Genomic DNA, 57,671 nt, shown 5'->3' on the forward strand with positions numbered 1-57,671 from the left:
AGTTTTTTTGTGCATCGTCCAGATAAATACATCAATTAATCCCATATTTAGGTAGTAATTATAAATTATTTAGACGATACTTTTTTCGGATTTCCATGTTAGGTTTGATGCAAAGCTATTGTCCTAAAATCGAAAAAAGGTCTCGAAAGGATGCATAATTGCAGGTTTTTCACCAATATGCCTATTCCCAAGCCAAAAGGATACATATTTGCAGGAATTAGGCGATACAAACGGACGTGAAGCAAAACTCACAGGTTGGGCGGGACTCCAACTACTCAAGCGACTCTAACCACCCCATTATCAAGATATGTATAAAGGAAGCCGGCAAATTTCAGCCTTGCCTCCAACTATCTTCGCGAATAAACAGCCAATTTCAGAATGAAGAAGGCTGCCGTCTGCCGCCACTTCGAATAAAGGAATTACGGGGATAGTCGATAAGACGAATAACACAATGAAGGCGAGAAACGGATGCTCGGCAGCAGATGGATTTCGGCTTGAGCAGTATTCCACAGTGGATCGCTGAGCAATTTATGACGCGTGGACACTTCGAGCATCCACTGGCAACCTTTCGCAATGGGTTATGGACCAAACGAAATGAAATGATTCGAGGGCTGCAGCAATACATGGGCGATTCCGTCACATTTACACAGCCTCAGGGTGGGCTTAATTTGTGGTGTAAAATCAATCGGGAAGTGGATGATTTCAAATTATTGGATGAGTCGTCAAACGAGGCGTGCTTTTCGTTCCGGGAAGCGTTTATGGCTCTGATCAGGGGTTTATTCGCATTCGTTATGCCAGACCTCAACTGGATGAGATCCATGATGGACTTGTCCATATCAATGACGCTTTGCAGCTTCATTGCAAGTAAAAAGAGGACAATTCTTCCTGATGACTAGGAAAAGTTGTCCTCATTTTTTAAGCTGAATAATGAATATACGCCAGCAAGGCTAACAAGCCTGCAGCAATCGAAACGACATACAGAGCCGTAAGACGAACCCATTTCACGCCGGTTTTTTGAAAATATGTTTGATCCCCATCACGGTTTTTGCGTGAAAGACCGATCATAAAGGTTGCGACTGAACCAGACAACAAAATCAAAGCAAATATCACATAATAGATATACAGGTTCATAAGCCATTTCTCCAATTGTTTATTTTAGTACCTCATTGAAGAAATTATAAAGGAATAGGATCTGAATATCATCAGCCACTTTTGGACTTTTACTACCATCCAGTTGCAAGATTAGTATGAGATGGTTTCGGAGCTGGCCTTGTCGGTAAATGTGACATTCGGCCAAGTTAAATTAAACTTCATGCCGCTATCTTCTACGATCAAGTTGTTGAGCGTCATCTTGCTTGCGCTGGCATATGTCGGTGTAACCGTGAAGCCTTCAGTGCTGCCGCTTGCCGAATATTTCATGACCATTACAACCCAATCCCCGTTCACGTAGGACACGTTCAAAGCACTGTCAATGAGATTCACGCTTAATCTGTCCGTGTTTTTAATATTTCCCCATGTAAAGTTCGCTTTGCTGCCCTCGTCAGGATTCTCGCGCAATTTTTCAATGGTTTTGTAATAGTTGCCTGGTACGTTAAAACCGAAGTTCGCTGTATCTGTGTTGTTTTCCATAAGCAAGTTCGGCCAACCGTTTAACTTTAGGCTATCCATCGTTAATTGTGTGCCACTAATCGAACCGCTATTCTGTGCGAGATCCAAGGTCGTAGTTCCGTTTGACACGTTGATGATTCGATTCGCCGCCGACATGTAAGGCATGCCTACTAAATGATTCAGCGCTTTGAGCGAAACATTGCCATTGAACTTCACAGCCATAATGTTGTAAAGGGTCGTTCCATTCGTCACCCAATATTCACTGCGTGTATTCGAAATGGCTGAATTCGTCTTATCCACTTTGCGCACCTCATAGTTCGCTGTGCTGGCATACGCATTCGTGCCTGATCCAGAGTTCACTAAGAAATTCCAAGCATTATTCGTATCCTTGTAGTAAAGCCCTTCGCCCCTGCCGCCATTTACAGCCGCTTCCGTGAAAGCAGCGCCTTGAACTGAGATGGCTTGAGGCGTAGCCAAATTCGTGCCTGATTTATTGAAATAGACCGATACGTTATTTTTACTCAAACTGAACTCATTGTTATAAGTTGGCTTGCTTCCGCTCCAAGTCTTGAAATGCTCATGCATCTCAATGTTCGAATGCGCGCGGTGCCCAATGACTTCAGGGGTATAGCTGCTGTCTGCGAAATTCACCCTAACCGCCAGCAATCTGCCTAGATCATAGCCGGTTTCATGGCTGAATACATTATTGCCGTAATACGTAATGTTGCCTTCGTCTCCATCAGACTCATCGTGTCTGGAGCCAGCATACAGCCATCCGTTTTCGGAAAGGCGCTCATTGATATAAGCAGCCATTTCGGCACCGTCCAAATAGAAATTGGACGTTTTGTCGTTGACAAGCAAATACAAGTCAGACAAGAACGAAAGAGCATAGAAGCCGTAATGCGCATCGAACTTTTCTTTTTCATCGAAAATCATATGTCCATTTGCCAGAATACGATCGTTTCTGACGCCGCCAAATGCCCCGCCGTTCCCCGGATCGGCAATTGGATTATTCGTGCCAATCACGCCTGTATTGTAATAAGCGATGGCTTCATTTTGCAGAGCCGTATCGTTCAAAACCTTGCCTAACGTTAAACCGCCTACCACCGTGCCAATGGCTTGGTTATCGGCATTTTGCGGATTGTAAATGGAAGTACGGGTCAGCCATCTCCAAAGCGATCTGGAAATTGTCTCCAGCGTCGTTTTCTGAGCAGCGGTGAGCAGCTGCGGCTTGCCGCTTTCCGCACCGTATTTCAAAATTTGACCGATCGAGTTTAGTGCCCATGCCGTTGTCGGATAGTCGCCAATTGCATCGCCCTCACCGTCAATATAGAAGCGATTGTAGTATTCTCCGCTGTTAATCGTTCTTAAATAAGTCGTGTCCGGGTTGTCGAGCGTGTATGTTCTTTTGTTAATATAGAAATCAATAGCTTTCTGCGCAGCCTTCTGCACATCGGCATCCGATCTGCCATTTTGGTTCCACCAGTAGGTTAGAAGCGCAGCACCGCCGATCGTATTGTCAGTCATATCCCCGCCTTGTCTAGGCGCAATCAATTCCGCATCGTCAAACCAAATGGTCCCGCTGGCATACCATAATCCCAAATTGACCTCAACCTTCACGGTACCTGTCGGTACAGAGAAGACCGCACTGATTTCTTGCCAAGTCGTTGATGGCTGAGCCGTCACGTAGACAGAAGGGGCAACATTCGTCCCATCGGCTTTCAAGAAGTTAACACGCAGCGTAACACCGTTGGTGGCTTGAGCTCCATCTGAGCTAAAAACGGCCGACGTTTTATACTTCGCTTTAAATACCCTTCCGTCTCCCTCACGATACGTTCCTGTATATTGTTGACTCCAATAAGCTCTTCCCGTGGTTGAAGTGGAGTTGATCCCGATGCTGTCGGCTCCGCTATTTGCGTTCGCGCCTGTTGTATCATACAGTTTGGTTGGTTTCGGACTGCCTTCAGGGGCGCTGTAGCTCCAAGCATCCGGAGCCGTACCGCTTGTTGATGCTTCGAAGCTTCCGTTACTGAGCACACTAGCGTATTCAACTTGCAGCTCATCGAACCATACCGTTCCTGTTGCATTAAACAGATACAGCGATATTTCTACATGATACTGCGCTGTGGAGACAGGCACCGTGAATTGACCAGAAAGACGTGTCCAGCCGTTCGTGCCCGCGGTGCCATTCAGGAATACTTCCGGTGCCACATCACCGTTATTCGCGTCCTTAAAGCGAATGCCCAAGGCAACGCCTTTGTCGGATGAGACGACATTGCTCGTTTTGTACCAGGTGGAGATATGAAAGCTTTTTTGCGTCAAATGGACGTCTTGCGTCCAAGATGCGGTGGCCGCGGTGCTAGCCGTAATTTTAGCGCTTTTTGCCCCCGTTTTGGCTTGCGCGGCATCAATTGAGAAGCTTGGATTTCCAGACGATGTAACGAGCCTCCATGGAATCGCATAGTTATTGGTCATATCAATGACAACATTTTCAAAGCTGGTTTCCTTCGGGCCTTCCTTATTGGCAGCCACTTTGCGATTCATGAAGCGTGCCGCATCAAAGGCTACCGATCCGGTTGCATTCCATAACATCAGCTCTATCGTCACATGATCCAGATTGCTCAGGCTCGCCGGAATTTCCACGTCTCCCTTCAGCTCCGACCAATCTTGCGTGCCAGCCTTTCCATCAAAGTAAACGCTCGCCGAGACGGAATTGTTCGCCGCATCCAGAAATGATATACGCGCAGTTACTCCACGATCTGTCGAGACTATATTCGTCGTCTTATAATAGACGCTGAAGTAATAATTCTGACCAGGCAGAACGCCGGCAAGATTGGTTGCCCAAGCCCCCTTCGTCGAAGCCGCGCTTGAATCAATTTGCACCATTCTTTTGCCTGCTTGAGCGCCTGCCACATCATTGGTCACATAGGTATAGGCCGGGGTACCTGCGTAGCTAATCTTCGACCAATCTGTCGGCACGGTTCCGCCATTTTCGAAGTTCCAGTTCGGGATGATATTCGTATTATGCGGAAAATCCTCGAAATTGCCATCCGGCTGCTGCCCAACAAGCAATTTATCCTTTTGTGTTGTCAGATTGTTCATGACGCTTTGCTGCGTCGGGTAAATATCCTTAATCGGTACTTTATCGTGGGCATAATCTGTTGCCGCATAACTGGTTCCTTGAAACAACAAGCTTAGCATCACAACACAACCCAGCACTTTGTCAACGTACTTTTTAGGTTGAAACATTATGTATTCCTCCTGTTTGATCGTTATTTTGATAGCGTTTACAATTACTTCGTTAATATCTGTTGCTCATTTAGTGAAGAGGAGCTTTCTACAAGTAGAAGAACTTGAGGAAAGCCCCTTTCACTTTCAGCATGGCTGGGACTAAGAGTCCTGCCTTTGAATCGGAAGTATGGCATCACTAAGCCCCAGTCAAAGATGCGGACACCCGTGAAGTGCGCAGTTCTTCTTTTTAAAAACCTGCGATTATGCATCTTTTAGAGCTTGGTTTAGTCCAAAATCAATAAATTCCTGCGATTGTGCATCTTTTTGCGGCTTATTTCCGATTTCAGGATGAAAATGTTTGAAATTCCTGCCTAATCGCAGGCTTTTCCACTTTTCAACCACTTTTTTTGAGAAAGCCTGCACTTTCGCAGGTTTCGGACTCGCGAACCAGCCACGTCGCCTAGATGTGCATCTTACTTCGCGATTTGCGAGGCATTTTTCTCATATTCTTTGGCTTTTTTGACAATTTCATCATACGTTTTGTCTACTGTACTTTTTCCGAAAGAGAGCAAATCTACAATGCTGGCATAATCTTTCTGGAAGTTCCCCCAGCCAACAGCACCTGGGTTGAAAGGCTGCGCATTGGGAGCGGTTTTATTAATGAGGTCAACTTGCGCTTTGTCCGTTGGATTGAACGTTGGTTCCATAACCTTCAGAATTTTTTTGGAAACTGGAATTCCTCTGGATGTGCCCAAAATATCCGCCGCTTCCTGATCATTAATGAACCAATCAATGAACTTCTTGCTTTCTGCGGCATTTTTGGAATCCGCGCTAACGCTCCAGAACATCGAAGGCTTCAAATAGCCGCTGCCTTTGGGACTTGTTACCAAAGCTGCCCCCTTCAGGTTCGTAGCTAAGCCTGGAAATTCGGAAGCAAATGTCCGACGAATAAGGGACTTGCCGTTAATGACAACATCCTGCTTCGGATCGCCAATCTTGTCTGTTGCCCATTGATCTGGCGGCAGAATAACGCCGGCCTTGGTCAGCTCGAGATGCTTGTTCGCCCATTCCATCCATGTATCTTTATCAATGTTGAATTTGCCTTCTTGTGTAACCGAATAGCCTTTTCCTTTGCTCAACTGGTACATATCATAGCTGAACAAATCGTTCAGCGAGTTATATAAAGCAAATTTATCGGCCCCAAGCTTGGCTTTTGCCTCTTTGCCGAATTGGAAATAATCATCCCACGTCCACCCGTCGCTTGGTGCCTTGATACCCAATGAGTCAACAACCGCTTTGTTGTAGCCCATGCCCATCGCGTTATTGCCCAGCGGAATGGCAAATTGCTTACTGCTGTATTTCCCTGAATCGACCAATGCTTTATCAACATCAGCTAAATTAATGCCTTGGCTCAGATCGGCCAATTGCCCGCGTCCGGCATATTCCGCCAAGTAAGCCGCATCCATTTGGATGATATCGGCTGCGTTATGAGCTGCTGCTTGTGTCGACAGCTTCTGGAAATATCCGTCAAAGCCTGAAAACTCCGGTTCGAACTTTACGTTCGGATGCTTGGTGGTATACAGGTCCAAAGCTTTCTGCGTTGCTTCATGCCGTGTCTGAGAACCCCACCATACAATACGCAAAGTAACCGGTTTATCTGATGTCGCCGGCGTTGCCGCTGCTGTCTTGCTATCCGTCGTTGCTGCCGGCTTCTCTCCTCCTGCTCCGCACGCGGAAAGCGTGACGACCGAGGCGACCATCATCGCGCCCGTGAGCACTTTGAACCATTTCTTTGTCATTGAAAACCCTCTTTTCTTCGTTTGAAATAAGTTCTTGCCTCTCAAAGTATAAAGCGGTTACAAGCGAACTTATATATAACAAATGAATCATTCTAGTTAGATATCGCACACATCGTCCGAAACAACCTCTCTATCTTTCATTAAATCGCTCGGATTTTTGCCTGTATACTTCTTGAACACGGTGCTGAAATACGAAGGAATTGAATATCCCACCTGCTCGGCTACTTCGTAAATCATCCATTTGCCTTGCAGCAGCAGCAGCTCGGCTTTCTCCATTCGCACACGAATCAAGTAGTTCATGAACGTCTCGCCTGTTGTTTTTTTGAAAATCTTATTCAAATAATTCCGTGAAATGAAAATTTTATTAGCCAACGTTTCCAGTGTGATATCCTCGGCATAATGTTCATGGATATACTGAATCATGAATTCCACGGCTTCCTTATGGCGAGGATTCTCGTTCGTAGAACGATTGCCGTATAGCTGATCCAGCTTGCCGAGCAGCCATTCTTCCAACTGCTGCGTGCGATACATATTCTCCATTTCCTTCTGGATGTCGATCTTCATATACATATCCTGGATGACGTCATCCAGATCGTTCAGCGCATAGCCAAGTACCGCCCACAGCTGCATGCCCAAATTGCGGACATACCCATCGTCAACGTGGACATTGTCAAATTGACGAAAGAAGTCTTTTGCGGTTTGGCGGCCTTGATCCAGCTGCATATAACGCAAAGAATCGGCTAATATTTGAAAAAACTTAACGGGCCCCGTCTCTAATTGTTCCAAATTCAAGCGGCCTTCCGAACGCTTCTGCTCAATCAGGCTGAAGAACTTTACGGATTCCGACAAACTCCCCTCCGTCGCAAGAACCTGGAACGCTTCCTCTGCTGAGCCGGAGATTTCTCTCCAGGATAGCCTGAAGCCACCAATGCCAATGCGCACCTGAAGCTTCAGATAGGTGTCCATACAGCGTACGATTTCGTGACCAAGCGCCGCGATTTGATCCACGGAGGTATGTTCTAGCACCGCCTCGGGCTCATGAAGCACAATCATGATGTGACTGCTTTGAATTTCTATACACTGGGATTGCGGCCAATGCTGTGCCAGCAGCTCATTGATAATATTGCCAATGCCAAATCGGAATAAATGCCAATCCTGCAGACTGGCGTTTCTGATTCTTGGCGTCCGCAGCAGCTCCACAGCCATAACAAAGTGCCGCTGCCGATCCCAATTTTCAAAAGCATCCGGCAATTGTGCAAATATGACCGGGTCCGTTGAACCGGAGATCAGCGCACGCAGCCATTGTTTCTGGACAAAAGGCTCATACATGGAAATTTTCTGGGAAAGCGTTGTCAACTCTTGACGGTTCTCAACCTCTTCATTTAATTCATCTATTACTTTGCCCAGCACCTGTTTCAAGTCGTCCAGTGTGATCGGCTTGCTCAAATAATCAGATACGTTCAGGCGCAGCGCCTTCCGCGCATATTCGAAATCCGAGTATCCGCTGAGGACGATATACTTCGCTTCTATGCCTTCTGCGCGCAATCTCTCAATCATGTCCAAACCATTGAGCTGCGGCATATAGATATCGGTGAGGACAATATCCGGCTTCTCACGGGCGATAAGCTCATACCCGTCCTGTCCATTCTCCGCTTCTCCAACCCACTCAATGCCGAACTTTTCCCACATGATCGCTTTCTTAAAGCCTTGCAGGATATGAAAGTCATCGTCCACGACAACCAGTCTCCACATCTTCTTGTCCTCCTGTCATGCAATGCTTTCTAATACCGGTAGCCGAATGACGACTTGCGTCCCTCCTTCGGGCACGTTAGACATCTCTATTCCGTATGGAGCCCCATATAACGCAGTGATTCGTTCCTTCACATTTTTGATCCCATAACCACCAGCGGTTCTGGCAGCCGTTTGATCCCAGCCCTCTTGCAAGCCACGGCCGTTATCCATAATTCGAATCCAAAGGTCACGATCATCCTTTTGCAAACTGACGCATATACGACCTGATCGTCTTCCGTTAAATCCATGTATAATCGCATTTTCGATAAATGGCTGCAGGGTTAGTTTCGGCACATAATAGTCTGTGCTTACAGAATTCAGCTCAAACTGTACTTGCAAGTTGTCACCCCAACGGATTTGCTGAATGGTCAAATAGCACTCTGTATAAACAATTTCTTCGGAAATGCGAATCAAGCTCTCCCCATTGGAAAGTCCGATCCGGAACATTCGCCCCAGCAGCGATATCGCTTTGCTTATATCAGACTGGTCAGCCTGAATGGCCATCCAATTAATTTGATCCAGCGTGTTGTATAGAAAGTGGGGGTTGATCATCGCTTGCAGCGCTTTTACTTCGACTTCCTGACGCAGCTTATACTGCTGCTCTAGGGACGAATAAAGCTCACCGATCCGCTCCTGAAGATTCGTATACCCCTGAAATAAGGAGCCAAACTCGTTGCTATAGTCAGAAGGCAGCTGAACCGCGGGCTCCTCCAAAGAAAATTGATTCATTCTTTTGATTAATAATCGCAAAGGTTTTGTAAAGCCTCTAGACAATAAAAGCGCGATGACCAAAGCCAATGCGAGCGCAATAAAGCCGATAGATAAGGATACTTTCACACTTTTGATACTGCTCTCCGTTACGCGTTCCCAGGGCGTCAGCTCAAAAATCGACCAATCGGAATTATCAAAATTAGACCAAACCATGAGCTGGTCCTTATCGCTGTGAAGCTGGATCCGCTGATAGCCGGTTTCACGGTTCAGCTCTTCGGCAAATTTCTTATAATGATTCGCATAAAAGGACTCGCTCCGACTGCCGATCGACGTGATGAGTCGTCCTTCATGATCGATCAACAGCCGGCTGATATCCTCGGACTCATTGGTCATCGTTTTCTGAATGCCTGCCGCACTTGTATTCAGCATGATAATCCCGTAGTACTGCCCGGAATCCGAGACGATTTTCTTCGTAAAACTGATCATTTGCATTTTATTTTTCAGGTAGCTCTGCACCGGATGCTCCGGAATCCAGGCTTGCGGCTTGTTTTCGAGCAGAGAATACCATGATTCCTTTTTCAAGCTCTCCAAATCAAAGATTTGCACGGGGCTGTAAATGTCTGTTACCAGCTTCGGATCTTCGATATATATCGAGATTGATTTAATAAAGGATGAGGTATATACGATGTTCGAGAACGTATTTCGCATATCCTGAAACCGAATAACATCCTCCTGCTGAGAGAACAGAAACTGCTGCAAATCATTATTCAGCGAAGCGGTTGAAGCCGTTTGCTCAATAAATTTGATCTGGTTGTTCAGCTCATCCCCCATGCGATTCAGCAGCTTTTGCTGGTAAAATGAGACGCTTTGGACGTTCTCCCTCGTAGTAAAGCTGGAATTAAACCAGGTCATAATCGTGACCAAGATGAAAATGAGGACTGCAAAGCCGCCAAACAACAGCCAATCAATGCTAGACTTTTTGAACGGATTTTTCGTCAAACGCGCACCTCCTGAAAGAAGAAAAAAGCTACATCTCTGCAGCCTTTTTAATATTAACCTTTGAGTGCACCTGCGGCAATGCCTTCAACAAACTGTTTTTGCACAGCGAAAAAGAAAATCGTGGAAGGCACGATTGAAATTAACGACATAGCAAGCAGCTGCCCCCAAGAACCATCACCGGATTGAGTGTCTACGAACAGCTTAATGGCTAATCCCACCGTATATTTGCTTACTGAATTGATATAAATCAAATGGCCGAAGAAATCGTCCCAATTCCATAAGAAACAATAAAGCGCAGTCGTCACCAAGGCGGGACGAATTAAGGGAAGCATGATGCGGAAGTAGATGCCAAACCAGCTGCAGCCATCCATTTTGGCCGACTCATCCAGTTCTCTCGGAATTCCCCGCATGAATTGAACGAGCAAATAGACGAAGAACGAACCGCCAATACCGCCGGCCAGCAAATGAGGAATGATGAAGGGCAAATACGTGTTGATCATGTTCATGGAATGGAACATCGTATATTGCGGAATTAATGTGACTTGCCCAGGCAGCATCATCGTAACCAGAAGAACGCCCAGCCACAATTTACGCAGGGGAAAATCCAAACGCGCAAGGGCAAATGCCGTTAAACTGCAGGAAACCAACGACAAAACAATCAAAATGATAACCAGCTCGAAGGTGTTCGCATAGAAATGCGTAAATGAAAACTTCGGAATGGCGCTCCAGCCTTGGGTGAAATTACTTAGAACTGGATGTTCGGGAAATAGCCCGGGAAGCGTCAATTCACTGTCATCCTTCAGAGAAGCCCCAACCCACCACAAGACTGGATAGATCATGATTAGGCTAAAGAGAAGAATGCTTATCTGTCTTCCGGATATTTTTCTGCTCACTTCTGTTCCCCCCCTGTTTCCGATTCATAGAACACCCAATATTTGGATGAGACGAAAATGAGTGCGGTTGCCGCGCCTATAACAATTAACAATAGCCAAGCCAGCGCCGACGCATAGCCCATTTGCAATTGATCAAAAGCTCGTTCATACAAATACAAAGCGTACATGTAGGTGGAGTTGGCTGGACCGCCTTTGGTAATAATGAACGCTTGTGTAAACATTTGAAACGACTGAATCGTTGCCAGGACGAGATTAAACAACAAAATCGGCGAAAGCATTGGCAGTGTAATCGAAATAAACTGTCTGAACTTCGAGGCTCCGTCAACGCCTGAAGCTTCATAGAGATCATTCGGGATTTGTTTCAACCCTGCCAAAAAAATGACCATCGTCGAGCCGAACTGCCATACGGCCAATATGATCAAGGTTCCCAGCGATGAGCTTGGATCGCCGATCCATGACTTTCCCGCAATGTGGAAATAACTTAACAAATGATTAATGAAGCCATCCTGTCCGAATATTTGCCGCCACAAGATGGAAACCGCGATGCTTGTTCCGATCAAAGAAGGAAAATAAATAAACGTCCGATAGAAGGACATGCCCTTTATTTCTTTGCGCAGCAGCATCGCAACCAGCAAGGCGAAGATCAGCTTCAGCGGCACGGAGAAAACGACGAATTGCAGTGTGACTTTCAAGGACTGAAGGAACTTGTCATCATCAATGAGAATCTGCGAGTAGTTCCCTGTGCCGATCCATGTCGGTTTCGCCAGCAAAGAGAAGTTGGTGAAGGAATAATATAGCGATAATCCCATCGGCCATAGGATGAAAACAAACAATCCGATCAGCCAAGGCGCCATAAACAAATATCCGATATACGGGGTTTCCCATCTTTTTATTTTCTTATCTGTCTTTACTTGTACGTTAGGTATGTGGAGCTCAGTTGACTTCATACCGTACACCTCCCTGTTGCTTCAAGTATAAGGAATGGGCAGGAGCATGAGTATACTAGAATCGAGCAATAAACTTTAGAAATCGCGCACAAATCGGGGAGACGAACTTTACTTCCAGAACCATTTGTCATAAATGAAGTATCCGATAAGCGACAAGCCAGACAGGGTTATATTAAACCATCCTACAAAAATCGCTCCTTTTTTTTCTTTGCTCATATTCGCTTTCACATAGATTTTCACGTCGAAACACAAAACCAGAATTCCGGAGAGCAGCAGCAGCATGATCGTATAATAGTTAAAAGTAATCATCGATGCTTCTCTCCTCACGAATCGCGCTATTTGGCTTTCGTACCAATACGCCGAATTTTGATGTGCAATTTAACGTCAACGGCTATATCTTTGTACATGTCTTCCCATTTTTCCTTGCTTTTAATTTCTCTGTTCCAATAAGCCGGCTGGAAAGCTCGCACGTTCTCACCGAAACCAAAAATGTCACTGCCATCCCTTTGCGTTTGTTGAATCAATTTTTCGAAGCTGACTTTTCCGTCTTTTTCAATTTGTTGTTCTAATTGTTTCAACGTTTCCTTGGAAATGGTTACATTTTCATTGGATTTCTCACGCAAATCCCCTTCAATTAAGCACACAACAGTGGCATGAACTTTACCATCTTGAATTGATGTCGTTATTTTTGCCTTGCGATGCGTGGATTGAAAGAAAACAGACGTGCCCGAACCGGGAAACTGCTCCATCACACTGTAACCGCCAGGATTGATCTGTTTCATCGCCAGAAAATGACCGATTTCCAAAGGCGTCGTCGTTCCTTTCATTTTATCGCCTTTGAAATACGCCAAGCCGGCTATTTCAATATTCGATGCTTTTTTCAAGTCAAGGTAAGGGAGCACCCCTTCTTGTCCTTTGGCAGAGCTGGCACTATAAAAAACACCTAAGAAATAATTAGGAAGCATCCCCATTTCAGTCGCATGATCCAATGTGGCGAGCAGATATAAGGACGGAACACGTTCTAATTGCGGAGTAGCATGCATGAACTCTGACGCTTTCCCTTTGGAAACAACCATCCAAACCGTTCTTCTGACTTGAGGCTGACGACGAAAGAAATCTTTTTCGTTCTGAATCCCTTTCCTCGCGAGCGCTTCTGAGACTACGATGACCCTCAAATGCCCAAAAAACAATCGATCGGCCAACTGCTGCTGAAGATTCATGATCGAATCGTCAATCGTGCTGCCAAAACTGCTGAGCACCCAAACCGGCTTTTGTCCGGCTGTGCTTTCGCTTGTTCCTCCTGGCCCCAAGGGAATACGTCCGGGAACCGCAATCTGCACAGTCATTTTTATTAATGGTTTTTTGGAGCCACCACTATTCTTTACGATTTGAGTGGCATTACTGCTCTCATTCTTGTCTTCGGGTGTGACCTCATCAATGGCAATAGCAAGAACGACAGCACGATACTCGATTTCCAAACGATCCCAGCATCCTGTAAGCGTAGGTACGAGCAGCACGAACACGAGAAGCCATTTAATCCGTTTTAGCCACAACTTGATCACCCCGGCTCCCCTTACTCTTCTTTCGAATCAGGGCTATTACTAGTAAACCAAACGGGTAGGCGACCGTAATGAGCAAGCCCCAACGACCGACGATTTGAATAAGCGCATACATGTCGAGTAGATTCTGTGGAAACATGGCAATGACATAGATGAAAGGAAGCAGGAAAAAGGAAAACAACTTGTGATCACGCAAGCGTAAAAGTTGGGTTAGAAAACGAATCGCCAAATAATAGGAGGAGAGCAAAGTAGTAAACACCGCTGTAACCCAAACAGCCAGAAAAGCGCCATCCAACCTCTCCAAAATATTAGCAGGCAGCGACGTAGTTTTGGCTAATTCCAAGGTAGGCCAAACCAAATTTTTGACCTCTTCCGCCCCGAATACGCCTACCGTCGCAACGACGATAAGCAAATAAAGACCTCCTGTAATCAACATCCCGACGAAGCTCGATATCTTGGCTCTTTCCGGTCGGCGCATTGCAGGAATCACGATGGTCATAACGAAAGATCCCTGAAACAAGGCTGCCATTGTCAGCGTTCCCCCGAGTATCCCCTTGGGTTCATTCCCCCACACTGGAAGCAAATAGACCATATGCGCATTTTTAAGCGATAAAACAACGATCAATACGAGAGGAAACACAATCACCGGAAAATAAAAGTGATGGAAATAAGTAAAGGTCGTCATGTTGGCCCGGGACGAAAGAGCAGCTAACAAAAGCATGACAATAACCGTCACTTCCAGCGGCGTTTTGGTTAAGACAGACGTTACAACGACCTCACCGAATTCTCGTGATGCCAGCGCCGTGATTACACCAAAGAAAACGATTATTAGAATACTGAATAGACAAGCCGCCCATTTGCCGATCAAAACTTCGCTATATTCAATAATGGATTGATTCGGATAACGCATACCCAGCAGGGTAATTAACCAAAGCCCAATGAAAGCGATAATGATCCCCATCAGTGTAACGAGCGGAGCGGCTGAATCAGCAGCTTTGACAGCAAAGAGTGAGAGCGCTAGCACGCCTACGCCTACAATGGTACTAATCAGTATGATCGCTGCTTGAATCACCGTTACTTGGCGAGCTTGCTCCATCGGTATTCCCCCTCCTTGTATTCCCTACTTTCAATGGATCTAAGGTATTATTAGGCGCTTGCTTGAATGCCTCAACATCCATACCCAATCGGGTTGCATTCGGTGTATGCAGAAGTGCCGGCCTCTTGGGCATGGACCAGAGCGGAAACCGAGCGATAGTATCTTTCATGCCCTGGAAATTCCCAGGGACGATTGGGCTTAAATAGGGGACTCCAAACGATCTTAACGAGAGCATATGGTTGGCGATTAGAATTAACCCAATCATCACCCCGTACAAGCCAAAGATGCCTGCTATAATCACAAGTGGAAAACGGAGCATCCGTAATGCGAGAGCCGCGTTGTAGGCCGGTGTGGCAAAGGAGCCAATCGTTGTTAGAGCGATGATAACGACAGTAATCGGACTGATGAAGCCTGCTGCAACCGCAGCCTGTCCGATCACCAGCACACCTACAATGGAGAGCGCCCCGCCGACCTGCTGAGGCAGACGCAACGTCGCTTCCCTCAACACTTCCATGGAAATCTCCATAACGAGAACTTCGATGACAGAAGGAAACGGTACCCCAGCTCTCCCCCCCGATACCGCAACCGCGAATTCCGTGGGAATCAGCTCCGGATTGAACGAAATTAACGCTACATACAAGGATGGGAATATTAAAGAGAAAATAAGAGCAACCAGTCGTGCTAATCGAATAAAGCTGACTAGGAGAAACCGTTCCGAATAATCCTCCACCGTCTGGTAGAACTGACTGAATACTGTCGGTAGGATCAATGCAAATGGCGAGCCATCCACCAACAGAATGACCCTGCCTTCCAAGAGATTGGCGACCGCCTTATCCGGTCGTTCTGTATTTTGAATTTGCGGAAAAGGGGAGAGATGGTTGTCTTCAATAAATTGCTCCAGATAGCCAATATCAATAATGCCGTCAATATCAATCAAGGATAATCGGTTAAACACTTCCTCAACAAGCGCCGGGTTCACAATACCGTCCAAGTAACAAACAGCCACTTTGGACTTGGTCACACGTCCTATCCGAATCGTTTTCACCCGGAGATCCGGCGTTGGCAGACGATAGCGCAGCAAGGAAAGATTCGTCCCCAATAACTCAATAAAGCCTTCCCGTGCTCCGCGGATAACTTGCTCGGTTTCTGGCTGCGTAATGGATCGCTTATCCACATGGCGAGTGTTGAAATGGAAGGCTTCCTCCAGCCCCTCCACCAAGAGAACCGTTTCACCCTGAACAATGGCCTGAACTACCTCCGTTAACCGTCCTTCCGTTCTGCCTTCACAAGCGTAAAGGGTCTCGTTTAATAAAACTTCCTTCAACGGACGGCTTTCGTTCGCATTCCCTTGTTCCTGCGTCGAAGTTAACATCATCGGTTTTAGAATGTGCTCGTTCAAATACTGCTTATCAATCAAGTCCGCAAAATACATAACGACAGCGGAGTACTGGCCAAATATGCGAAGCTCGCGCATGACAAAATCGTCATTCTCACCTAGCAATTGTTCAACGAACGAAATCGTCGCTTCGACATGCGGGCTGATTTTGGCGTTCTCATTTTGCTCCATCGTCTCATTGACAGGAATCGCCTTAGCTGGAAACTTTCCAAGCTGCTGGTTAGGGGAACTTTGTCTTGACCTCCGTTTAAACCATTGCCACATGGCCATGCCGCTAATGCCTCCTAAGCTTGCCGATTTCCATTCATTTCCGTCTACGTATTTTTATCCAATTTGCGGAATATATACTCTTCCAAAATAAAAAGACTGCATTCACCCAAGAAAGAAGAGTGATTGCAGTCGAGCGTTTGAATTCCAGCCAAAACTTCATACATTCAAATTTAAAGATGTTAAGCTTCTTGCTCTGTTCATGATTTTCAGAAACGTTTGGAGATCCTCTGCCGCAACATCTTCGTTCGATTTAATGGGCTCAAAGTTATGAGTCTTTTGATTTTTCAATTCATTTATTTCAATCCTGAGCTTCGAATTCTCTTGAATTAACTGTTCAAACTTATACGCTTGATCCTTCGCAATCTGAATGATTTGTCTAAATGCTTCATCATATTTGATTGAAGTACCCTCATCATCCAGTGCTCGAACTGCTGAGACAGTAGGATGAGCTTCTCTTTTTTGCTGTTTTTGTTTAATCCGATACAATTTAGCATCGGTTATCTCAGCCTCGTACTGTTTACGCAATTCTTTATTCCATCGGAACCCACAAGCAGCCACAGTCCGATTCATTCTACTCGCTGATTCTTCAAATGCGGCAAGCTGTGTACTGCCATTTTTGATATGACTAATAACGGTTTTGGCTAACGTTATATCATGATTCTCTATCCAAGCATCTTCTCGTCTCTTATCTTTCATTCTGGTCCACCTTCTTTACTATGTTATTAGAAATTGTTGCCTGTAATAATAATTTTATTCAATGTTCATGCATAAAAGACCCACATATCGTATATGTGGGCCTCTTTCTAGCTTTTTTTCAGTAAAAATCGTTGTATCCACGTTTTCCAAATGATATTTTGGAAGGCAAATCTTTATCTTTTAAACTTGCATAGGCCTTTAGAATATCTGGTGCATACTCCCTGGTAAGTATCATCCCACCAATAGTTGATTTAATATTTTCCAAATCCTTTTGGTCCATTTTGGACAATTCGTCTATTAAGAATCTTACTTGTTTCCCGTAGTAATGCTCGAGTGCAGTAGATAGAGAATTTTTATCATCATCAGACAAGCGTTCGAATTCAGTCAGTACCTTTTTAGCAATCTCGTTCTTCATAAATACCGCCTCCTGCCACTTGTTGGGGACATTCTTCTCTTCTTCCATAAAGTCAAATGAGTATAATTTTTCCTTTTAATCTTTCAAATGTTTGGATGATTCGTCGCAGCGCTATGTCTTTTTTGTATCGCATGCATGCCCATAATCACAGCCACAAGCTCGTATGAGTCCAAAGATGGGGATTTATTGCTTAGAAGAAAAGCGCCTGCTGAAAACCAGCCATTCACTTTTTCGAAGCTGGCAACGAGCTTGGCGGAGTCGTCGAATATCTCATATTCCTTAGAAAACGCCAGTGACGAGATCTCGTAGCTGCCTCGCCCTTCGGTTTCGTAGATGAATTTTTTATTGAGAAATGAAAATTGGCTTTTCAGTATGCCTAATTGTCCACCATCAGCACCGGTAACCTCCCATTTGCCTGAGAAAATCGGAAAACTCCCTTTACACAGCAGCTGGCCATTTTGCCCAAAAACCTCTATTGCAGAACTAAAAGCGCTCTTTAAATCTAACTGACCGACATTTTCTTCCTGTTCATTCAGAATCTCCGTAATACCGCTGCTTATAAAATTATCTCGGAAGTATAGATTCAATTCCTTCGCCTCCCTCTGGGTTCCTTATTCCAGTTGTTACATTTCTTCCTATAACATCCCATAATTTGGATTCGCCAAATGATTGTGTAATCCTGCCATTCTCTTTTAGAGAAATGAATCCACGAATTTAAATGACAAATATGTAATTATGTCACTTGATTATTGTTGCGAATCAGGTTATATTAGTTTCCAGAACCTATTCAACTACTAAGGAGTTTATCAAAATGAGAATTCATGCTAAATATCGTCAGCTTACTTTCATTTCCACGATGTCGATCGTGTTAACATTCATCATGTCCGGTATCATGACCTATGTACTCGAGGGCGGATTTATCGCACATTTCATGAGCGCATGGATGAGAGATTGGGGCATTGCTTTCGTCATTGCTTTCGGACTTAATTTTTTTCTTCCTGTTAGAGTTCGCCGCTTCGCAAACCAATTCAAGAAGGCTCAGTTGATCGTCTATGCATTCACGATTTCACTTATCATGACGTTTATTTTGTCCTTCATCCTGACTGCTGTTGCCATGCATGGCTTCGCCCCAGCATTTGCAAGCCATTGGTTGGGAGCTTGGCGTATTGCCTTCATCATCGTCTTCGTATTGAATTTCTTCCTGCCGCAATGGGTGGGGCGATTCGTCGGTAAACTGATCGCGAATCCAACGAAAACTTCTGCCGGCGCACCCGCATAACGCTTGAGAAATCGGAATTCCTGCGATTATGCAGGCTTTTTCACTCCAAATCATTTGAAATGTGAAAATACCTGCAATTGTGCAGGTATTTTCAGCTTTTCCCTCCCTTAATTAGAAAAAAGCCTCAAAAGCATGCACAATTGCAGGCATTTAAAGAAAAAGGCTGCTCCAGCAAGCAAAAAGATGCATATTTGCAGGCATTTAAAGAGAAAGGCTCGGCGTCCAGAGTAATCTTCTACTAGAGAACACACAATCAGACTCAACTCTTGCGCGCCCCCAGTCGTAGGCTTGCTCAAGAACGCGGCCGATCACTCTAAACAAAACAGGACGGAGCAGTCAATAGACACTGCACCGTCCCATTATCATGATTACTCGAACTGCCTCAACCTAAAATCATCATTTCCCTAGGAAGCTCGTGACAATAAACGCCAGTTGGGCTTCAAGGGATACAGCATCATTGTAATATGAACCTTCAGCATTGATAAAAAACGCGTGATTGGCTTTGACGGCTGGGAGTCCCTTCCATATATTGCTGTCGTAAACAACTTTCGGATCACCTTTGTCCCATCCCCAATTGCTCGTAAAGATATAATCCCCAGCATATTCCGGCAGTTGCTCCAGAGATAAATTCGCAAATCCTTCGTGTTTGTCAATGACGTTATCCTTAATAATCTTGGGTGCCTTCAAGCCAAACTCCTTATAAAGAATTTCGCCGCCTCTGGCGTAAAAATCGCCAAATGCATAGATCCCCTTGGCATATGGCTGAAGGATGGAAACCGTCTTGTCGCCTACAACTTTGGCAATCTGCGGTTTGTATTCATTAATTTTCTTGTCCCACGCTTTCAACCAATCCTCAGCAGCCTGCTCCTTCCCTGCAAGCTTGCCGTATTCAAGCATCATCTCTCTGTAAGAGTATTGGCCATATTCTATTCTTACGACAGGAGCGATCTTATCTAGCTCTTTATAAGTGATCTCCATCGAGGGAGCTGCAACTACGATAATAAGATCAGGCTGTAAACTCAAGACTTTCTCGGGAGAGAATGAGTCGCCTATTGCTTCGATTCCGTCCACCTTGCCCTTCAGGAACGGATTCTTCAACGCGTCAATTTGAGCTCCCACCGGTTTAACCCCAAGCGCCAATAAATTGCCAGTGAAACTGCCCGTCAGATCTACAATCCGTTGGGGGTTCGTTGGAATGACGACGTTACCTTGACTGTCCTTATAGTTTTTCGTCGTTGCAGCCGGGGAGGGCTGAGATGAAGAAGTTTTCATGGAATTCTGGTCCGACACGACTTTCCCTTCTGTCCCAGCACCGATATTTGCCGTGCTCGCACCACTTGAGCAAGCACTGAGAAATAACGTAATACAAAATAGCAAGGTTACTGCTGCCATTGAGGCTGGTTTAATTTCTTTGTACATTCGTAAATACCTCTCTCCATTTAATTGATAATGATTCTCACGTCCATTATCAATATAACGAAGTGGTAGGCGCGATACAATAGCAGATCGGGAACGAATACGAGGCAATTTCAGAACCGCATCTGCACGAAGTTGCTTGGATCGGAACAGCGCAGGCGGCAACCCATAGTGTCTCTTGAAGCTGCGGCTTAATGTATACGCGTCGGGGTACCCCACTTGGAGGGCAATCTCTTGCAGCGTAGCCTCTGTATCTGTTAATAGTTGTGCAGCCTTGCCCATACGGATTTGCGTAAGAAGGCGAATAGGACTTTCTTTCATTCTGCTTTTGAATAGCTTCGTTAAATTCCTCGTGCTGCAATCAAGCATGTCCGCCATCATTTCAAGTGTTATGGGCTCCATATAACGTTCATTCATGAAACGAAGCGCCTGCGCAGCCAGATCAGGGCGAGTAGGCTCGATTCCTTGCCGCTGCATCTGCCATAACAGTTCGTGAACAAATTGGTAAAACAACGTTCTCGCTTGGAATTTATCCAACGGTTCAGGCTTCATCCACGCTTCAAACATACGTCCCGCCTTATCCAATAAGGCGAGCGGATACAGCGGTTCGAAACCATATTGAAGCTGAAACGGCCTGTTCGACCGTATAAACCTCTCCCATTCCTGAGAGGCAGGCAATGTAAGCTCAGCTTTGTATAATATCAAATAATACTCAAACCGCTCTTCAACTGTAATATCAAGACGCGTGCCCTTCCCACCATGCAAGACTTGAACACTGCTCACACTATGTATGGACTCATCCAACCAAATCTTCGCACGGCCGCGAACAGCACACAGGAAGGTGCTGGCCGGAAGATTGTATTCCCGCAATGTATCGCCCTGCTCCAGAAGTATATAGCGTACATCCAACATTTTAATTGAAGCATGGTTCCACAGCATAATATGCTCGTTCAAGTTCATCGCAGCGCTTCATTCCCTTCAGCCGCACAACTGCGGTCAATCGCCTATTTTTATTCTACCTGCAGACCGAGTCACGTTCCATGTTTAAATCCGCAGGGTGTTGAGCCACTGTATGAAGGAAGCCATAAAACCGTTGCGCAGTTCTTCCTCAAGGGAAATGGCAAGTTCGGGATAATCCGTAATGATTCCGTCGACACCCATGCTGAAAAAGCGTTCCATACTATCACTTTCGTTCACTGTCCATACGTAAAGCGGTTTGTGCTGCCTATTGGCCGAAGCGACGACCGATTCGTTGACCATATATTCTTCCATGACGACAAAATCGGCTTGAATCCGTTTGATATCAGGAACGCCAGCGAAAATGATATAACCGACCTCAAGCTCAGGCTCCGCGGCTTTGATTTTTTGCACGATTTCATAATCCAGAGATTGCACGACGCAATGGGTTTGGAAATTATTTTCACGCATGATCCGGACGAAGGTATTCACCAAATCATGTTCTTTGCCATGTGTTTTCACTTCGATATTCAGCTTAATATGCCCTCTAGCCGCGTTCATCACTTCCGCAAGACTGCTGATTCGGCCTGTTAAATTCCCCTGCTTCACTTCCAGCTTTCTTAACTCATCCATCGTCAGATCATAAACTTCGGCATTGCGGCCTGTCAGCCTTTTTAGATTGGTGTCGTGAATGACCGCGAGTTCTCCATCTTTCGTTTCCAAAATGTCAATTTCCGCATAATCCGCATGGGCCGCTATGGCGCCTTGAATCGCTTCGATCGTATTCTCGGGACCTTTGGACGTATATCCCCTGTGAGCCATAATCGTCGCTTTCTTATCGCCAAGCTGGACATCTCCGATAGCCGGAACAAGTACAAGGGCTGTCGCGAAGGCGGTGATCAGCCCGAGCACGATCAGCTTTCTTTTATGCTTATGCAGCAATCCGCTGCTCTGAGCAGAACGGTTTTCTTTGGCATTCCCATCAGGCATTTGCAGCACGGCATGGCCCGGGTCCGCTTTAGTTGTGTACATCCTGGTGAGCGTGGTGATGTAAAGCGGTGTTAAGAACAATGAGGCAAGGTACAAGGAAATTACAGCACTCTTCGAAACGACAGATCGCACGACTTCAGCTAATCCTGTCTGTTGAGGCAATCTGTAATAAACGAAGATCACAGCACCTAAGATCAAGGCCATCAGCAAGGCCACGACGATCAAAAACAAAAGAAATACGCACAGCGTCACCACAGACATTCGGATATAACTCTTTTTCTGAATCGCAGCGCTCTTTTTGGCGGCTTGCCGGAAGCTGGCTGTTCCCTCGATGACGATCATATGCAGCAGGAAGGTCCACCGGATGTTGAAGAAGGCTATGACAGCAAGAACGCCTATATAGAGAAGCGTGCCTCTGCCCGTTTTGAACAGCTCGCCCGAGATGAAATTCGGAATTTCCAAAGAAGGCAGCAAAGAGGAACCTAGGCTCAAACTCAAGGGGAGAAAGAGAAGCAAGTAGAGCGCCCAGCCCACAAATCCGTATTTGAAAAGCGAAGGGAGATAGGCGAGGGATTGCAGAAAAGCCGGAAGAAGCCCGATTCTCTGCTTGTTTTGCCCATAGTAGGCAATGATGATCAGAACCGCAAACTCCAAAAAGATAAGAATTGTAGCGATCGGAATCAGAATCAGCATGCTTAAAAAACCGTATCTGCTGACAACGAAATGCAGCAGCTCGTAATTCGTGGCGCCGGCAAACCCGCCTAAGCGGAGAAGCCAGTGAAAGATGTAAGAAATCGCCGGAATAAATATAAATAGCGTAATTGTCTTGTACAGCAGCTCAAAAATGAAAACTTGCCGGTAAGTGAAAGCCAGCGTTGCGAATACGTCGGCAATCTGCTTATGTATAGGAATTTCCGAAGATTTTCTCATGCTCTGCACCTGCTTGTAAAAAGATATAATAGGTCCCGCTGTGCGACTGGCGCAGCCACGGCGAAGTACCCTTCATTTTAACACACGGGTGGGAAGATATAGAAATTGCGAATTTCATTTATATATACAAACGCAGCAGCATAAGTGAGATAATTCCGACCACAACGGTCCCTAGTAAGCTTCGCGTTAGCATTGCAGTCACAAATGTTGGTATGGAGGCAATCAACTCCAAGTTATTATGGAAAGAGACCAGCTTCCCATCTTGCATCATTAACTCTTCCCCCACCAATGCTGCCATTACGGCAATCGGCACATAATTTAACCATCGCATGGCCCACTCAGGTATTTGTATGCGACTAAGCACCAATAGCGGGATCACTCTTGGGATGAGTGTCACAATGGAAGTCCCTATAATTATCCAAACGATATACCATCTTACTTCCATTTTTCCACCAACATTCCTATCGTAGCAGCAAGCACAGTAGCCACAATAACAGCCATACTGCCAGATAAAACATAACTCGCCCCCACCACTATGAGGACCGCGCTAGTTGCAACAACTAGATCTTTGGATACTTTCCTTCGACTTGCCATTTGAAGAACAAGAAGGCCAATAAACATGGCCGGTAAAGCAAAATCCAAACCAAACTTCGCAGGATTTGTAATCCACTGCCCGAAAAAGGCTCCAATTATAGTCGCTATAATCCAATTCAGATAAGCTGTTACATTTAGACCGTGCATCCATTTTTCACTAATATTTTTCTTCCGTGCCATCTCATTAATCGCAACGCCAAATGTCTCATCTGTGAGTAAAGAACCTATTAACACAGCTTTCAACGGGGTAAGCTGACGAAAGTAAGGTGATAAGGCTGCACTAAGCAACAAATGGCGAAGATTCACAATAAAAACTGTGAGAATAATAGCGGGCGCCGAGCCCTGTGCCGCGATCATGCCAGCGACGATAAATTGAGCTGAGCCGGCATATAGAAGCACAGACATCAGGGTGATTTCAACAATGCTTAACCCCGATGTATTTCCTACGACACCAACAGCAAATCCAATACTTAAGTAACCCAACAACGTTGGGATGCAGGCTTTTACACCTTGAAAGAAACTATCCTCACGCACTTTCGTTGATCCTCCATTTTTCTAATCTCAAAATTATATTTCCTTACTTTAACATGGATTTCTAAATATTGTGCATATTAAAAGCATCTTAATTAGGAGGTGCAATACGCTTAATGAGCATGAAAAAGAAACTAGCGACTACAGGAATCGCGATATCCGTTGGTATTCTTGCAATGGTCTCGACAGGTTGTACGAATAAAGCCAAAAATGAAGTCAAGCAGCAAGGCGTACACATGCAACAAAATCACATCACACCCTTAGCAACAGCAAATACCGATAATCGAGTTCAAATTGCCAAACAGGCATCAGATCAGATTATTAAGTTAAACGGGGTCAAACAAGCCAATGTGCTTGTTACCGGAAAAAATGCCTATGTCGCTGCAGTCATTAACGCAAATCAAGGTCAACTGAGTTCTGACATGGAGCATCAAATAGCTCAGCAAGTCAAGGCAGCCGATCCGAACATTCAGAATGTATATGTTTCCACCAATCCTGAGTTTGTTGATCGCGTTAACAGATATGTCTCAGATGTTAAGTTAGGCCATCCAATCAGTGGATTCTTTCAGGAATTTACTGAAATGGTCAAACACGTTTTTCCAAAAGCACGTTAATCTTGAAAGGCATCACAAAAAGCTGATCAGCAGATAATGCCAATCAGCTTTTCTCCTATTTATCTATTCAACTTCCATCTTCATTCCTTTCCTTCTTTTCAATAGCCAGCTTAATCCCAACAACAGCATAAATAAGACTAATCCAATAGCTCCCCAAACTAGTGAACCTTTGCGTACTCCTGCATAAATACCGCTCATGGCTATCGTAAAGGGAAGAATGCCTAGACCCGTCGTCCAGATAAACCCCCAAATGTTTACTTTCAAAAAGCCCAATGCGTAATTCACAAAATGGTAAGGAAGAAATGGGACAAAGCGGATGAGCAATAATCCAAGCGTCGCGTCTTTCTTAATGAATTCATCGACTTTTTGAAGAAAAGGTTGAGCCATTTTACTGAAAAAAGGCTTTGCAACCCATCTAGTCAGATATAGAGCACCTACCGCACCAGCTACACCGCCTATCCACGAATAGATCCCTCCCCAAATCGGACCATATATCTCCATCAGGATAATGGAAATAAATTCGCCAGGTACTGGAAGAATATTCACAAGCGACTGAACGATTATCCCAATAAGAATACCTATAACTCCATAATTCCGGATCTCATTTATTAAGGTTTGCGCTTCTCCAGAATGTAAGAGATATAGATAGTAGCCAATGACACCAATGATGATGACTAAACTTATGATGCTGATTAGTTTTTGCTGCCGCTTCAAGTAATTCATCCTATCTATAGGGTGATAATTACACAAACCCACGGATACATCAGGTTAAGCCTCTTGCGGCTGATACTGTTTCACTGGTTCTGAAATCGCTATCAGCTCTGGATCCGCCGAATATCGTCTTTTCAGCTCAAGTACAGAAATAGCTACAATGCGCGGCGAGAGCAATCCTTTCTTCAAATCAATCCTCTGTCTACCGTTTGGATGAAGAACGAATAAAAGGATTCTTAAATAAATAAGTGTAAAATAGTTAAATAACCCTTTTGGAAGTTCCTCCACAGTAAAACCTAATTGTTTGGAGCCTCGATGAATCATTGTTATTCCGTAAATCCCTTTAATTTCCGTGTGACGATGAAGATATTGCGTCATCTGGGGAAGGAAACGCTGCACATCACGTATCATATTTACCGCAAGTTGAACCATTGTGTTTGATTCGGCAATCAGTTGAGACAGCTTCTCATTATTGAAGTGCAGTTCGACGACCTTATCTCCTGGACTAATCACTTCCCCATTTGCCAAATGGATCGTTTTACCGTGATATTTGCGCACCCTGCTATAAAAAATTTGATTATTAACATCAATGGGATGGATATTAAATAGCTTATGGAATAGATGCTCCCATTTTAGCCATACATAAACAAGCACTCTTTTCAGTAGCCGCGTGGGCTCCTGCTTCGCTAAATGATTCAACTGCATGTACGTATCGATTCTTAAAAAAAGATACCCGCGATGCTGGCAAATTTTCAAAAAATCGTCCAAAGCTGCCAGCATATATTTCGGAGCATTTCTGTCGGCTCCAAAAGTTTGACCACTATCGTGAAGCACGATGACGTCGTTGTTTTTTAGTTTGGCAAGTAATTGGGTTTCTATTCGTTCCTTTCCCCCTTTACTTCTCCAATCACCAACCATAATAGACCATAAGACCAAACGAAATCGTTTGAGCAGCAATAAGTCGAATAAATTAATAATCCCCCATGGTGGCCGATAAAAGATGGGCTTTATCCCAATAATATTCTCAATCACATTCACTGAGTAGTCTAATTGTCTTCTGACATTATTCGGGGTCATGAAAGCATTTGCCCAATGAACGTAATTGTGAATCCCAATCAAATGCCCTTCCTGATGGATCCGTAGAATTAAATGAGGATATTTCTCCGCTTTGGATCCTAGCACAAAAAAGGTTGCTTTAATCTGATACTTTTGCAGAAGATCCAGTAGAATGGGCGTAAACTCGGGGTCGGGACCATCGTCGAATGTTAACGCTATCCCGCTGCTAGACTTTTTCTTTTTGAACATCCATAATCCAAACAGACGAACCAGGATAGTTGGTAAAATCGTATAGAGCATCAATAGTATAAATATGATCCAGAACAATTTGCTCATGCCCAATCACAACTCTTTCCAAAGAGGATGGTCATCCAGATTCATTATGAAGATGGGGCTGAAATCCTTTTCTTGTATCCAAGAATATTTCCTATAACGTCTTTGACAATACGCTCAGTCGCTCTTTCTCGATGAAAATTTTCCATTCTTGATCTTATTAGAGAGGCATATGCATCATTGGATAAATAATCTTGAATCTGATTAACTAATTCATATATATGATAAGAAATGAAAGCAACGCCTTTTTTTGAAAAATAAGTCGCGTTGTCCATTTCTTGTCCAGCGAACGGCCGAAATATGAAAACTGGAATCTTGAGTGCGAGGGATTCTGCTAATGTTATTCCCCCTGCTTTACTTATAATACATGAGGCTGACGCCATTAATTCATTCATTTGATCGATGAATCCTAAAATTGTAATTTCTGAAACACTGCCAAATTGATGATTCAGAAATTGTTCCAGCTTAGTATTCCGCCCGCATACAATGGTAATATGATTTCCTTTTAAAGCTAAAATCTTCTGTACCATTTCCGATATTAGATAATGTTCACTATGGGATCCCGCTAATATAAGGATCATTCTTTTTCGCTTGTTTTCGTTTGGATATCGATGTCTTTCGAAAGCTTCTCGGATCGGTATACCTGTCACTTCAATCAGTTCTTGGAGGATGCCGCTGTTGATCATATCCTGTTTTAAATCATCTGTGGCTACATAAAATTTGTTGATATCTGGATGAATCCATCTTGCGTGCATCAAGAAATCGGTGATGATCGTGAACGTCGGGATTCCTAAAGAATGTCCGACCACAGGTGCCGAACCATATGGAAATGTATTGATGATCGCGTCAGGTTGTTCTTTTCTGATAATATTTACTAACTGCCTGCACCCTAAACGATTTAATCCCGCGAGAACAGGACTATAGGGATTTGGTTTTTGCGTTAAGTAATAACTCCAACCATAGTAGTTGATCCCGAATCTTGCTGCATGGAAACTTCCCATATACACGGCTGTTGATATTTTGTTTAAGAGTGGATGCGCCTCTTTCATTAAATCAATGATTTGTACGTTTGCAAGTCCATAACGAAGACAGTACTCTTTGATTGCGTAGGATGCTAGTAAGTGGCCTGCACCATAACTCGCTGTAAGCAATAATATTCGAGGTAATTGATTCACCTTATTGGCGCCCCCCAACAAACAGAATAGGTCAGTCATACTCGCCCTAAATGTACTTTGCTATTAATCTTAGTAATTAAAAATATAAATTATGTGAATTAATTCTTAAGTTTTCCTTAAATTTAAGCAACCAAAAAGATATAAACAATGATTCTGTCCACTCTCAATTCACTCATTATACGTTTCTAGAATATGTAAAGTTGCTTCTCCTGAGTTATAATTGCTGCACAATGCTGCCCGCTGCTTGAAAAATAAAAAGAGAAGCCGCCGCGAAGCACGCTCCTCCATTATTAATTGCGTAACAGCAGCCTAACTGTTTTTTCTTTGAATCATGGAAAATATAGGTTAATATAAAATAAAATGAGGGGGTTACTGTATGGAAAGAGCAGAAATCTTGGCAATTATTTCATTACTGATATCCGTCTTTCTTATTCTGAGGTTAATAAGCCTGCAAGCTCGCGTGAATGAGCTGAAATACGATATTGCACGTCTGGAAGGCCGACCAGAAGCTTATCCTTTATCCAAGCAAGCAACGGGTGCTTCCGCTTCCTACGTGAAGCCCCAATATGCATTGGAACTTGCCCCGGAGCTGGAGCAACGGCTGCATCATCTGCTGATGAGTGGCAAGAAGATTGAGGCCATCAAAGAATTAAGGGATACCACTGGCCTCTCATTAAAGGCTGCCAAGGATTACGTCGATGCTATGAGAAATCGTTAGGAGTACTTACCTTTGAAAGAGTAGATAAGCTGATAGATAATTGGCACGATGACTAGTGTAAGAAGCGTTGAAGTCGTAAGACCGCCAATAACCACTACAGCCAAGCCTTTTGAAATAATAGTCCCTTTGGATAATCCAAGTGCCAGCGGCATTAGGGCTATTATGGTTGCTCCTGCAGTCATAATAATGGGTCTTAATCTCGTTAAGCCTGCTTCAACAAGTGAATCGTGAACAGAGTGTCCCTGCTCTATAAGCTGTTGAACACGATCAATCAATACGATTGCGTTAGTAACAACAATGCCAATCAGCATCAAGAACCCGATGAGAGATGTTACATTAACCGATTCTCCGGTCACTATTAGCCCTAGTAACCCACCGATAACAGCGAGTGGCAGTGAGAATAAAATAGCGAAAGGAGCCCTGCCATTGCCAAAAGCAAGCACCATAACAAGATAAACAATCAGAATCGATGCAGCCATGGCGGCGTACATTTGCATGAAACTGTTATCAATATTTTTGGATACGCCCTTCAACTCATGGCTAACACCGGACGGCAGTTCCAATTTGGCAAGTTCCTCTGATACTTTTTTACTAACACCTCCTTTATCCTTACTGTCAATTACCGCCGTAACAAACACTACCTGCTTCTGAGACTCACGACGTATGGAAACCGCTGCATCGATTTGTTTAACCTTCGCAATGTCTTTCAATTGAACGCTTTGCCCGGTATGTGTACTCATAAATAGATTACCTAATTGATTGGCTGAATTTTTAAACTTGGAATCCAACATGACTTTGGTCGTATAGGTGATATTATCTAATTTCAAATCACCAAGATTCTCTACCTTAATCCAGTTATGCACATTTTCCAGCACTTCTGTGGTTGTAAATCCATACAATTGGGCTTTATTCTCATCGACCGTGATTTCTATCTCGCTCTTCGACTCGCTCAAACTGTCTTTCTTATCCGTTAGTTCAGGAAACTCCTTCATTTTCTCTTTGACCATACTTGCTGCTTGTTCTAGATATAACTGATCGTCACCTATCAGGAAGTAATAGAAGTCCGGGCCGCTCCCACCACCATCCCCAAAGCTAATGAGCTGACTGTCCACAGTTGAACCCTTGGGAAGCAGATTGAGGATTTCGCCTTCGTACTGTTTCATTGTTGTCTTAGCATCTTGCTTTTGGCTAACCTCTGTAAACATTGTAGTCTTATACGCGGTGCGATCCATGCTAAAATCATACCCAACAAGCGCTTCATTAAAGTTGAAAATGGCGTTGCCTTCCACATCTTTAGCATCCCGAAGCATCGCTTCAACTTCCTTTGATTTGGCATTCATCATCTCGAACGAAGTTTCTCTTGGCATTTGCATGAGATAAACCACTTGTTTGTCCGACTCGCTTGATGGCATAAAAGCTATACTGAGATGCGGTACGATCAGCACGATGGATAGAACGAATACAAGCGCAGCAATGGCTAGAGTCTTAATCCTATTTTGCAGCGACCATACCAATGCCTTCTTATATCTGTTCAACATCCAGCCTTCTTGAATTTCATTATGATGCTGGAATTTGCTGCTTTTCATGACCAAGAGCTTTGCCAGCATAGGAATCACTGTCAATGCCACTACAAGTGAAGATAACAGTGCACAAGCCAAGGTTAGAGCAAAAGGGCGAAATACTTCCCCAATCTCCCCACTAACGAAAGCGATTGGAGCGAAAACTCCGACTGTAGTAATTGTGGAGGAAGTGATGGCTGAAGAAACCTGCTTAGTCGCCAATTTGATGACGGATTCATTGCGGTCATGTGCTTTTTGCAATTGGCTGTATATGTTCTCAATAACAACAATACTATCATCAACAACACGTCCGATCGCAATAGCTAAGCCCCCTAATGTCATAATGTTAAGTGATATGCCTAGGGGATTCATGAACAATAAAGTAATGAGTATGGAAAGCGGAATCGAGACGAGTACGATTAAAGTCATTCGTACATTTCGCAAAAAGAGCAATATCATAAGTGATGCTAATATCGCACCTAAAGTGCCTTCTTGAACCATGCCATGAATAGATTCTTTGATGGAAGTAGCTTCATTAAGCACGATATGGAACTTTACACCGGGTATTGTCTGTTCCCACTCCGTCATCATCCTATCTGCTGTATTGGCGAATTCAACGGCGTTTGCCGCTTTTGTTTTGTACAAAAGTACGCCTATCGCTGGCTGACCATCCACTCTGGCGATGAAGGAAGACTCACTAATTGCTTCTATTTTAGCGATTTGTTTCAGTACCAGAGTGTCTCCTTTCGGTGTCGATATTGGGAGATTATCCAACTTATAAATGGAGTTGAGCTGACCTTTAACACGTACCATCTGCGAATTCCCACTAACTTCCACGGAGCCCGCAGGGCTGGATACAAGTGATGCTTGAATTAAGTTTGAGACCTGGATCGGACTAAGCCCATAGTTATTGATCGCTCCTGCATCCAATTTTATCGTTAACATGGCGTCTTGATTACCAACCGAATCAACGTGATCAATACCTTTGATCGATTCAAAACCAGGCAGGATAGTATCTTTATATACTTTATCCAGCTCATTTTGATTCATCCCATTCCCTCCATATACCGCCATATAATAGACGGGACTAGAGGCGAAACCAGCAGTAAGCACCTTTGGCCTCTCAACTCCTTGCGGTAGTCGAACAGTGGCAACTAGGCTCTCAATATCTTTCTTGGCGTCATCTAATTTCTTGCCTTGCTCGAGATCCACAACAATTTGCGCGTAATTGTCCTGCGAGCTGGATGTAAGATTCTTTAATCCATCTAAACCAGACACGGCTTTCTCAATTGGCTTTGTGATTTGCTCCAAAATATCCTTTGGCGAAGCTGTATACTGAGCCGTGATATAAATTCTAGAAGATGAAGTATCGGGCATCATTTCCACCTTCAATGTTGTGGAAAAATAACTGCCTCCCGCAATTAAGAGCAGCATCATAATGAAGATTGCCGTTATATTTTTCATGGAGAAATCGGTTAACTTATTCATTAATTCCCCTCTCTGCCAATCATTATGATTTGACAAATGTTTCTTTTCCTGCATTCTAACTAAAAAATCTGCAGAAAAAGCAAGGGTAATTATGAATTTATTCTAAAGAATGATTACTTCCTCAGACTCCATTTTCTCTAAAGAACACTATTCGTAAATTCGGCGAAACATGGACATACTGGTCTCAAGGATTTTATTTTTCAAAAAAATGACCGGAATAGCTTTTTGCTATATCCGGTCTCACTTCCTAGTACTCTAGGATTATAATTCAATAAGTTATATACCTCTACAACGATGGAATGGATTCAAAGTTTCTCCCATACTGGCTGGCATGCTGCCTGAAACAGGCCCTTCCTGTTCCAATAATGGTTTGATCAAGTTCTTCCACGGCCAGTTCGGCTGATCAAGCATAGAGGTTATGACGACAGCTTTCACATCTTCCGGCAGCTCAGCAAGAGCGATAGCCTGCTGCAAACTCTCTAATACAATGAACCAGAGCTGCTTCTCATCCATTGTAAATTGCTCAGCTATGGCCTCAAGAATGGCATAAAGGTTCACTTGAATGCCTAGTGTCTGCAAGTAAACCAGCAGCTTCTGCGGCGTTTCGTTATACAGCGAATTGGGATAACCTGGCTTCATCTTATACTGCGGATCATCCAATCCATTTTTGGTCATCCAAGGCATGTGCAAACGAACGGAATCATGATCGCGTAAAAGCAAGCCGCTAATCACCTGATCTTTTAGGATTAGGAGTACGTTTTGACCGTGAATTTCCGGCATCACGCCATATTGAAACAGACGCAGACAAATCGTGAGGAATTTGAGGCATACCTCGCCGAATAGGGTGACCGCAGATTCTGCCGAATGAGGCAAGTTCCGCTCCCTTATCCAGATATCGAGTATCGTATCTTGGCCATCTCGTGGGTAAGCTGCCAAAGCCGACATCGGCAACAAGCGGATATTGTCCGTCTCCGTGAGTGAAGCTGGATATTGACGTATCAAAGCAGAAAGATGCCGGGGAGGATCAGCAAAAAAGTCGCCGCTTGCAGGCAGATAAGCCCACCAGGTCTTTTCATCGCATAGGAATAGCTGATCTTTCAGCACTGAATCGTGCATTTGCGCCTGCTCCAGCAAGCGCTGACCTCGCTCACCGTTCATCATGTGCACAGCAGGCAAATAACGAACGGCACCTAGTGAAACGATGCCAAGCGGCAGTTTCAGATGGCGGTTGCTCCCGTTCTGTGGCGCCAGCGATCGCGCTGATGAAGTCGCATAGTAAACGCCTGTTTGCACATCAAGGGGAATACAAATGCCCGATGCCAATTCTTCTTGCAGCATTTGCGGCAGCATAGCCGTTCGCTGCCATGGATGCACAGGCAGCGCAATATACACCTCTTGCGACAGACCTTTCAGCTCCATCGCTTTATGAACAGTCATGCGTTCATCTGGTGCAAGCAGCAAATCGGCAGGTGTGAGCGCAGCTAAGTCACCCTCTTCACTAGCCTTGCCTCTGTATATAAACGCCTTGCTCACAGCCAACCACTCCAGCGTAATCGGTTGGCCAGATTCTGCGCTGAAGGCCTCATAATCGGCTTGTGTCCATCCCCCTTTTGCCTTGGCTACAGGATGGAAAGGACGATCCCGCCAGGCAGCTTGGCGCTCTAGCGAGATCAAACGCCAAGCTGCATGATCGGCCTTTGTGTGAGCTTCCTTTCTGTGAGCTGCATACGAGGAATTGCGCGTAGGCGCAGCGTAAGCGTCTGACCAGCTTGTCTGCTCTAGCGACAGGCGCAGCAGCTCTTTTAATCGCGCTACCCCGTTGTTATCTCCGTCACTCTCATGAGGCGCATAGCGCTGCTCTGCAACCAGTTCCAACAGCTTCATGACATCAATCCGGACAGGTGCGATTTCCTTACTGTACGGCCTCGCTTCATTCACTTCATATACGCCGCCGCCAAAGCAATAAGAGTACGCTTGGACCACAGCTCGACGTACAGGAAAAATCAGAAATCGGCCTGTCTCGCGGTTCAACCACCAGCGGAAATAGAGGCCGGTATGTTTCTGAGCCTCAAGAAATGACCGCAAGCTATCGGAGATCTCTGTCATCTCCGACAATTCCAGCAGCTCGCCTCTGTCATCCTCTTCTAGTACGCCCTCTGCCAGCAGCGCATTAATGAAATCCATGCCTATACGCTCCTGCGATTCGCTTGCAATAGCTCCTTGAGCTGAAGCTTCTTGAACGGTTTGTCGTCCCATGTTGAAGTCCCCCCTTAAATAAAAATATGCTCAGGATGCTCATGACTCAGGAAATCATGGGCTGAAATCGTCCAGCCATATGCTCCCGCAAGACGAAAGAGCACAATATCCCCGACGCGAAGACGAGCAACATGAATGTCTCTTGCCAGCACGTCTTTCGGCGTACACAGCTCACCCGCTACGGTTATTTCCTTATCCTGAATTTCTGGCCTTGCAAACGGATAATCCCAGCGCTCCACTGGCACAACCTCGAAAGGATGGCTATGCTGCCAAGCGCCTGGCAATCTAAAATGATGCGAGCCCCCGCGTAAAATCGCATAATGCTTATCGTGGTTGCATTTCAGATCAACAACCTCTGTAGCATAGAAACCGCAGGCTGCCGCTAAATAACGTCCTGGCTCAAACAACAGCTCAACGCCCTCTATTCCCTGCTCTTGCACAACTGCACGAAGCCCGGACGTAAAGGTATCCCACTCAAATTTGCGTTCCAAATCAGTATAAGAAATCCCAAAGCCGCCTCCAGCGTTTACATAAGACAATTGAAGTCCGAAACGCTCCTTCCAGCCTCTAACACGTTCAAGGTAGACGGAAATTAATCTGACGTGCAAGCTGGCATCCAGATTATTGGAAATGGAATGCAGGTGGAAACCTTCCAACTGCACATGAGGCAGCGACAGAGCTAATTCAATAGCTTCAGCAACCTGCTCCTCGTCAATCCCAAACTGTGTCGGCCGACCTGCCATAACAAGCGTTGCTTCAGGGAACGATGCTCTGAGATTTACCCGAATCAAGACGGAGGCTTGGACGCCAAGACGAGCGGCGATAAGCGAAATACGTCTTAATTCAAGTGTGCTTTCAGCATGAATCAGCTTAACACCAAGTTCCAAGGCTTCTTCAATCTCAGCATCCTTCTTGCCAGGTCCGCCGAAGATAACAGGCTTATCTGCCGACACCTCGCGTATTTTCCTAATTTCCCCAATGGAAGCCGCTTCGAAGCCGAACACAATTGGCTCCAAACATTGCAAAATTTCTTTGGCAGGATTAGCTTTCATTGCATAAAACAGGCTGCATCCTTGTGGCAGCCCACCTACGGTTCGCCTCGCGTGCTCTTGCAAGCCTTGCAAATCATAAATAAAAGCAGAGATCGGCTGGGCATGCGTTTCTCTCCATTGCTGAATTGTTGTTAATACCTTATTATCCAACACACTTTGTATCATTAACGCTTATTCACACCTTTCGTGGGAAATAACCTGCTAGCTTTGAACGAAACCTTGAAGATGCGCTTTCAAGGCCCGGAAGGCAACCCCTCGCTCATCTCCAAGCACAAATGCTTGAATACCTAACTCCGTCCATTCCGTGAAGTCTTCCGGCGCCCGCGGGATTGCACAGTAAGGAACGTCACATTGCTTGGCTGTTGCAGATACTTGCCGCAGCGCTTCTTTGACAACCGGATGACGGGTCTGCCAAGGGATGCCGTAGGACTGCGATAAATCAGCCGCCCCCTCCAAAACCATATCAACGCCTGGCACGGACAAAATGTCATGGACCTGCTCCACGCCCGCTCTCGTTTCGATCATAGGGACGACCATGATTTCCTCATTGGCTCTTTGGACATAGGCGGCTAGATCATTTTTCCCGAATATGCCGGCTCGCCCGCTATTGAGACTGCGGTTTCCAAGCGGAGCATACTTGCAGGAACGTACGATCTGCTCCATTTGCTCTCTACTTTCCACTTGCGGGACAACGATGCCTAACGCCCCAGCATCAAGTGCTCGCAATATTTCCTTCGCATTAGGCTCAGACACGCGCACAAGGGCAATCAAATCAACGGCTTCAGCCGCTCGTATCATATGCTCAAGTGTTTCCGGATTCACCTGTACATGCTCATTGTCGATAATAATGAAGTCATAATCAGCGCAGCCGATCATTTCGACGACGAGCGGTGAGGGAATAGAGACCAGCAAACCGAATACGGGGATGCCATTCTTTAGCTTTTGCTTGAGTGTATTCTCTTTGAGCATCTGATTCACCTAAACCTATACAGTGGATTGGGTACTTCCTGGAGCCGAACTTCGGAATCGCCGAATAGTCGTCGTGCGGTCAACTGCTCAACTTGGATCGTTTCTGCAAATAAATCAAACGCTTGATAACGCACTTCATGCTGTGGATGCGCCTGCCTGTAACGATGTATAATCTGAGCGGCTGCTTCCCAGAAATAGGCTTCAGACAGCTCATAATGCTCTTCAAGAAATAAACAAAGTTCGGTTAGATTGATAAAAAAGAAGGCATCATGCACGAAATCACGCACAATCGAGGCGTCCTTTGTTTCAATGAACGAGTTCGGATTGATTCTTGCATGATGTTCGGGCAGCGTATGCAGCATTGGACAGCCTGCCGGATTAGCCAAATGTTCACGTGAGAAGCGGATACCATCATGAAAATCTTTAAAAGCAACGCGAACCGGTACGCCTTCGCGATGAATTAAAATGATATTCTGGGCATGCGTCTCCAGCGCCACGCCGTGAGCAAATAAGAAATGAAGCAAAGGCTCTATCGTTACTTGCAGCAATTGGTTAGTCCAAGCTTCAACGCCCATACCCTGCACCCATGGAGCAATGAGCAGACGGCTCGAGCGGTCCACGGAGGTTAGCGCATTATAAGGAACAGCCTGCTCGTTGCCACGCAAATAAGGATGCAAACTTTCTCGCCAAATGGCGCCGAGCGCGCCATACGCCCGTGATTGTATCGGTTCCGGCCATGTTTCATGGTCGTATGCCACGCCTGCAACTTCACGCAAGAGTACAAAATCAAGCCGCTTGGCATCAGGATCGTCCTGGACAAGGGAATACAGCCAATCCGAAATTAGCGGGGCATTCAGAACCGTATGCTTGGCAAGCATTCGACTCGTTGACGTATTCGTCAAACTCATCGGAAGCTTGAGATAGGGCTTTTCCTTGGAATGAACATTGGCAAGTGTGCGAATCGATTGTTGGGGAGCATACGGTTCCACCCCTTCGCCAATCAGAATGATTCGCCCGTCTGCTAGCTGACGATGAAAGACGCGGATAACCGTTTCCCTCCATTGCCAAGGGTGAACCGGAATCAGCCGATAGTGTTCGAGATCTTTGCCAAAGGCCGCAAGCTTGGATCTAAAGCCGGCTACTACTTCCTCACCCAACTCGGAGGATATCCATGTCTCGTCATGCAGTGCCGAGGAATAAGCTGCCGAACTTTCATCCAGCGCAACGGCAAGCCATAAGGGCTTGATCATTGGTTTAAACTCAGGCCCATACATCCAATTATCATCCAGATTGAAGCCAATCCTTGACTTGTAGCAGGGATGGTAAGGATGGCCATCCATCACATTCGCTTCCAGCGCATCGTACTCGCGTTCAAGACCAGACAGTTCACGATTCGGATTGACGTACTGAGCCTGCGTGTCTTTGATAAGCGTCTGTTCCAATTCTTCTATAAACGTAGGCAATTGGTTGGCAGGGATAACAGGAGCGAGCACCTCCACTAAGAAATGTTCCAATCGCGCCTCAGACGTGGCGCCATCTGGTCCTACGCGCTCAATCCCCTTCTGGCGATTCAAGCGGATTCGGCCGAAACTTATTTTGGGGCTGCCCCAGATTTGGTAGATAAGCGGTAATCCCTCCGTCGAGACCCCCTTCATAACGAAACACGATTCACGCGAAACCGCTGAAATAGACTCATTCACTGTAGAAAATTCGATAATTCGTTCAAACAGCAGCGACTCCACCAATTGCCGTAATATTCGTTTCTCCACCCTGGCATATTCAAGCGATTGCAGCGAAGCTAGCCATGTGTCCCCTAATAAGGCTGCTGGTTTTTCTTGCGTTTGCTGACCGATCATATGTTCCTCCCGCTGTGATAAATTGGATTTGGTATTTGCACATGATCAGGTGCTTCGCTTCGCTGCTCAAATCGGCTGATAAAGTTGGCCTTTGCCGGAAAACCCGGATTGTCCACTAAATCCTGCAGATATCCTCTGGACGGATGGTTTGCCTCTGTAAGAGTCAACTCGTGCATGAGAACACGGCGAACAATTTGCCAATAGAAAGCTTCATCCACTTCGTTGCAGCGTGCAATCGTATGAATGAATGCGCCCAAATGGTTAACGAAAAAGTAGTATTTCAGCCTTTTCCACGCCTCTGCCTCCGTATACAGAACCGGACTGTCCGCTGGAATCAATTGCGGTGTCCAGCCGTGTTTCTCTGCTAGGCTGCGATTCACACTGATTCCTTCCAAATCGCGTACGTAATAGCGAACAGGAACACCTTGATCAAGCACAATCAAGGAGTTTTGCACATGCGCCTCCAAACTAATGCCCATCTCAGCAAATAGCTGAAGAAGGGGGAGCATGGACAACTTCAAATAAGCAGCAAGCCATCCTTCCCAATTCGGCAGCAGTCCCTGATTGGACTGTCGGACCGCCTTAAACAGCAATGGCTCTTTGCCGTCTGGCGGCTGCTCCAGCAAAGCTGCTACGACGAAACAGGCTGCCTGCTCCTCCATCGTCAACTGATTGGCTTGACGGTACACGACGGCAAAGGAAGCAAATAACTGTTCCTGCTCGTGCACAGAGATATCAGGAACATGAATGGATTGAAAGCCAGTTTCAGCTAATATGTCCATGCCTGGATACATGTCCGGCTTGCGTCCTGATTGGAAGGCATGCAAAATGAGGGAAGCATCCATGGTGCGGCGCACCTGATCAACGGTGTTTTCACGGATGAAATTCGTTATCCGCACATGCAGGGGCAGCTTGTAAAACAAACGCTCCTTTGGATCCCATACTGTACGTACAGAGGAAGTAGGGTAGACCTGCTGCCCTTCTTCCAAACCAAGTGGCCCCAAATCAATCAGCTTGCTCTGATGAATTAACGCTTGAACATGGGACTGCTGGCAAACATATTTCATCTGCCATGGGTGCATCGGCAGCAGACTGTATGCCTCTAAGCGATTTCCAAGCTTGATCTGCGCAGCTGCAACAACCGTTGAAGGTGGCATAGGACGCTGACCAATCCACTCCTCACACAGGAGTTCTTTGGACACAGCCATGTAATGCAAAGCAAAAACAGCGCCCATTTCTGGTGCATATTGACTCAAATCAATATCCGTGAATCCTTCAGAACTTTTGGGCGTAGGATGGAATGGATGCCCATACACCATCGATTGCTCTGAACGAGTATAGCTCAGTGGACGGTCTCCTGCTTCCGCAGCAGTTAATTGTGCATGCCTCACATAGATCGCTGTTCTTCTGATGCTATTGGCAATCTGCTCCCGCATGCCCTGTAGAAGACTTTCCTTCATGGCAACATCCACGTTGTAACTGACCTCGAGCAGTAAAAGTTCAACTATCTGCTGGGGGCTTACAGCGATGAATGCCTTCTGAGCTGCTGGTAACCCCTTGCTTGAAACATATAAATTGGAACCATACTGATGTTGACCCGTTATTGAATAATAGCTGAGAAGTCCAACAATCGTAGTTTGGGTCAAAGGCAGTACAATTTTAAACCATTTCGCGTCAGGCTTTTTCATAAAATCTATCGTCTCTTTAGCAAAATCCTCTTCTTCCAGGGTGCTTATCTCGCATCTGGGATCGTTGATTTCCTTTTCCCGTAAATAGCTGTTCAGAAGTCCGCGCAATGCCGCTTGTTCTGCCAGTATCACATCTTGAAAGGAACGCGTTCCATATTTATACAGCATGCCTGCATGTCCTCCTCTTCGTGTTCCACGACCAAGTCGCTGGATAACTCATTTAATAGAGTGGAAGTTTGAGCCCTACATCCTCTTTGCAGGCAAGCAAATAGATCAAGCGGGCGCAAGCAATATCCTCGATAGCCATGCCCATCGGATTCAGAATAATAATCTCATCCTCATTCTGGCGGCCAGGTTTGGCACCAATCACAATCTCGCCTAACTCCGCATAAAGCTGTTCCCTGGAGAACTTCCCTTCCAATACCAGTTGATTCAGCACTTTCTTCTCTCGATTCGATTGATCCCAATCATCGACAATGACTTTATCCGCTTGCAAGTAGACTTCTTTATGGACGTCCATAATCGAAATATTGCTGATGAAGGCTCCCTTGCGAATCCACTCAAACGGAATGTAAGGGGTATCCGTTACCGTACAAGTCACTACGAGTTCGCCTTCGCGAACCGCTAGTTCGGCACTTGCTGCCGTAGAGAATGTCACATGGGGAAACTTGGCCTGCAATTGTCCCGCTAATCGCTCAGCAGCAGGCAGCGATTGGTCAAACAAAAAAACTTCCTGCACATGGTCAAACTGCTCCAGCAAGGAATTCAACTGTGCATGAGCAATTAATCCGCAACCCACACAGGCAATCGTCCTGAATCCTGCGCGCGCTAGATGCTTCGCAGCAACAACGGTAACGGCGGCCGTACGCATGCTGCTGATCAACCCGGCTTCGAGCACAGCGATCGGGAAGTGGCTTGCTGCATCGTTTAGTATGATGACTCCGCTTGCTCGTTCTTTGCTTCTTTCCTGCGGATTATCATGCTTGCTTCCAATCCATTTCAGACCTGATAAAGGGAATTCTCCTCCAATAGAGGCTGGCATGGCAATAATCCGGTCAGCAATATGCCCCTTTTCTCCCGCTGATCGCAAATACGGCTTCAACGGCTGAACATAGTCGCCTCTTGCATGCAGAGAAAGAGCCTCTTCCAATGCCTCTGTATACAGCCAAGAAGAGTCACCGCCAAGCGAGGCAATGGTTTCTCGATTCAAGTAAAGCAATTCAGGCACCGGTTTTTCTGTTCTATCTGCTCTTTTCAAACCTTGCAGTTGTAATTGAGATTGATCGATCATTGTATCTCACCTTTCACATTTCAAGTATTGGATTTTCATATCTAAGGCAGTTGGGCAACCCACTTATCGTCATAAATAAGATCCAGATAGCGGTCGCCGCGATCCGGCAGCAGGGTAACGATTCGCAAAGGCTTATTCGGCGCAGCATCGAGTGTCAGCAGCAGCTTTCGTATAGCTGCAACAATTGAACCTGACGATCCACCGGCAAAGATCCCTTCCATTTTGAGCAAATCTCGGCAACCTTGGGCAGACTCCCTGTCTGTAATATGGAAAGCAGTATCAATCTCGCCAGCATTCAATATTTCTGGAACACGACTAGCGCCAATGCCAGGCAATTCGCGTTTGCCAGGGGTCCCGCCAAAAAGAATCGATCCAACGGCATCAACAGCGATTACACGCAGGTTCGGATATTTTTCACGCATTTTGCGGCTCGTCCCCATGATGCTGCCGGAAGTGCTGACACCGGCGATAAAGATATCAACATGGTCCAGTGCATCTGTAATTTCAGTCCCGGTTCCAGCATAATGAGCTTTCCAATTATTATCATTCGCGTATTGATTCACCCAGAATCCATGAGGCGTCGTCTGGAGCAGTTCATTCACTTTGCGAATTCTCGTTTTCAGAAAACCTCCTTGATCGTCTCGCTCTTCGACCATCACGATATTCGCTCCCATTTGCTGCATAATCGATAAGTTAGAGAGCGCTATCTTAGGGTCCACCACACAGGTAACGTCCAGTCCGTACACCCTTCCCATCATAGCCAAAGCCACTCCCAGATTGCCGGAGGTACTCTCAATCAAGTGCGTGTGAGTGTTGATAGAGCCATCTCTCAGTCCTTGCTCGATAATGTAGCGGGCTGGCCGATCCTTCATACTCCCGCCAGGATTCATATATTCCAGCTTCGCGATAACTTGTACATGTTGTTGCGGAAACAGGTTGCTCAAATGGACGAGTGGCGTGTGGCCTACACAGTCGGCAATTGAGTTTTTCACAGTGCTTAAGGGCAAGTTCGCTTGCAATAGAGACATCATCGTTCCTCCTTTAATTTTAAAATCAACTTACACAGGCAGGACAAGCTTGCCCGCAGGACGTTTCAGCCCCAAGTGATCTCTAAGCGTTCTCCCTGTGTACTCCGTTCGGAATAAGCCTCTTCTTTGCAGCTCCGGCACAACAAGGTTGACGAAGTCTTCAAAACCGTCAGGGAAATACGGCGGCATCACATTAAAGCCATCGGCTGCCTCTTTGGTCATCCATTCCTCCATAACGTCGGCAATATGCTCTGGTGTGCCAGCCACCGTGTAATGACCGCGAGCGCTGGCTGTTCGCAGAATGAGCTGACGAAGGGTCAGATGATGATGATGCACCATTTCGCAAAACATCTGAAAACGAGCTTTTTGCCCTTTAACTTGATCGATCGAGGGCAGTGCATCCAGATCCAGAGGGACATCCAGCGGAAATCTACGCAGATCGGTTTCAAACAGATTGGACAGCCGAACGAGGCCAAGTTCAATCGAGGCCAATTGGGTCAGTTGTTCCTGTTTGTCGCGTGCTTCCGCTTGGGTGACGCCTACGATTGGACTGAAACCTGGCAGAATTTTCAACTCATCTCGGGAGCGGCCATACGCTTGCATTCTTTGCTTGACGTTCGCATAAAAAGCTATGCCATGCTCCAACGTATCCTGAGCTGTAAAAATAACTTCCGCCGTCTCTGCAGCCAAATTCATACCGGCTTCAGACGAACCTGCCTGAACAAGCACGGGGTACCCTTGGGGTGAACGGCAAATATTTAGCGGACCACGCACTTTAAAATGCTTGCCCTCGTGGTGAATCGGGTGGATTTTATGATCAAAATCGCAATAAATGCCGCTCTCTTTATCAGCGATAATCGCATCATCATCCCAGCTGTCCCACAACTGCTTTAATACATCAAGAAACTCCTTAGCCCGCTCATACCGCTCCTCGTGCTTGGGATGCTGCTCCATGCCAAAATTAACAGCAGTTACATCTCCAACTGAAGTCACGCTGTTCCAGCCTGCACGTCCACCGCTGATATGATCGAGTGAGGCGAACATTCTTGCTACGTTGTAAGGTTCGTTGTAGGTCGTTGATACGGTGCCGATCAAGCCGATTCGTTCCGTGCCCATCGCAAGAGCTGACAGCATGGTGAAAGGTTCGAGCCCCGCACTCACTTTGTACTTAATGGCCGGTGTCAGCACCAGAGCGTCTGCGAGAAACAGCGAATCCAGCTTCGCTTTCTCAGCCATTTGTGCCAGCTTCGTATAGTAGTGTATATCTGTAATCAACTCCGGCGTTGTAGCAGGATGCCGCCATGATGTTTCATGATGGCCTGTGCTCAACAGAAATAAATTCAAATGCATTTGGCGTTTTGGCGAAATCATTAACCCTAGCTCCTTTACCTAATTGGATGATTGCAACCTGATCTCTTTGCGTGTAGTCATTCGCAGAACCAGGAAACCTCCTGCCAGCATCATGCAGCCATGCAGCGTAAAAATGAAAGACGTACTGATGAATCCCCCAAAAAAGCCGCTTGCCAGCGGACCCGCAATTTGACCAATAAACAGCGTGCTTCTTGTAAGTCCATGTCTGGTTCCCAACTGATCGCTCTGAGAGCTTCGTGTAACGATAAGAAAAACAGACTGAACTAATGCGCTTGAAGCAAAACCTTGCAGGATTCTTAATGGAATGAACCAAGCAATACTTGGGGCAAATGCTTGTATGACAATCGCTGTACAGCATAGTAGTGAAGCCAGGAAATACGTCCGATGAACCGGACTCCGATCATTTCTCCTTCCCCACCAAGAGGAGGCTATCCAAGCTGACGCCCAATTCATCGCTTGTAGAATGCCGATCCAAGCCGCGGTTTGAGAAGGATTGTTAAGATGCTGTTTCACATGCACGGGCAGAACAGGGAGAAGTCCATGCAAGCAGAAATTGGCGCATATCCCTGCAAGCAAGAATCTAACGACCGTCTTTTCTCGCAGCAATTCGCTGAACTGTCCCATGAGGCCTGTTGACTTTACAGTCGATCCTCGATTAGTCCGCGATTCCTTCAACCCTATCATGCAGAGGATTGTCCATAGGGCAACCAATCCACCCAACAGCAGCAATAAACGATGGAAACCAAACCATCTGAACATCGTCCCTCCGAGCAGCGGGCCAAGCATAGAACCAGCAGCCAGCGCTCCTTCCAGCTTGCCGCGCACAAGCCCCTGTTCCTCAGGCTTTACCTGGGAAGCTGCCAATGTACCGACGGCATCAACGACGCCGCCCAAAGCCCCTTGCAGCAGCCGCAGGATAAACAGTTGAAGTGGACTTGTGACCAGCCCTGTTGCCGTAAGTACGAGAGCAGTGCCAAAGAGGGCTCGCACCACCATCCACTTGCGGCTGGTTTTATCTCCCAACAGCCCCCATAATGGTGCTGTCAGCGCAGCCGATACGGCAGGAGCCGCTAGACTTAGACCGCTCCACATTAATATGGATGCTTGATCGTCTGCACCTAACTGCTCTATATAGAAGGGAAGCAGTGGAGCAATAACCATTGAACTCAACACGGACAAGAAATGGCTGCCCCAGAGTAGCCGAAAACTTACTTTCCAATCTCCGATCATATTAATTGACATCCTGTCATTCATTGTTTCAAGAGACTTCCTCCCGTTCACCTTGTATTTTCAAGTGAAATCGGTTACCTATCGGCTTACTAATTGATAATGATTATCACTTAGACAAATGATATCATGTTTAATTAGCCTTATATATGGTCTGTTTGGATGATTTTGGTTATCTAAATAGATTACGGTAGAAAGAGAAACGGCTTCACCGCCAAAAGAGATGAGCCTCTTCAAAGCGACGAATCCAATAACGGGATTCTATGAGGGAGGGAACTATAGGACGCTATTCTAGCCAAAAGTGGGTTTAAGGTGAGGTTGGGGGAACTACAGTGCGTTATTTTGCTGTTTGGTGGGAAATTAAGCGCTTTTCATGGAAATAAGACCCTGTAGTTCCACTATTGCCATCGTATCCCTGCAATTTGGCTAGAATAGCGTACTTTAGTTCCCTCCCGCGAAGCATCTGTGGTAACACGACGGAACAGGGAGTCACTCTCAAACACAAAAAAGCCTCCGCACGTTTCTAATGTTGCTTAGAACGCGCGGAGGCTTAGAGTTATTGCGAATGTGACCTCGCTAATCTTGGTCAATCATCTGTTTAAGTGTATAAATAAAATCAGTGCGGGATTGATCAATTTCCAATACTTTTTTTATATTTTGGGCATGCTTTTTGACCGTATTTTCGGACACGTACAGGATACTGGCAATCTTTTTCACCGAGTAATGATTGCATAGCAGCTCAGCAACCTGTGTTTGTCGCTCACTCAGCTTACGGCGCGGATGATCGCTGGGACGATCGGCTATCCCCACCCCTGCTGTCCTCGTATTTCGTTGCTCTGGTCTATCTACATGAGCGCTTACCGTACTCTCCCAAGTAATAACGACCTTTTCAGATAAATCCAAGGCGGAGACCTCTTTTAGTATCATAATGTGCAGGGAGTCCAGTTTCTCATTGACAGTGGAGTTATGGACATGAGAATCAACAGTAAGTTTTAATTTCTTGATAATCATAGCACTTATACCCCCTAATAGTAGGTCATACTCTTATTTCAATTCCCCGATGTTCACAAGCAAAGAACAAGGTTCTATGTCATTCAACTGGTAGTGTCATTTTACATTGATAATGATAATCATCATCAAAATTATTGTCAAATAATATTAAGCTCTTGCCTCTTCCCCTTAGGCGAAATCTTGCGCCCCTTCCCATGCGGAATACAAATTGGCGTACCAAATAATAGATCTGCGCCGATTTCACACTCCATCCCATACACCTCGCGAATCATCTCTTTGGTTACGATATCTTCCGGCATTCCTTGAGAATGAACCCCTTTATTGTGAACAGCGATCATATGATGCGCATACCGGCAGGCCAAATTCAAATCATGCAGCACCATGACAATGGTACGCTGCTCCTGTTGATTCAGTTCAAATAACAAATCCATGATTTCAACTTGATGGGCTACATCCAAATAGGTTGTCGGCTCATCCAATAGCAGAATCTCCGTATCCTGTGCTAACGTCATGGCAATCCAAGCTCTCTGCCGTTGACCCCCGGAAAGCGAATTCACATCGCGATCCATCAGATGGCTCATGTGAGTTAGCAAAAGCGCTTTCTGCACCTGAAGCTCATCCTCCTCGGACCATTGATGAAATAAGCTCTGATACGGATACCGCCCCAGTCGTACCAACTGCAAGACGGTTAGACCCTCTGGCAGAACAGGTCCCTGTGGCAGCACGGCCATCTGTCTGGCTACTTCCTTGGTCGAGAGCCGGGCAATTTCGCGGCCATTCAAAAGAATCGAACCTTGTGCAGGCTGCAGCAATCTAGCGAATGAACGCAATAAAGTAGACTTGCCGCAACCGTTGCTCCCAATCAGAATAGTAATCTGCCCGTGCGGAATATGTAAGTTTAACGTATCCATAATGATTGTTTCTCCGTACCGGAGCGTTAGCTGCTGCGCGGTTAGTGCAGACTTGATCATCATTAAACCTCCTTCTGTCCTCCATGTCTTCGTTTCGGCTAGCCTTGCTGCCTTTTTACTTTGATTAGCATGTATAAAAAGAATGGCGCCCCAATCACCGCAGTGAACACGCCAGCTGGGATATCTCGCGGCGCGAATAAGGTGCGTCCTACGAGATCAGCAGCAACGAGCAGAATGGCCCCCATCACTGCAGAGCAGACGAGTAGAATGCCATGCGAACCACCAACGATTCGGCGCGAGATATGCGGCGCCATCAAACCGATAAAGCCAACGCTGCCGACAAAAGCGACGGCCGATCCCGCTAACCCTGCTGCTGTGAAGATCAGCGCAAAACGTTGAAGCTGCAAACGCCCCCCCAACAAGATGGGCAGCTCATTGCCGAGCACCTGAATATTCAGACGTCTGCTTAGCGTAAACAGAATCGGCACAAATAGGATCAGCCAAGGTGAGTAATAGAGAACCGTATCCCAGTTGGCGCCGTATACCGTACCTGTAAGCCAAACCTTGGCTTGACTGAGCACAGCAATCGGACTGAAGATGAGAAAAAGCGTCTTCAGAGCTTCAAGGAGAGCAGATACGCCTAGTCCGACCAAAATGATACGAGATGGCGATATCCCCTTTTTCCAAGCGGCCAGATAGATGAATACCGCAACTACCAAAGCGCCTACAAAGGCAAACACTGGCATAAGAAATATACTCGTTTTGAGACTGAAGATAGCAAGAAACAACACTGCGGCCATCGCTGCACCGCTTGTAATCCCGATAATATCCGGAGAAGCCAGCGGATTGCGGACAACGCCTTGCATGATCGTTCCGGCCAATGCGAGAGCCATCCCTGCCAAACAAGCCATGATAAGCCGCGGCAGCCGGAAGTTCCATATGACAATCGATTCCATCGCCTCTCCATGAGGACCACCCCATAGCACCTGCACCGTTCGCAGTGGCGAAATATAGAGTGTTCCCGCACCTATACTTATGATCGAAAGCATCAAGAGGATCAGCATACTTACAAAAAGCATTGCCATTCGTTTCTTTTCCATTAAAAAGGATATACGCAATCGCTCAGAGCGAAAAGTGACATAGCGACTCATTTCGCAACATACTCCTTTCTTGCCAAATAAATAAAGAACGGAGCACCGATGATGGCTGTCATAACGCCAACGGGAACTTCCTTCGGGTACGCAACGAAGCGAGCTGCGATATCCGCAGCCAGCAAGAGCGAAGCGCCCGATACAATGCTGTAAGGAATCACCCAGCGATGATCAATGCCGACAATCCCCCGTACAACATGTGGAATGATCAAGCCGACAAAGCCAATAGGCCCGGCAATCGCCACAGAGGAACCAGCAAGCAGCACAATGACAATTAGCGCGACAATCTTGACACGCAGGGTGTTCTGCCCTAAGCCCTTGGCAACATCCTCGCCGACAGAGATAACATTCATCGCCTGGCCAAGAAACAGCGCGCATATGGCGCCTGCCAAGAAAAAGGGCAGCACCGGCAATATGGCTTCAAGCTTGCGTCCTTCCACGGATCCCGCCATCCATAGAAAAATATTATCCAAAACACTGTCATTCGATACGAGAATTGCGGCGGTGAATGAGGTGAATAAAGCGGACAAGGTGACTCCGGCCAACGTCAGTTTAAGCGGCGTTATGCCCTCATGACCAACAGCGGCTATGAAGTAAACCCCAACAGCTGCAACCGCGGCACCCAGCAACGAGAGCCACATGAATTCGAGCTGCGAAGTCATCGAGAGCACAGAAAATCCGATAACAATGAAGAAGCCCGCTCCCGCATTGATTCCGAGAACGCCTGGCGAAGCCATAGGATTCCTCGTTAAGGCTTGCATCAACGTTCCCGCTGTCGCCAAAGCCCCTCCCACGATGCAGGCGATTAACGCTCGCGGCAATCGGATGTCGCGTATAACAACGTGTGCGTTCGTTCCATCAAAGCGCAAATATGCAGCAAGAAATGTAGACCATGATGTATCGGTATAGCCATACACATTGCTGCTGAGGAACAGAGCTGCCGCTATGCCCAAACCAACGACTAGCCCCGTAATTCTGGCTGAATTGCTTCGAAGTATCATCTTACGTTCCCTTCCGTATAAACGAAATTCAAACCCGTAGCCAAGTCATTCGACCAGATTACGGGTTTGTCCAACTTTTTTTATTTTAATAAATACTTCGACAACTCATCGACCATCAGATTGGCGGAAATAATGCCCCCTGAGGAATTCCAAATGCCATCGTTCACTTTGATCGCTTTTCCTTTTTTCACGACGTCCAAGTTTTTCCAAAGCGTTTCTTCCTGCCAAGCTTTTTCGGTTTTGGCAGTCATCCCTTTATCGTCTTCCAGTGTAAAATAGAACATGATATCACCATCCAACTCTGGAATACGCTCCTTCCCTATAATCTCGGCGAATGTAGGTTTATCTTGCGCTGCGGGCCTCTTGAGACCAATTTTTTTGAGAATGCCGCCAGCAAATGTATCTTGATAATAAACCCTTACTTTATCCTCCAAATAGAAGCGAACCAACGAAACCTTGGTATTTGTTTTGTCACCTAGTTTTTGCTGAAGATCCTTCACTTTGGTTTCAAAAGCAGCCAACTGCTTCTCGCCCTCTTCATTCTTATTCAATGCTCCTGCATAAATTTTGAAGTTGATCAGCGAGTCTGAATTGGTTCGTTCCGAGAAAACCGTAGGCGCGATGCTCGATAATTGCTGATATATTTTCTCTTGACGCAGCTTGTTGCCGATAATTAAATCAGGCTTGAGCGCTGCGATCGCCTCCAAATTTGGCTGATTTTCATCTCCGACAATCTGCACACCTTCCAATTTGTCCTTCAAATGGTCATAATAAGGTTGTACGCCCCATGCTTTAACCATCCCAACTGGTTTGATGCCAAGTGCCAGAGCAGCCTCCACGGCATCATTAACCAAAATGACAACTCTTTGCGGATTACCTTTAACCGTCGTTTCCCCCATAACATGTTTAACCGTGTAGGGTGTACTAACTGCTGGAGTTGCCTTCTCTGTTGCTGCAGCGCCAGCTGCGTTTGTTGTGGGCTGTGAAGATGTTGTGGGTGTTCCTGCGCCACATGCCGCCAAAATAAGTGATAAAATGATGAAAAGAAGCCCCATTGTATGTTTTCTAGTACCTTGCCGAATCATGATTTCTCTCTCCCTTTTTGTATTGATAATGATTCTTGTTATCATCTATTAGTCTAAAGCAAGCGTTATTGACCGTCCATGACCTGAAATATCCGATATGATGCACAATTCTACCAGTAAACTCATAAATGCTAGCGAGAGGGTGAGAATATTTTGCCTGCCACATCATTTCATCATGTTTCCCCTAAAAGTCATACCCTCCATATGCTCTCTTCCATCCGCAGATTGAGGCGATTGCAGCCCTTCTTGCAACGAACTAGAACTGTCCATGTTTCTATGCTCTGCCTCATTGCGAAAGGAAGCGGAACGATCGTGATTAACGATGTGCCGCATTCCTATGAGCCGCATCAACTATTTCATTTCAGTCCTGGTACAAAAATTGGCATAGAAACCATGGATGCAGAAACCCAGTATTACCAAGTCATTATCCATTCTGTGACAACGATGAGGCGCAGACAACAATGGACGCTCAAGAGTGCTTCTGGTTCACTGAAAGGACTGCCCACAGGACCTTTGACTTCGCGTAATCCCGATCAAGTACAGCAAAGAATCATTGATCTTTATCATTTGATCCATCCCATTGGGGCTGACGATGGGAATGGGGCTACAGATCCCGATTTGCAACTGCAAGGTCTGCTTCACTTCCTCATTTCAGATACGACAAAAAAAGAATCTCCACAGCTTCCCACACATGGGATAGACGCCTGTATTGCCTATATTCATCAACAATACCACCAAAAAATTACACGCGAAAAACTGGCAGACATCGCGATGCTTACTCCTAATGCGTTTTGTCGCAGCTTCAAGCGCGCAACAGGTATTTCCTTTACTGATTATTTAAATCGTGTAAGGATCAAACATGCCAAAGATCAGTTGACACCCTCCTGTTCCATTAAAGAAGTAGCTAGTAGCGTCGGTTACAGCAGTGAGTATTATTTCAGTCGCTTATTTAAAGAAGCTGTTGGCTACTCACCCACGTTGTATATTAAAAGAGAACGCCTTACAATCGCTTCGGCTTCGCGTACTGGATTTCACAACAATTTAGCCTCTATAGGACTGAATCCAGCTGCCGGGGTGGATTGCTACCGATATCCATGGATGAATGACGCTGATTATAATTTGCGATTAACGTCAGCCTTGGAACAACTTAGGCTTGTGAAGCCTGATCTTATCATCGCCGACTACTTTCATAAATCCTTATTTGAGGTATTGAAACAGATTGCTCCTACAGTTGTCCTAGATCATCATCTTAACTGGCGTCTGACACACATGAATATTGCCGAGTTGGTCGGACGTGAAAAAGAAGCCTCGCAATCCTTCCATCAGCTAGATGAAAAAACGTCAGAAGCCCGCTATTCGCTGGACAAATCGATCGGGAATGCACGTGTTACCGTCATGCAGGTTGTTCCGCATGCGCTTCGTATTCAGGGAGCTGTCAACCATCCGTTGAATGAATTGCTGTATGCCGAGCTTGGCATGAAGCCAGGCAATGCGGTATCTCCTACCAAAATGCGCGATGAAATGTTGGTCGAAGAATTCCCAAGTCTTAAGACCGAGCACTTATTTATTATCAAACATATTAATCATCCGGAATCGGATCATTTATTTAAGCAACTCATACAGACTCCTGCGTGGAGCTCAATTCCTGCTGTTGCCAACCAACAAACGCACTATATTCCGAACTGGCTTCTCATGAGCTGGACCCCTATTGGTAGAAGCAAGATCATTCAAGATCTTACGGAGATGTTCCTTTCGCCTGCAAAATGAATCGAATTGCCTCGCTGATCGGCCAATTCCGAGAGAGATCGGGGCCCTGCTTTATTCTTCTCATTGGAATTTGTCCACTGAAATCAGCCGTCAAAGAGTTTTTTGCCAGCTTACACTGGAAATAATCCAATGAAATACTCATTAAAAGCTCAAAATACTTACTTTTTAGATTATGCATTGGAGTTTATCCAGTGAAATCGTCCTTCAAGCTCTTCAAACTAACTTGCATTGGAATTAATACAAGGAAACCAGCTTATCACTCTGAAGCCCTTCTCAAAAAAAAGGGGAGACTTCTGCTTTCCATTCATTTGCACATAGGGAAAACCGTCAGGAAAACATCCTGACGGTCCTTTTGCGTGTAAACTCATTCTTTATTGTCAACGAATCGGCTTGCGCTTGAATAATAAATAAAGGAAGAACGGGGCCCCGATGCCTGCCGTGAATACCCCAGCCGGTATATCAAGCGGCATAAACAGCATACGCCCGGCCAAATCAGCCAACAGAAGCAGAATCGCGCCGGTTAAAGCCGCAACAGGAATGATGAGCGAATATGAATTGCCTACGAGTTTGCGGGCGATATGTGGAGCCATGAGGCCGAGGAACGAAATCATCCCTGCCACCCCAACAGCCGCACCGGCAAGTGCTACGCTGTAGAGCAGTACGATCACTCGGGTAGCCTGTAGCCGGCTGCCAAGCCCCATAGCCGTCGCTTCGCCTAATGTCTGAATCGTCAACTCCTTCGCATACACGAAGGATAGCGGGATAAAGATGGCAATCCATGGAAAGATGACCTGCACGTACTTCCAGCTTGTCCCGTAGATGCTGCCTGTCATCCAATTCAACACCTGAGCCGCCAAATAAGCCGGACCGCTAATGAGCAAGAACATGGTGAGCGCCCCCAGCGCGGTAGAAAGGCCGATGCCGATGAGCACCAGCCTGTAGGTCGACACTCCCTGCTTCCAAGCAAGGGTATAATTGATCAGCACCGCGAGAAGCGCGCCCACCATCGCAATAACCGGAACCCAATGAATGCTGTAGCCGGTGAACAGTGTCATGAAAGCAACAGCCGCTGCCGATGCGCCTCCGGTGACGCCCAGAATGTCCGGTGAAGCGAGCGGGTTCCGAATCACCCCCTGCAGAAGGGCGCCTGATACGGCCAGCGCCGCCCCAATCAGGATCGCAGTAAGGATTCTCGGAAGCCGGAATTTCAGCAGAATCAGCTCTGAGCTGCCCATATTCTGTCCGATCAACGAGCGGAAAACATCCTTCATCGGGATGCTTACACTACCAACAGAGAGGCTAACCATTGAAAGCACGATCATCACGAGAAATAAACCGATAATGATCAAAGCCGATCTTCTCGAGCGTAATTTAGCCATGCTCCTTCCTCCTTGCCGCATGGATCAGAAAGGGAACACCGAGCATCGCCGTAGCGATACCGACGGGTACCTCCTTAGGCATCAGGACGAAACGCGACGCAAGATCCGCCGCTACGAGCAGCAAGGCTCCGCTTAATGCGCAGCACGGCAGCAGCCACCGGTGATCATGGCCGATCAGCGCCCGGCACAGATGCGGAACGATCAGCCCGACGAACGCGATCGGGCCTGCCGCCGAGACCGAACTCCCGGCGAGCAGTACGACGGCAAGCGAGGACAGCAGCCGCACGAGCGTCACCCGCTGACCCAGACTCCGGGCACTGTCCTCGCCCAATACCATAATGTTGAAAGAGCTTGCCAAAAACAGCGCTAGGCCTAAACCAATCGCCATATAGGGGGCTACTGACAGCAAATGGTCCAACTTCCTTCCGGAGACGGACCCGATCATCCAGAACAAGGCCGTATCCAGCGACTGCTTGTTAATTAGAATCAAGCCGGACGTGATCGACGAGGCCAAAGCCCCCATCGCCGCGCCGGCCAGGGTAAGCTTGATCGGCTCGAACCAGCTGCCACGCATCGCCATGGCGTAGACGCAGATCGAGACGAACAGCGCGCCCGCAAAAGCGATCCAAATCATCGCATTCATCGAAAGAGCCGATCCAAATAGGACCAGCCCGATGACGATGAATAACGAAGCACCGGCATTAATGCCGAATATGGAAGGGGACGCCAGTGGGTTTCGCGTCAACACCTGCATGACGGCACCGGCTACTGCGAGACAGGCACCAACGGCAGCTGCGACCAGAACCCGAGGCACCCGGGTCGTTCGAAGAATCAAATGCTCGTTCGAGCCGTCGAAATGCTTGTAACTCATCCACAAATCGCCAAGCGTATATGTATGCGCCCCAAGTAAAACGCTCGCTGTGGCGAGCATAAGCAGAAACACAGCTCCCGCCGACAATCCGATCATCTTGCTTTTGCGTGTGTGAAGCAAGGCAGCCGTATTATTTGACATCGAAATACTTGATCAACTCATCGAGGAGCAGGTTGGCCGCTTTGTATCCGCCTGCGGAGTTCCAAATTCCTTCATCTACTTGAATCACTTTATTGGCTTTCGTAACGTTTAAGTTTTTAAATAACGGGTCATTCATCCATTCCTTCACTACGCTCGCAGCATCTGTCTTCCCTTTGGCTTCCGATACGAAGTAGAACAGGACATCTCCATCCATTTTGGCGATATTTTCTTTATTCAAAACTTCGATGAAAGAGTCCTTCTCCTGCGACTCAGGACGTGCGATGCCCAGTTGGCCCAGCAGCACGCCGGCGAATGTCTGTTTCTGGTAAATGCGCACTTGCGTCGCCGAGAAACGCACTAGCGAAACTTTCGTTGCTGCCTTGCTGCCAAGCTTCGCTTTCACTTCCGCTACCCGCTTGTCAAAAGCAGCCATCACTTTCTCGCCTTCATCCTTCTTATTTACCGTCTCCGAGTACAGCTTGAAATTAATTTTCCAATCTCCGACCAAATCAGCCGCGAACACCGTAGGAGCAATTTGCTTCAATTGATCGTAAATTTTCTCCTGCCTCACTTTGTTCCCGATAATCAAATCCGGTTTCAAGCTGGCAATCAGTTCAAGATTGGGCTGCAATTCATCCCCGACGACTGTTACATTCTGCATATCGTTCTTGATATGATCGTACCATGGTTCCCCAAGCCAGGACATAACCGCTCCCACCGGTTTAACGCCAACTGCGAGCAGCGCTTCCGTCCCCTCATTGGTCAGAATAACGACTCGGGATGGCGTGCCCTTAATCGTCGTTTCGCCCATCGCGTGTTTAATGACCCGCGAGGCATCAGCTTCCTTATTGGCCGCAGCGGATGGAGAGCTGCTTGCGGCCGGGACCGGCGTCACTCCACTCGTCGTGGTCGGGGTTGCCGTTGACCCGGTTGAACAGGCACTGAGCAGTAATGTGAAACAGATGACGACCATGGCAGTCATCCAGGCTTTTGATTTCTTATACATCTGTGAATCTCCCTCTTCTCTATAATGATAATGATTCTCATAACCATTACTACTATAGCGTCTAAGCCCCCCCTCCACAATGGGATATTTCGACAGCGGGAATGGATTATTTCGACGCCATTCCCCGCCGTACGACTCTTTGAACCTTTGGGGAGAGATTCCCTCCTGCTTCTTGAAAATCCGGCTGAAATAATAACTGTCCGCGTAGCCGACACTCTCAGAGATCTCTTTCAGCGTTCTGTCCGTATTGACGAGAAGTGCCTTGGCCTTATTTACCCGAAGCCCGATCAAATACACGATCGGGCTTGTATTCATTTGATTTTTAAACAGACGGAGCAGTTGTCTGGACGTACATTCCAGCGTTTCGGCCAACGCTTCCAGCGTCACCGTTTCCTGATAATGCTCCTCCATATAATAGATTGCTTGACTGACGAGATCGGGACGGATGACGTCGACCCCTTGTTCGTGCAGCTGCTCGACCAGTTCGTAAAGCAATTGATAGAATAGCGTCTTTACTTTGAATTTATCGAGCGGACTGGGCGCCTGCCATATTTGATACATATGCTCCAGCTTCTGCAGCCAAGATATCGGATACTTAGGAGACAAACTATAGCGCAACTGGAACGGATTCTCGCGCTCCATCAGATTGACCAGCTCATATCGGCTTGGAAGCGGCAACGTTGCCTTGTACAACACCATAAAATATTCCAGCTGCTCCACAGCCGCAATGTCAAGGCTAAGCCCTTTTCCTACGTGCAGAACATGGAATCGCTGCATGCGGCTCTCAATTCCGTCTATGTGCAGCTTAGCGCTCCCGCTGGTAACATAAAGGAAAGCGCTTGTCGGCACGCGATATCCGCGCATGACTTCGCCAGGCTCCAGCATCATACGGCGAACGTCCATCACTCTGATGAGAACGTGATTCCACAAAACGATATGGTCGCTAATTCTCATAAATCGGTCATTCCTTTCTTTCCCATCTATTAACCTATCATATCACAATTGAAAATAATTCTCATTATCATTCGCGATTTTGAAAAAGACGAAACCAGCTCGGCTCCGTCTTTCATCGGTTAATATCCATTGCTTTCGTTTAAAGTTTAAAGTCTTACCCATTTGTATCCCTGCCATGTGTGTATGTAATACCACGTTTGTCCTTCATAAGAAGTCCATTCACGTAAAGCCATGACGAATTGTTTAGAGAAGGTCAAAGCATTGTTCAACGCTGCACTATCCTCATAAGGCGCATCTAACGCAATCGATGTGTGAGATAATTCAATGCTAAGCTGACTCTTCTTAACACCGAACTTTTGATCATTCTCGAAATCTCCAGTCATCCGTAAGGCAACTTCCCTAGATGGATTGATCCATACCCCAGTTCCTGAGCCGTTAGCCAGCGTAAAGTACCAATCGTTTATTTTGCCAATCGCATGTACGGCTTGCGGAGGTTCTTCTGACGTTGAAACCCCAGCGTAGCTGTAGGGTGTTTTGAAATACTGGAAGGGCACGGGAAGATCAATTGTCCGATCGACTGCTTCGATTCCTTCCATTCCAAGTCCATAGTCCCTATCCAAATAAATCCATCTTAACCCTTGCGGCGTATCAACTTGATACCACACACTGGCACCAGCCATACTTGTGATCATATATTTGGTTAGGGCATTTGCCAATTGAGGTTTCAGTTTGGCTTCATTCTGTAATGGCTCAGCAAAAGGGAACAGATACACCGCGCTTTCCTGCGCAATAGGTACAAGGCCTTTAACCGGAACCCCTTTGTATTTCTCAGCGTATTCGAAAGGGCGAATCCATTTATCTCCAAGCCATGATGTGTGAATCAAAAACCACTTATCTTCAGTCCGACATGGCGTATACGGGTCGCACACATCTAAAGAAGCAATTGCCTGAACTTTCTGAGGGGATAGCTTATAATCCGTCATTTTCGAAGGTGCCTTATAAATAGGAGTCTCCCTATCCAGCAAGGTCAGATTCTGATTCTCGACAACTAACTTGCCGTACTTATAAGATCCCTCTTTTAAATTAATCCAAGCCTTGCCAAGCCATGTTTCAACCTGAACTTTTTCCAAACTTATGATGTTTAGCAGCATGCTTTTCTTAATAGGCGCTAAGTGAACAGACTGAAGCGGGCTTAGAGCACCTATAGCATCATCGGCTCTAGTATCCTCCGATGCATACAAAGTAAACTCGTCTAGAAGCGTAATAAAAGGCATATCACTTGATGCAGCAAGTTCCTGGTCTGCAAAAGAACTTTGTGGCGCTGCTAGCAAAACAATCGCTGTGACCAACATCCATGTCAAAAGTTTCCTATAAATGGGACTCATCTCCTTTCCCAATTCGCAAGCTCCATCTACAATATTTTAGTAAACATGATTTCCAACGGCTCATTTGCAAGCATCAAACACCCTGCATCCCTATAACCCAATTTCCGGTAGAAATGCTGTGCCTCTTCGTTCGCCAATGTAGATGTCATAACCAATTTAAAACCCTTTTGTTTCATTTCGTCTTCCCAAAAGAGAACAGCTTGCTTGCCTACACCTTTGCCCCGAAATGGTTCATCTACCCAAATCATATTCATAAAAGGGGTGTTATCCCAGAAATATCCGTACCTGATCCATCCAAAACTAGTTTCCTCTTCGTTCTTCAGCATATATATTTCATTTCCCTTAATCTTCGGCAAGATTAAATCCTCTAAAATATGATGATCTCGGTCACGAATGTAATCGTAGTCTAGTTCCGTTGCGACAGTGATTCTCACTTCAATGCCCCTTTCGTGTTGACATTTCCATCCGGCACGAGCCAGTATCTTTTGAACAAATTCACTCTTGGCATT

At 46.1% G+C, this 57,671-nt stretch carries 46 protein-coding genes and 1 pseudogene (1 of these 47 running past the window's edge); 5 read left to right on the top strand and 42 right to left on the bottom strand.

What is annotated here, in order from left to right; translation table 11 throughout:
• Positions 1-482 precede the first annotated feature (482 nt).
• Entirely contained in the window at positions 483-896 is a 414-nt protein-coding gene (locus HQN90_RS23165; protein WP_173223084.1) for a hypothetical protein, read from the top strand.
• A 19-nt stretch (positions 897-915) separates the two neighbouring features.
• On the opposite strand, the gene HQN90_RS23170 is transcribed toward HQN90_RS23165, so the two are convergent.
• The 14 genes from HQN90_RS23170 to HQN90_RS23235 all read right to left on the bottom strand — a co-directional run bounded on the left by HQN90_RS23170 (position 916) and on the right by HQN90_RS23235 (position 17,998).
• Complete coding sequence (locus tag HQN90_RS23170; RefSeq protein WP_079412348.1) at positions 916-1,131, bottom strand: hypothetical protein; 216 nt, start codon at positions 1,129-1,131, stop codon at positions 916-918.
• 111 nt (positions 1,132-1,242) lie between these two features.
• On the bottom strand, positions 1,243-4,857 hold the full coding sequence (locus tag HQN90_RS23175) for a hypothetical protein (protein WP_173223086.1): 3,615 nt from the start codon (positions 4,855-4,857) through the stop codon (positions 1,243-1,245).
• A gap of 455 nt (positions 4,858-5,312) precedes the next feature.
• Positions 5,313-6,638 carry an ABC transporter substrate-binding protein gene (locus HQN90_RS23180; RefSeq protein ID WP_173223088.1) on the bottom strand — a complete coding sequence of 442 codons (1,326 nt, stop codon included), beginning with the start codon at positions 6,636-6,638 and terminating at the stop codon, positions 5,313-5,315.
• A 96-nt stretch (positions 6,639-6,734) separates the two neighbouring features.
• Positions 6,735-8,390 carry a response regulator transcription factor gene (locus HQN90_RS23185; RefSeq protein WP_173223090.1) on the bottom strand — a complete coding sequence of 552 codons (1,656 nt, stop codon included), beginning with the start codon at positions 8,388-8,390 and terminating at the stop codon, positions 6,735-6,737.
• Positions 8,391-8,405: 15 nt separating this feature from the next.
• Entirely contained in the window at positions 8,406-10,139 is a 1,734-nt protein-coding gene (locus tag HQN90_RS23190) for a cache domain-containing sensor histidine kinase (RefSeq protein ID WP_173223092.1), read from the bottom strand.
• A 53-nt stretch (positions 10,140-10,192) separates the two neighbouring features.
• A complete protein-coding gene (locus HQN90_RS23195) occupies positions 10,193-10,978 on the bottom strand; it encodes a carbohydrate ABC transporter permease (protein WP_173223260.1) in 786 nt (261 codons plus the stop codon).
• Positions 10,979-11,028: 50 nt separating this feature from the next.
• Positions 11,029-11,979 carry a carbohydrate ABC transporter permease gene (locus HQN90_RS23200; protein ID WP_173223094.1) on the bottom strand — a complete coding sequence of 317 codons (951 nt, stop codon included), beginning with the start codon at positions 11,977-11,979 and terminating at the stop codon, positions 11,029-11,031.
• 108 nt (positions 11,980-12,087) lie between these two features.
• Positions 12,088-12,288 (bottom strand): CLC_0170 family protein, encoded by a 201-nt coding sequence (locus HQN90_RS23205; RefSeq protein ID WP_173223096.1) that lies wholly within the window; start codon positions 12,286-12,288, stop codon positions 12,088-12,090.
• Between the two features lie 26 nt (positions 12,289-12,314).
• Positions 12,315-13,541, bottom strand: a complete 1,227-nt coding sequence (locus HQN90_RS23210; protein WP_173223098.1) for a Ger(x)C family spore germination protein — start codon at positions 13,539-13,541, stop codon at positions 12,315-12,317.
• The gene (locus HQN90_RS23215) at positions 13,513-14,634 is read right to left on the bottom strand and encodes a GerAB/ArcD/ProY family transporter (RefSeq protein WP_173223100.1); all 1,122 of its coding nucleotides are present in this window, start codon (positions 14,632-14,634) and stop codon (positions 13,513-13,515) included. Before HQN90_RS23215 ends, HQN90_RS23210 begins: the two co-directional genes overlap by 29 nt.
• Positions 14,582-16,300, bottom strand: coding sequence for a spore germination protein (locus HQN90_RS23220; RefSeq protein WP_411830344.1), 1,719 nt, complete (start codon positions 16,298-16,300; stop codon positions 14,582-14,584). Before HQN90_RS23220 ends, HQN90_RS23215 begins: the two co-directional genes overlap by 53 nt.
• 156 nt (positions 16,301-16,456) lie before the next feature.
• Complete coding sequence (locus HQN90_RS39395) at positions 16,457-16,996, bottom strand: RsfA family transcriptional regulator (RefSeq protein ID WP_173223102.1); 540 nt, start codon at positions 16,994-16,996, stop codon at positions 16,457-16,459.
• A gap of 118 nt (positions 16,997-17,114) precedes the next feature.
• Positions 17,115-17,411, bottom strand: coding sequence for a hypothetical protein (locus tag HQN90_RS23230; RefSeq protein ID WP_173223104.1), 297 nt, complete (start codon positions 17,409-17,411; stop codon positions 17,115-17,117).
• 83 nt (positions 17,412-17,494) lie between these two features.
• Positions 17,495-17,998 carry a hypothetical protein gene (locus HQN90_RS23235; protein WP_173223106.1) on the bottom strand — a complete coding sequence of 168 codons (504 nt, stop codon included), beginning with the start codon at positions 17,996-17,998 and terminating at the stop codon, positions 17,495-17,497.
• Between the two features lie 224 nt (positions 17,999-18,222).
• Between HQN90_RS23235 and HQN90_RS23240 the strand changes: the two genes are divergently transcribed.
• The gene (locus tag HQN90_RS23240; RefSeq protein WP_173223108.1) at positions 18,223-18,690 is read left to right on the top strand and encodes a DUF2798 domain-containing protein; all 468 of its coding nucleotides are present in this window, start codon (positions 18,223-18,225) and stop codon (positions 18,688-18,690) included.
• Between the two features lie 396 nt (positions 18,691-19,086).
• Here the strand turns inward: HQN90_RS23240 and HQN90_RS23245 are convergent, their stop codons facing one another.
• From HQN90_RS23245 to HQN90_RS23260, 4 genes are all read right to left on the bottom strand, one after another.
• Positions 19,087-21,066, bottom strand: coding sequence for an AraC family transcriptional regulator (locus HQN90_RS23245; RefSeq protein WP_173223110.1), 1,980 nt, complete (start codon positions 21,064-21,066; stop codon positions 19,087-19,089).
• A gap of 84 nt (positions 21,067-21,150) precedes the next feature.
• Positions 21,151-22,983, bottom strand: a complete 1,833-nt coding sequence (locus tag HQN90_RS23250; RefSeq protein WP_173223111.1) for a glycerophosphodiester phosphodiesterase — start codon at positions 22,981-22,983, stop codon at positions 21,151-21,153.
• A 118-nt stretch (positions 22,984-23,101) separates the two neighbouring features.
• Positions 23,102-23,428, bottom strand: coding sequence for an AzlD domain-containing protein (locus tag HQN90_RS23255; protein ID WP_173223113.1), 327 nt, complete (start codon positions 23,426-23,428; stop codon positions 23,102-23,104).
• The gene (locus tag HQN90_RS23260; protein ID WP_173223115.1) at positions 23,419-24,111 is read right to left on the bottom strand and encodes an AzlC family ABC transporter permease; all 693 of its coding nucleotides are present in this window, start codon (positions 24,109-24,111) and stop codon (positions 23,419-23,421) included. The genes HQN90_RS23255 and HQN90_RS23260 overlap by 10 nt, the downstream gene beginning before the upstream one ends.
• Before the next feature lie 113 nt (positions 24,112-24,224).
• Here HQN90_RS23260 and HQN90_RS23265 point away from each other — a divergent pair, with 113 nt between their 5' ends.
• A complete protein-coding gene (locus tag HQN90_RS23265) occupies positions 24,225-24,722 on the top strand; it encodes a YhcN/YlaJ family sporulation lipoprotein (RefSeq protein WP_173223117.1) in 498 nt (165 codons plus the stop codon).
• Positions 24,723-24,785: 63 nt separating this feature from the next.
• Here HQN90_RS23265 and HQN90_RS23270 read toward each other — a convergent pair whose 3' ends face one another.
• The 3 genes from HQN90_RS23270 to HQN90_RS23280 are packed head-to-tail and all read right to left on the bottom strand — an operon-like array spanning position 24,786 to position 27,997.
• Positions 24,786-25,436: a TVP38/TMEM64 family protein gene (locus HQN90_RS23270; protein ID WP_173223119.1), complete on the bottom strand. Its 651-nt coding sequence runs from the start codon at positions 25,434-25,436 to the stop codon at positions 24,786-24,788.
• 54 nt (positions 25,437-25,490) lie between these two features.
• Positions 25,491-26,825: a polysaccharide deacetylase family protein gene (locus HQN90_RS23275; RefSeq protein ID WP_173223121.1), complete on the bottom strand. Its 1,335-nt coding sequence runs from the start codon at positions 26,823-26,825 to the stop codon at positions 25,491-25,493.
• 44 nt (positions 26,826-26,869) lie between these two features.
• Positions 26,870-27,997 (bottom strand): MGDG synthase family glycosyltransferase, encoded by a 1,128-nt coding sequence (locus HQN90_RS23280; RefSeq protein WP_173223123.1) that lies wholly within the window; start codon positions 27,995-27,997, stop codon positions 26,870-26,872.
• Between the two features lie 376 nt (positions 27,998-28,373).
• Between HQN90_RS23280 and HQN90_RS23285 the strand changes: the two genes are divergently transcribed.
• Entirely contained in the window at positions 28,374-28,715 is a 342-nt protein-coding gene (locus HQN90_RS23285; RefSeq protein ID WP_173223125.1) for a ribosomal protein L7/L12, read from the top strand.
• Here the strand turns inward: HQN90_RS23285 and HQN90_RS23290 are convergent.
• The 15 genes from HQN90_RS23290 to HQN90_RS23360 form a co-directional block, all read right to left on the bottom strand.
• Positions 28,712-31,762, bottom strand: a complete 3,051-nt coding sequence (locus HQN90_RS23290; protein WP_173223127.1) for an efflux RND transporter permease subunit — start codon at positions 31,760-31,762, stop codon at positions 28,712-28,714. The two genes, HQN90_RS23285 and HQN90_RS23290, sit on opposite strands and share 4 nt — an antisense overlap.
• A gap of 276 nt (positions 31,763-32,038) precedes the next feature.
• Complete coding sequence (locus HQN90_RS23295; protein ID WP_173223129.1) at positions 32,039-34,018, bottom strand: IucA/IucC family protein; 1,980 nt, start codon at positions 34,016-34,018, stop codon at positions 32,039-32,041.
• Between the two features lie 14 nt (positions 34,019-34,032).
• Positions 34,033-35,235, bottom strand: a complete 1,203-nt coding sequence (locus tag HQN90_RS23300; RefSeq protein ID WP_173223131.1) for a type III PLP-dependent enzyme — start codon at positions 35,233-35,235, stop codon at positions 34,033-34,035.
• A gap of 36 nt (positions 35,236-35,271) precedes the next feature.
• Complete coding sequence (locus tag HQN90_RS23305; protein WP_173223133.1) at positions 35,272-36,039, bottom strand: HpcH/HpaI aldolase family protein; 768 nt, start codon at positions 36,037-36,039, stop codon at positions 35,272-35,274.
• Positions 36,040-36,044: 5 nt separating this feature from the next.
• Complete coding sequence (locus HQN90_RS23310; RefSeq protein ID WP_173223135.1) at positions 36,045-37,895, bottom strand: IucA/IucC family protein; 1,851 nt, start codon at positions 37,893-37,895, stop codon at positions 36,045-36,047.
• Positions 37,892-39,751, bottom strand: a complete 1,860-nt coding sequence (locus tag HQN90_RS23315) for an IucA/IucC family protein (protein WP_173223137.1) — start codon at positions 39,749-39,751, stop codon at positions 37,892-37,894. The genes HQN90_RS23310 and HQN90_RS23315 overlap by 4 nt, the downstream gene beginning before the upstream one ends.
• Before the next feature lie 52 nt (positions 39,752-39,803).
• Positions 39,804-40,874: a 2,3-diaminopropionate biosynthesis protein SbnB gene (sbnB, locus tag HQN90_RS23320; RefSeq protein WP_173223138.1), complete on the bottom strand. Its 1,071-nt coding sequence runs from the start codon at positions 40,872-40,874 to the stop codon at positions 39,804-39,806.
• A gap of 41 nt (positions 40,875-40,915) precedes the next feature.
• Positions 40,916-41,905, bottom strand: coding sequence for a 2,3-diaminopropionate biosynthesis protein SbnA (gene sbnA / locus HQN90_RS23325; RefSeq protein WP_275942610.1), 990 nt, complete (start codon positions 41,903-41,905; stop codon positions 40,916-40,918).
• A 27-nt stretch (positions 41,906-41,932) separates the two neighbouring features.
• On the bottom strand, positions 41,933-43,273 hold the full coding sequence (locus HQN90_RS23330; RefSeq protein WP_173223140.1) for an LLM class flavin-dependent oxidoreductase: 1,341 nt from the start codon (positions 43,271-43,273) through the stop codon (positions 41,933-41,935).
• A gap of 18 nt (positions 43,274-43,291) precedes the next feature.
• Positions 43,292-44,503: an MFS transporter gene (locus tag HQN90_RS23335; RefSeq protein ID WP_173223142.1), complete on the bottom strand. Its 1,212-nt coding sequence runs from the start codon at positions 44,501-44,503 to the stop codon at positions 43,292-43,294.
• Positions 44,504-45,076: 573 nt separating this feature from the next.
• Positions 45,077-45,511, bottom strand: coding sequence for a response regulator transcription factor (locus HQN90_RS23340; protein ID WP_173223144.1), 435 nt, complete (start codon positions 45,509-45,511; stop codon positions 45,077-45,079).
• A gap of 137 nt (positions 45,512-45,648) precedes the next feature.
• Positions 45,649-46,479, bottom strand: a complete 831-nt coding sequence (locus tag HQN90_RS23345; RefSeq protein WP_173223266.1) for an ATP-binding cassette domain-containing protein — start codon at positions 46,477-46,479, stop codon at positions 45,649-45,651.
• A gap of 41 nt (positions 46,480-46,520) precedes the next feature.
• Positions 46,521-47,573, bottom strand: a complete 1,053-nt coding sequence (locus HQN90_RS23350) for a FecCD family ABC transporter permease (protein ID WP_173223146.1) — start codon at positions 47,571-47,573, stop codon at positions 46,521-46,523.
• Positions 47,570-48,574: a FecCD family ABC transporter permease gene (locus tag HQN90_RS23355; RefSeq protein ID WP_173223148.1), complete on the bottom strand. Its 1,005-nt coding sequence runs from the start codon at positions 48,572-48,574 to the stop codon at positions 47,570-47,572. The genes HQN90_RS23350 and HQN90_RS23355 overlap by 4 nt, the downstream gene beginning before the upstream one ends.
• Positions 48,575-48,654: 80 nt before the next feature.
• Positions 48,655-49,659 (bottom strand): ABC transporter substrate-binding protein, encoded by a 1,005-nt coding sequence (locus HQN90_RS23360; protein ID WP_173223150.1) that lies wholly within the window; start codon positions 49,657-49,659, stop codon positions 48,655-48,657.
• A 246-nt stretch (positions 49,660-49,905) separates the two neighbouring features.
• On the opposite strand from HQN90_RS23360, the gene HQN90_RS23365 reads away from it, so the two are divergent.
• Complete coding sequence (locus HQN90_RS23365) at positions 49,906-51,426, top strand: helix-turn-helix domain-containing protein (RefSeq protein ID WP_173223152.1); 1,521 nt, start codon at positions 49,906-49,908, stop codon at positions 51,424-51,426.
• A gap of 377 nt (positions 51,427-51,803) precedes the next feature.
• Here the strand turns inward: HQN90_RS23365 and HQN90_RS23370 are convergent, their stop codons facing one another.
• The 6 genes and pseudogenes from HQN90_RS23370 to HQN90_RS38910 all read right to left on the bottom strand — a co-directional run.
• Positions 51,804-52,805 (bottom strand): FecCD family ABC transporter permease, encoded by a 1,002-nt coding sequence (locus HQN90_RS23370; RefSeq protein ID WP_246362795.1) that lies wholly within the window; start codon positions 52,803-52,805, stop codon positions 51,804-51,806.
• Positions 52,798-53,817 carry an iron chelate uptake ABC transporter family permease subunit gene (locus HQN90_RS23375; protein WP_173223156.1) on the bottom strand — a complete coding sequence of 340 codons (1,020 nt, stop codon included), beginning with the start codon at positions 53,815-53,817 and terminating at the stop codon, positions 52,798-52,800. The genes HQN90_RS23370 and HQN90_RS23375 overlap by 8 nt, the downstream gene beginning before the upstream one ends.
• Positions 53,807-55,777, bottom strand: a complete 1,971-nt coding sequence (locus HQN90_RS23380) for an AraC family transcriptional regulator (RefSeq protein ID WP_173223158.1) — start codon at positions 55,775-55,777, stop codon at positions 53,807-53,809. The genes HQN90_RS23375 and HQN90_RS23380 overlap by 11 nt, the downstream gene beginning before the upstream one ends.
• 146 nt (positions 55,778-55,923) lie before the next feature.
• Positions 55,924-57,174: a hypothetical protein gene (locus HQN90_RS23385; RefSeq protein WP_173223160.1), complete on the bottom strand. Its 1,251-nt coding sequence runs from the start codon at positions 57,172-57,174 to the stop codon at positions 55,924-55,926.
• A 14-nt stretch (positions 57,175-57,188) separates the two neighbouring features.
• Positions 57,189-57,596 (bottom strand): GNAT family N-acetyltransferase, encoded by a 408-nt coding sequence (locus HQN90_RS23390; protein WP_173223268.1) that lies wholly within the window; start codon positions 57,594-57,596, stop codon positions 57,189-57,191.
• A 48-nt stretch (positions 57,597-57,644) separates the two neighbouring features.
• Positions 57,645-57,671 (bottom strand): annotated as a pseudogene (locus HQN90_RS38910) (GrpB family protein); its annotated part runs 465 nt beyond the window's last position; the annotation flags it as partial.

Origin of the sequence: Paenibacillus alba (assembly GCF_013204855.1) — a bacterium.
GTDB classification, from domain to species: Bacteria; Bacillota; Bacilli; order Paenibacillales; family NBRC-103111; genus Paenibacillus_E; species Paenibacillus_E alba.

Bases quoted from the DNA above. Each gene is read 5' to 3' on its own strand.
- HQN90_RS23200 (WP_173223094.1), bottom strand. From the start codon at position 11,979: ATGAAGTCAACTGAGCTCCACATACCTAACGTACAAGTAAAGACAGAT.
- HQN90_RS23180 (WP_173223088.1), bottom strand. From the start codon at position 6,638: ATGACAAAGAAATGGTTCAAAGTGCTCACGGGCGCGATGATGGTCGCC.
- HQN90_RS23255 (WP_173223113.1), bottom strand. From the start codon at position 23,428: ATGGAAGTAAGATGGTATATCGTTTGGATAATTATAGGGACTTCCATT.
- HQN90_RS23170 (WP_079412348.1), bottom strand. From the start codon at position 1,131: ATGAACCTGTATATCTATTATGTGATATTTGCTTTGATTTTGTTGTCT.
- HQN90_RS23275 (WP_173223121.1), bottom strand. From the start codon at position 26,825: ATGAGCAAATTGTTCTGGATCATATTTATACTATTGATGCTCTATACG.
- HQN90_RS23370 (WP_246362795.1), bottom strand. From the start codon at position 52,805: ATGGCTAAATTACGCTCGAGAAGATCGGCTTTGATCATTATCGGTTTA.
- HQN90_RS23330 (WP_173223140.1), bottom strand. From the start codon at position 43,273: ATGATTTCGCCAAAACGCCAAATGCATTTGAATTTATTTCTGTTGAGC.
- HQN90_RS23175 (WP_173223086.1), bottom strand. From the start codon at position 4,857: ATGTTTCAACCTAAAAAGTACGTTGACAAAGTGCTGGGTTGTGTTGTG.
- HQN90_RS23195 (WP_173223260.1), bottom strand. From the start codon at position 10,978: ATGATCTATCCAGTCTTGTGGTGGGTTGGGGCTTCTCTGAAGGATGAC.
- HQN90_RS23360 (WP_173223150.1), bottom strand. From the start codon at position 49,659: ATGATTCGGCAAGGTACTAGAAAACATACAATGGGGCTTCTTTTCATC.
- HQN90_RS23375 (WP_173223156.1), bottom strand. From the start codon at position 53,817: ATGTCAAATAATACGGCTGCCTTGCTTCACACACGCAAAAGCAAGATG.
- HQN90_RS23305 (WP_173223133.1), bottom strand. From the start codon at position 36,039: ATGCTCAAAGAGAATACACTCAAGCAAAAGCTAAAGAATGGCATCCCC.
- HQN90_RS23285 (WP_173223125.1), top strand. From the start codon at position 28,374: ATGGAAAGAGCAGAAATCTTGGCAATTATTTCATTACTGATATCCGTC.
- HQN90_RS23340 (WP_173223144.1), bottom strand. From the start codon at position 45,511: ATGATTATCAAGAAATTAAAACTTACTGTTGATTCTCATGTCCATAAC.
- HQN90_RS23355 (WP_173223148.1), bottom strand. From the start codon at position 48,574: ATGATACTTCGAAGCAATTCAGCCAGAATTACGGGGCTAGTCGTTGGT.
- HQN90_RS23185 (WP_173223090.1), bottom strand. From the start codon at position 8,390: ATGTGGAGACTGGTTGTCGTGGACGATGACTTTCATATCCTGCAAGGC.
- HQN90_RS23230 (WP_173223104.1), bottom strand. From the start codon at position 17,411: ATGAAGAACGAGATTGCTAAAAAGGTACTGACTGAATTCGAACGCTTG.
- HQN90_RS23205 (WP_173223096.1), bottom strand. From the start codon at position 12,288: ATGATTACTTTTAACTATTATACGATCATGCTGCTGCTGCTCTCCGGA.
- HQN90_RS23300 (WP_173223131.1), bottom strand. From the start codon at position 35,235: ATGATACAAAGTGTGTTGGATAATAAGGTATTAACAACAATTCAGCAA.
- HQN90_RS23245 (WP_173223110.1), bottom strand. From the start codon at position 21,066: ATGAACTTGAACGAGCATATTATGCTGTGGAACCATGCTTCAATTAAA.
- HQN90_RS23240 (WP_173223108.1), top strand. From the start codon at position 18,223: ATGAGAATTCATGCTAAATATCGTCAGCTTACTTTCATTTCCACGATG.
- HQN90_RS39395 (WP_173223102.1), bottom strand. From the start codon at position 16,996: ATGAAAGATAAGAGACGAGAAGATGCTTGGATAGAGAATCATGATATA.
- HQN90_RS23350 (WP_173223146.1), bottom strand. From the start codon at position 47,573: ATGAGTCGCTATGTCACTTTTCGCTCTGAGCGATTGCGTATATCCTTT.
- HQN90_RS23295 (WP_173223129.1), bottom strand. From the start codon at position 34,018: ATGGGACGACAAACCGTTCAAGAAGCTTCAGCTCAAGGAGCTATTGCA.
- HQN90_RS23310 (WP_173223135.1), bottom strand. From the start codon at position 37,895: ATGATCGGTCAGCAAACGCAAGAAAAACCAGCAGCCTTATTAGGGGAC.
- sbnA (WP_275942610.1), bottom strand. From the start codon at position 41,905: ATGATGTCTCTATTGCAAGCGAACTTGCCCTTAAGCACTGTGAAAAAC.
- HQN90_RS23250 (WP_173223111.1), bottom strand. From the start codon at position 22,983: ATGAGAAAATCTTCGGAAATTCCTATACATAAGCAGATTGCCGACGTA.
- HQN90_RS23335 (WP_173223142.1), bottom strand. From the start codon at position 44,503: ATGATCGGAGATTGGAAAGTAAGTTTTCGGCTACTCTGGGGCAGCCAT.
- sbnB (WP_173223138.1), bottom strand. From the start codon at position 40,874: ATGATCGATCAATCTCAATTACAACTGCAAGGTTTGAAAAGAGCAGAT.
- HQN90_RS23165 (WP_173223084.1), top strand. From the start codon at position 483: ATGGATTTCGGCTTGAGCAGTATTCCACAGTGGATCGCTGAGCAATTT.
- HQN90_RS23290 (WP_173223127.1), bottom strand. From the start codon at position 31,762: ATGAATAAGTTAACCGATTTCTCCATGAAAAATATAACGGCAATCTTC.
- HQN90_RS23220 (WP_411830344.1), bottom strand. From the start codon at position 16,300: ATGGCCATGTGGCAATGGTTTAAACGGAGGTCAAGACAAAGTTCCCCT.
- HQN90_RS23215 (WP_173223100.1), bottom strand. From the start codon at position 14,634: ATGGAGCAAGCTCGCCAAGTAACGGTGATTCAAGCAGCGATCATACTG.
- HQN90_RS23380 (WP_173223158.1), bottom strand. From the start codon at position 55,777: ATGAGAATTAGCGACCATATCGTTTTGTGGAATCACGTTCTCATCAGA.
- HQN90_RS23265 (WP_173223117.1), top strand. From the start codon at position 24,225: ATGAGCATGAAAAAGAAACTAGCGACTACAGGAATCGCGATATCCGTT.
- HQN90_RS23315 (WP_173223137.1), bottom strand. From the start codon at position 39,751: ATGCTGTATAAATATGGAACGCGTTCCTTTCAAGATGTGATACTGGCA.